This window comes from Streptomyces sp. NPDC044984 (assembly GCF_040646935.1).
GTDB lineage: Bacteria > Actinomycetota > Actinomycetes > Streptomycetales > Streptomycetaceae > Streptomyces.
This window is the reverse complement of the sequence record NZ_JBEZBE010000001.1, coordinates 1-55,310: the sequence shown is the minus strand read 5'-3', so window position 1 is coordinate 55,310 and position 55,310 is coordinate 1. Positions and strand designations below refer to the sequence as shown.

55 protein-coding genes, 1 rRNA gene and 2 pseudogenes (1 of these 58 running past the window's edge) are annotated in these 55,310 nt (G+C 72.0%); 21 read left to right on the top strand and 37 right to left on the bottom strand.

The window, feature by feature from the left end:
- The 7 genes from AB0A94_RS00290 to AB0A94_RS00260 all read right to left on the bottom strand — a co-directional run.
- Window positions 1–551, bottom strand: partial view of a GNAT family N-acetyltransferase gene (locus AB0A94_RS00290; protein ID WP_361736526.1) — the 5' portion only. Its footprint begins 160 nt before the window's first position; 551 of the gene's 711 nt are visible here — the first part of the coding sequence; its start codon is at window positions 549–551; the stop codon falls past the left edge of the window.
- A 419-nt stretch (window positions 552–970) separates the two neighbouring features.
- Window positions 971–2,236, bottom strand: a complete 1,266-nt coding sequence (locus AB0A94_RS00285) for an ArgE/DapE family deacylase (protein ID WP_361736524.1) — start codon at window positions 2,234–2,236, stop codon at window positions 971–973.
- A gap of 391 nt (window positions 2,237–2,627) precedes the next feature.
- A complete protein-coding gene (locus AB0A94_RS00280; RefSeq protein ID WP_361736521.1) occupies window positions 2,628–4,064 on the bottom strand; it encodes a HAMP domain-containing sensor histidine kinase in 1,437 nt (478 codons plus the stop codon).
- Window positions 4,065–4,787: a response regulator transcription factor gene (locus tag AB0A94_RS00275; protein WP_361736518.1), complete on the bottom strand. Its 723-nt coding sequence runs from the start codon at window positions 4,785–4,787 to the stop codon at window positions 4,065–4,067.
- 73 nt (window positions 4,788–4,860) lie between these two features.
- Window positions 4,861–5,487: an FMN reductase gene (locus AB0A94_RS00270; protein WP_361736515.1), complete on the bottom strand. Its 627-nt coding sequence runs from the start codon at window positions 5,485–5,487 to the stop codon at window positions 4,861–4,863.
- Window positions 5,484–6,578, bottom strand: coding sequence for an LLM class flavin-dependent oxidoreductase (locus tag AB0A94_RS00265; RefSeq protein WP_361736512.1), 1,095 nt, complete (start codon window positions 6,576–6,578; stop codon window positions 5,484–5,486). Before AB0A94_RS00265 ends, AB0A94_RS00270 begins: the two co-directional genes overlap by 4 nt.
- Window positions 6,579–6,665: 87 nt before the next feature.
- Window positions 6,666–7,556 carry an NADP-dependent oxidoreductase gene (locus AB0A94_RS00260; RefSeq protein WP_361736509.1) on the bottom strand — a complete coding sequence of 297 codons (891 nt, stop codon included), beginning with the start codon at window positions 7,554–7,556 and terminating at the stop codon, window positions 6,666–6,668.
- Window positions 7,557–7,681: 125 nt separating this feature from the next.
- Between AB0A94_RS00260 and AB0A94_RS00255 the strand changes: the two genes are divergently transcribed.
- Window positions 7,682–8,083 (top strand): helix-turn-helix domain-containing protein, encoded by a 402-nt coding sequence (locus AB0A94_RS00255; protein ID WP_361736506.1) that lies wholly within the window; start codon window positions 7,682–7,684, stop codon window positions 8,081–8,083.
- Here AB0A94_RS00255 and AB0A94_RS00250 read toward each other — a convergent pair.
- Window positions 8,080–8,562 (bottom strand): MarR family transcriptional regulator, encoded by a 483-nt coding sequence (locus tag AB0A94_RS00250; RefSeq protein WP_361736503.1) that lies wholly within the window; start codon window positions 8,560–8,562, stop codon window positions 8,080–8,082. The two genes, AB0A94_RS00255 and AB0A94_RS00250, sit on opposite strands and share 4 nt — an antisense overlap.
- Before the next feature lie 144 nt (window positions 8,563–8,706).
- On the bottom strand, window positions 8,707–9,141 hold the full coding sequence (locus AB0A94_RS00245) for a nuclear transport factor 2 family protein (RefSeq protein ID WP_361736500.1): 435 nt from the start codon (window positions 9,139–9,141) through the stop codon (window positions 8,707–8,709).
- A 135-nt stretch (window positions 9,142–9,276) separates the two neighbouring features.
- On the opposite strand from AB0A94_RS00245, the gene AB0A94_RS00240 reads away from it, so the two are divergent.
- Both AB0A94_RS00240 and AB0A94_RS00235 read left to right on the top strand, forming a co-directional pair.
- Complete coding sequence (locus AB0A94_RS00240) at window positions 9,277–10,053, top strand: SDR family NAD(P)-dependent oxidoreductase (protein ID WP_361736498.1); 777 nt, start codon at window positions 9,277–9,279, stop codon at window positions 10,051–10,053.
- On the top strand, window positions 10,053–10,193 hold the full coding sequence (locus AB0A94_RS00235; protein ID WP_361736495.1) for a hypothetical protein: 141 nt from the start codon (window positions 10,053–10,055) through the stop codon (window positions 10,191–10,193). The genes AB0A94_RS00240 and AB0A94_RS00235 overlap by 1 nt, the downstream gene beginning before the upstream one ends.
- A gap of 45 nt (window positions 10,194–10,238) precedes the next feature.
- On the opposite strand, the gene AB0A94_RS00230 is transcribed toward AB0A94_RS00235, so the two are convergent.
- Window positions 10,239–11,432 (bottom strand): RtcB family protein, encoded by a 1,194-nt coding sequence (locus tag AB0A94_RS00230; RefSeq protein WP_361736493.1) that lies wholly within the window; start codon window positions 11,430–11,432, stop codon window positions 10,239–10,241.
- A gap of 216 nt (window positions 11,433–11,648) precedes the next feature.
- Between AB0A94_RS00230 and AB0A94_RS00225 the strand changes: the two genes are divergently transcribed.
- The 3 genes from AB0A94_RS00225 (at window position 11,649) to AB0A94_RS00215 (ending at window position 14,868) form a co-directional block, all read left to right on the top strand.
- On the top strand, window positions 11,649–12,455 hold the full coding sequence (locus AB0A94_RS00225) for a DUF3558 domain-containing protein (RefSeq protein WP_361736490.1): 807 nt from the start codon (window positions 11,649–11,651) through the stop codon (window positions 12,453–12,455).
- Between the two features lie 133 nt (window positions 12,456–12,588).
- Window positions 12,589–13,434, top strand: a complete 846-nt coding sequence (locus AB0A94_RS00220) for a DUF3558 family protein (protein WP_361736487.1) — start codon at window positions 12,589–12,591, stop codon at window positions 13,432–13,434.
- Window positions 13,435–13,524: 90 nt separating this feature from the next.
- Window positions 13,525–14,868, top strand: a complete 1,344-nt coding sequence (locus AB0A94_RS00215) for a DUF2637 domain-containing protein (protein WP_361736484.1) — start codon at window positions 13,525–13,527, stop codon at window positions 14,866–14,868.
- A gap of 72 nt (window positions 14,869–14,940) precedes the next feature.
- Here the strand turns inward: AB0A94_RS00215 and lysS are convergent, their stop codons facing one another.
- Entirely contained in the window at window positions 14,941–16,683 is a 1,743-nt protein-coding gene (gene lysS / locus AB0A94_RS00210; protein WP_361736481.1) for a lysine--tRNA ligase, read from the bottom strand.
- Window positions 16,684–16,833: 150 nt separating this feature from the next.
- On the opposite strand from lysS, the gene argS reads away from it, so the two are divergent.
- Both argS and AB0A94_RS00200 read left to right on the top strand, forming a co-directional pair.
- Window positions 16,834–18,594, top strand: coding sequence for an arginine--tRNA ligase (argS, locus tag AB0A94_RS00205; protein WP_361736478.1), 1,761 nt, complete (start codon window positions 16,834–16,836; stop codon window positions 18,592–18,594).
- Between the two features lie 85 nt (window positions 18,595–18,679).
- Entirely contained in the window at window positions 18,680–19,513 is an 834-nt protein-coding gene (locus AB0A94_RS00200; protein ID WP_361736475.1) for a hypothetical protein, read from the top strand.
- Window positions 19,514–19,520: 7 nt separating this feature from the next.
- Here the strand turns inward: AB0A94_RS00200 and AB0A94_RS00195 are convergent, their stop codons facing one another.
- The 3 genes from AB0A94_RS00195 to AB0A94_RS00185 form a co-directional block, all read right to left on the bottom strand.
- Window positions 19,521–20,726, bottom strand: a complete 1,206-nt coding sequence (locus tag AB0A94_RS00195; protein WP_361736472.1) for a PLP-dependent aminotransferase family protein — start codon at window positions 20,724–20,726, stop codon at window positions 19,521–19,523.
- 101 nt (window positions 20,727–20,827) lie between these two features.
- Window positions 20,828–21,730, bottom strand: a complete 903-nt coding sequence (locus tag AB0A94_RS00190) for an SAM-dependent methyltransferase (protein ID WP_361736469.1) — start codon at window positions 21,728–21,730, stop codon at window positions 20,828–20,830.
- A gap of 127 nt (window positions 21,731–21,857) precedes the next feature.
- A complete protein-coding gene (locus AB0A94_RS00185) occupies window positions 21,858–23,357 on the bottom strand; it encodes a helix-turn-helix domain-containing protein (RefSeq protein WP_361737504.1) in 1,500 nt (499 codons plus the stop codon).
- A gap of 209 nt (window positions 23,358–23,566) precedes the next feature.
- Here AB0A94_RS00185 and AB0A94_RS00180 point away from each other — a divergent pair, with 209 nt between their 5' ends.
- Window positions 23,567–24,280 carry a DUF4232 domain-containing protein gene (locus AB0A94_RS00180; RefSeq protein WP_361736466.1) on the top strand — a complete coding sequence of 238 codons (714 nt, stop codon included), beginning with the start codon at window positions 23,567–23,569 and terminating at the stop codon, window positions 24,278–24,280.
- A 49-nt stretch (window positions 24,281–24,329) separates the two neighbouring features.
- Here AB0A94_RS00180 and AB0A94_RS00175 read toward each other — a convergent pair whose 3' ends face one another.
- A complete protein-coding gene (locus AB0A94_RS00175; RefSeq protein WP_361736464.1) occupies window positions 24,330–24,863 on the bottom strand; it encodes a hypothetical protein in 534 nt (177 codons plus the stop codon).
- 5 nt (window positions 24,864–24,868) lie between these two features.
- On the opposite strand from AB0A94_RS00175, the pseudogene AB0A94_RS00170 reads away from it, so the two are divergent.
- A pseudogene (locus AB0A94_RS00170) lies at window positions 24,869–24,997 on the top strand (NADP-dependent oxidoreductase); the annotation flags it as partial.
- A 163-nt stretch (window positions 24,998–25,160) separates the two neighbouring features.
- On the opposite strand, the gene hemB reads toward AB0A94_RS00170, so the two are convergent.
- Both hemB and AB0A94_RS00160 read right to left on the bottom strand, forming a co-directional pair.
- The gene (gene hemB / locus AB0A94_RS00165; RefSeq protein ID WP_361736462.1) at window positions 25,161–26,153 is read right to left on the bottom strand and encodes a porphobilinogen synthase; all 993 of its coding nucleotides are present in this window, start codon (window positions 26,151–26,153) and stop codon (window positions 25,161–25,163) included.
- A gap of 113 nt (window positions 26,154–26,266) precedes the next feature.
- Window positions 26,267–26,581 carry a hypothetical protein gene (locus AB0A94_RS00160; RefSeq protein WP_361736459.1) on the bottom strand — a complete coding sequence of 105 codons (315 nt, stop codon included), beginning with the start codon at window positions 26,579–26,581 and terminating at the stop codon, window positions 26,267–26,269.
- Between the two features lie 817 nt (window positions 26,582–27,398).
- Between AB0A94_RS00160 and AB0A94_RS00155 the strand changes: the two genes are divergently transcribed.
- Window positions 27,399–28,610 carry a hypothetical protein gene (locus tag AB0A94_RS00155; protein ID WP_361736456.1) on the top strand — a complete coding sequence of 404 codons (1,212 nt, stop codon included), beginning with the start codon at window positions 27,399–27,401 and terminating at the stop codon, window positions 28,608–28,610.
- A 51-nt stretch (window positions 28,611–28,661) separates the two neighbouring features.
- On the opposite strand, the gene AB0A94_RS00150 is transcribed toward AB0A94_RS00155, so the two are convergent.
- Window positions 28,662–28,805, bottom strand: coding sequence for a hypothetical protein (locus tag AB0A94_RS00150; RefSeq protein WP_361736453.1), 144 nt, complete (start codon window positions 28,803–28,805; stop codon window positions 28,662–28,664).
- Between the two features lie 135 nt (window positions 28,806–28,940).
- On the opposite strand from AB0A94_RS00150, the gene AB0A94_RS00145 reads away from it, so the two are divergent.
- Window positions 28,941–29,900, top strand: a complete 960-nt coding sequence (locus AB0A94_RS00145; protein WP_361736450.1) for a D-2-hydroxyacid dehydrogenase family protein — start codon at window positions 28,941–28,943, stop codon at window positions 29,898–29,900.
- Between the two features lie 244 nt (window positions 29,901–30,144).
- On the opposite strand, the gene AB0A94_RS00140 is transcribed toward AB0A94_RS00145, so the two are convergent.
- Window positions 30,145–30,753 carry a TetR/AcrR family transcriptional regulator gene (locus AB0A94_RS00140; RefSeq protein ID WP_361736447.1) on the bottom strand — a complete coding sequence of 203 codons (609 nt, stop codon included), beginning with the start codon at window positions 30,751–30,753 and terminating at the stop codon, window positions 30,145–30,147.
- A gap of 96 nt (window positions 30,754–30,849) precedes the next feature.
- Between AB0A94_RS00140 and AB0A94_RS00135 the strand changes: the two genes are divergently transcribed.
- The 3 genes from AB0A94_RS00135 (at window position 30,850) to AB0A94_RS00125 (ending at window position 33,078) form a co-directional block, all read left to right on the top strand.
- Window positions 30,850–31,281, top strand: coding sequence for a nuclear transport factor 2 family protein (locus AB0A94_RS00135; protein ID WP_361736444.1), 432 nt, complete (start codon window positions 30,850–30,852; stop codon window positions 31,279–31,281).
- The gene (locus AB0A94_RS00130; RefSeq protein WP_361736442.1) at window positions 31,278–32,132 is read left to right on the top strand and encodes an NAD(P)H-binding protein; all 855 of its coding nucleotides are present in this window, start codon (window positions 31,278–31,280) and stop codon (window positions 32,130–32,132) included. The genes AB0A94_RS00135 and AB0A94_RS00130 overlap by 4 nt, the downstream gene beginning before the upstream one ends.
- Before the next feature lie 280 nt (window positions 32,133–32,412).
- On the top strand, window positions 32,413–33,078 hold the full coding sequence (locus AB0A94_RS00125) for a DUF4232 domain-containing protein (RefSeq protein ID WP_361736439.1): 666 nt from the start codon (window positions 32,413–32,415) through the stop codon (window positions 33,076–33,078).
- Between the two features lie 348 nt (window positions 33,079–33,426).
- On the opposite strand, the gene AB0A94_RS00120 is transcribed toward AB0A94_RS00125, so the two are convergent.
- From AB0A94_RS00120 to AB0A94_RS00110, 3 genes are all read right to left on the bottom strand, one after another.
- The gene (locus tag AB0A94_RS00120; protein ID WP_361736436.1) at window positions 33,427–34,017 is read right to left on the bottom strand and encodes a hypothetical protein; all 591 of its coding nucleotides are present in this window, start codon (window positions 34,015–34,017) and stop codon (window positions 33,427–33,429) included.
- Between the two features lie 172 nt (window positions 34,018–34,189).
- Window positions 34,190–35,074 (bottom strand): DNA-processing protein DprA, encoded by an 885-nt coding sequence (locus tag AB0A94_RS00115; RefSeq protein ID WP_361736434.1) that lies wholly within the window; start codon window positions 35,072–35,074, stop codon window positions 34,190–34,192.
- 68 nt (window positions 35,075–35,142) lie between these two features.
- The gene (locus AB0A94_RS00110) at window positions 35,143–36,054 is read right to left on the bottom strand and encodes a helix-turn-helix domain-containing protein (protein WP_361736431.1); all 912 of its coding nucleotides are present in this window, start codon (window positions 36,052–36,054) and stop codon (window positions 35,143–35,145) included.
- Between the two features lie 519 nt (window positions 36,055–36,573).
- On the opposite strand from AB0A94_RS00110, the pseudogene AB0A94_RS00105 reads away from it, so the two are divergent.
- Window positions 36,574–36,693: pseudogene (locus tag AB0A94_RS00105) on the top strand (SMI1/KNR4 family protein); the annotation flags it as partial.
- Between the two features lie 2 nt (window positions 36,694–36,695).
- Here AB0A94_RS00105 and AB0A94_RS00100 read toward each other — a convergent pair.
- Window positions 36,696–37,124, bottom strand: a complete 429-nt coding sequence (locus AB0A94_RS00100; protein ID WP_361736428.1) for an ATP-binding protein — start codon at window positions 37,122–37,124, stop codon at window positions 36,696–36,698.
- A gap of 163 nt (window positions 37,125–37,287) precedes the next feature.
- Between AB0A94_RS00100 and AB0A94_RS00095 the strand changes: the two genes are divergently transcribed.
- Together AB0A94_RS00095 and AB0A94_RS00090 are read left to right on the top strand one after the other, a co-directional pair.
- Entirely contained in the window at window positions 37,288–38,121 is an 834-nt protein-coding gene (locus AB0A94_RS00095) for a helix-turn-helix transcriptional regulator (protein ID WP_361736425.1), read from the top strand.
- Window positions 38,118–38,327 carry a DUF397 domain-containing protein gene (locus AB0A94_RS00090; RefSeq protein ID WP_361736423.1) on the top strand — a complete coding sequence of 70 codons (210 nt, stop codon included), beginning with the start codon at window positions 38,118–38,120 and terminating at the stop codon, window positions 38,325–38,327. The genes AB0A94_RS00095 and AB0A94_RS00090 overlap by 4 nt, the downstream gene beginning before the upstream one ends.
- A gap of 57 nt (window positions 38,328–38,384) precedes the next feature.
- On the opposite strand, the gene AB0A94_RS00085 is transcribed toward AB0A94_RS00090, so the two are convergent.
- The 5 genes from AB0A94_RS00085 to AB0A94_RS00065 all read right to left on the bottom strand — a co-directional run bounded on the left by AB0A94_RS00085 (window position 38,385) and on the right by AB0A94_RS00065 (window position 44,097).
- Window positions 38,385–40,076, bottom strand: a complete 1,692-nt coding sequence (locus tag AB0A94_RS00085; RefSeq protein WP_361736420.1) for a bifunctional uroporphyrinogen-III C-methyltransferase/uroporphyrinogen-III synthase — start codon at window positions 40,074–40,076, stop codon at window positions 38,385–38,387.
- Complete coding sequence (hemC, locus tag AB0A94_RS00080; RefSeq protein ID WP_361736417.1) at window positions 40,073–41,032, bottom strand: hydroxymethylbilane synthase; 960 nt, start codon at window positions 41,030–41,032, stop codon at window positions 40,073–40,075. The genes AB0A94_RS00085 and hemC overlap by 4 nt, the downstream gene beginning before the upstream one ends.
- Window positions 41,029–42,750 carry a glutamyl-tRNA reductase gene (locus AB0A94_RS00075; RefSeq protein ID WP_361736414.1) on the bottom strand — a complete coding sequence of 574 codons (1,722 nt, stop codon included), beginning with the start codon at window positions 42,748–42,750 and terminating at the stop codon, window positions 41,029–41,031. Before AB0A94_RS00075 ends, hemC begins: the two co-directional genes overlap by 4 nt.
- Window positions 42,747–43,517 carry a redox-sensing transcriptional repressor Rex gene (locus AB0A94_RS00070; RefSeq protein ID WP_361736411.1) on the bottom strand — a complete coding sequence of 257 codons (771 nt, stop codon included), beginning with the start codon at window positions 43,515–43,517 and terminating at the stop codon, window positions 42,747–42,749. The genes AB0A94_RS00075 and AB0A94_RS00070 overlap by 4 nt, the downstream gene beginning before the upstream one ends.
- Window positions 43,518–43,818: 301 nt before the next feature.
- Window positions 43,819–44,097, bottom strand: coding sequence for a glutaredoxin family protein (locus AB0A94_RS00065; RefSeq protein WP_361736408.1), 279 nt, complete (start codon window positions 44,095–44,097; stop codon window positions 43,819–43,821).
- Window positions 44,098–44,201: 104 nt separating this feature from the next.
- Here AB0A94_RS00065 and AB0A94_RS00060 point away from each other — a divergent pair, with 104 nt between their 5' ends.
- The 3 genes from AB0A94_RS00060 (at window position 44,202) to AB0A94_RS00050 (ending at window position 48,152) form a co-directional block, all read left to right on the top strand.
- On the top strand, window positions 44,202–45,113 hold the full coding sequence (locus AB0A94_RS00060; protein WP_361736405.1) for an HAD-IB family hydrolase: 912 nt from the start codon (window positions 44,202–44,204) through the stop codon (window positions 45,111–45,113).
- Between the two features lie 687 nt (window positions 45,114–45,800).
- A complete protein-coding gene (locus AB0A94_RS00055; RefSeq protein ID WP_361736402.1) occupies window positions 45,801–46,649 on the top strand; it encodes an ECF subfamily RNA polymerase sigma factor, BldN family in 849 nt (282 codons plus the stop codon).
- A 252-nt stretch (window positions 46,650–46,901) separates the two neighbouring features.
- Window positions 46,902–48,152 carry a DUF5667 domain-containing protein gene (locus AB0A94_RS00050; protein ID WP_361736399.1) on the top strand — a complete coding sequence of 417 codons (1,251 nt, stop codon included), beginning with the start codon at window positions 46,902–46,904 and terminating at the stop codon, window positions 48,150–48,152.
- A 65-nt stretch (window positions 48,153–48,217) separates the two neighbouring features.
- On the opposite strand, the gene AB0A94_RS00045 is transcribed toward AB0A94_RS00050, so the two are convergent.
- The 9 genes from AB0A94_RS00045 to rrf form a co-directional block, all read right to left on the bottom strand.
- On the bottom strand, window positions 48,218–49,306 hold the full coding sequence (locus tag AB0A94_RS00045; protein WP_361736396.1) for a lysophospholipid acyltransferase family protein: 1,089 nt from the start codon (window positions 49,304–49,306) through the stop codon (window positions 48,218–48,220).
- A gap of 14 nt (window positions 49,307–49,320) precedes the next feature.
- Window positions 49,321–50,382, bottom strand: a complete 1,062-nt coding sequence (locus AB0A94_RS00040) for an NAD-dependent epimerase/dehydratase family protein (protein WP_361736393.1) — start codon at window positions 50,380–50,382, stop codon at window positions 49,321–49,323.
- 184 nt (window positions 50,383–50,566) lie between these two features.
- Window positions 50,567–50,665: an AURKAIP1/COX24 domain-containing protein gene (locus AB0A94_RS00035; protein ID WP_003948845.1), complete on the bottom strand. Its 99-nt coding sequence runs from the start codon at window positions 50,663–50,665 to the stop codon at window positions 50,567–50,569.
- A 154-nt stretch (window positions 50,666–50,819) separates the two neighbouring features.
- Entirely contained in the window at window positions 50,820–51,032 is a 213-nt protein-coding gene (locus AB0A94_RS00030; protein ID WP_004984898.1) for a helix-turn-helix domain-containing protein, read from the bottom strand.
- 129 nt (window positions 51,033–51,161) lie between these two features.
- A complete protein-coding gene (locus tag AB0A94_RS00025) occupies window positions 51,162–51,977 on the bottom strand; it encodes a phosphatase (protein ID WP_361736390.1) in 816 nt (271 codons plus the stop codon).
- A 97-nt stretch (window positions 51,978–52,074) separates the two neighbouring features.
- On the bottom strand, window positions 52,075–53,247 hold the full coding sequence (locus tag AB0A94_RS00020) for an acetoin utilization protein AcuC (protein WP_361736387.1): 1,173 nt from the start codon (window positions 53,245–53,247) through the stop codon (window positions 52,075–52,077).
- Window positions 53,198–54,436: an MFS transporter gene (locus tag AB0A94_RS00015; RefSeq protein WP_361736384.1), complete on the bottom strand. Its 1,239-nt coding sequence runs from the start codon at window positions 54,434–54,436 to the stop codon at window positions 53,198–53,200. Before AB0A94_RS00015 ends, AB0A94_RS00020 begins: the two co-directional genes overlap by 50 nt.
- Before the next feature lie 60 nt (window positions 54,437–54,496).
- A complete protein-coding gene (locus AB0A94_RS00010; RefSeq protein WP_361736381.1) occupies window positions 54,497–55,153 on the bottom strand; it encodes an HAD family hydrolase in 657 nt (218 codons plus the stop codon).
- Window positions 55,154–55,215: 62 nt separating this feature from the next.
- Window positions 55,216–55,310 (bottom strand): 5S ribosomal RNA (gene rrf, locus AB0A94_RS00005); the annotation flags it as partial.

Here is a 55,310-nt window from a genome sequence, read left to right as displayed (position 1 = left end):
GCGTGACCGCGGCCGCGTGCCTCGGGTGCGGTGCAGACGGCACTGATCTCGGTCCAGCCGGGAGGCCGCAGCCGTTCACCCGCCATCGCCACCAACGTGCCCTCCTCGCGGATGCCGAGATAGGCGCCGAGTTCGTGCGTGCGCGGCCGGAACGGACCCGGCCGGGTCCGCTCGACGAGACCGAGCATCTCGGACACGTCCGCGGAGCCCAGTTCGACCACGCCGGAGTCGGGTTCGGCATGAGGGGTGACGGGGCGGTCGTCACCGGTCCAGATCATCTGACGGCCTTCGAGGGTGAAGACCGGCTCCCAGTCCGGCGGCGGGACGGCCGGGCAGCTGAACATGTCGGCGAGCTCTCCCCGGCCGAGCAGCCGGGCCAGGTCGTCCCACCGCGCCGCGTCCGCGGTGGCGGACACCGCGGAGAAGGTCGCGAACGGTGTCAGGTACGTGGCAGCCGCGCCGAGCCGGCGAGCGAGATGTGAGTGGTGTCCCCCGAGCGACTCGCCCACCGGATCGTCGAGAGCGGCCGCGCCATGATGACCTGCCAACATGCTGTGCCTTCGTGTCGTCATGAGGCGTTGCCGTCGCAGGCGTCCTCATGGCGTTTCTTCAACGCTTCCATCGTCGTCACTCCGGTGTCCGCGCCGAACGGCCCCGGGGAGTGTAGTTGACGGATCGAGCGCGACGGAGCCGAGAGCCTGACCAACGGCCCTTCCGGAATGTCCGCGCGGTCTTCCGCGCCCGCTCGGAATCCAGGTGCCGGACCCAAGGCACCGCCCCCCTGGCCGCGCTTCGACACCTGTGGAGCAATTCGGTGAGCAGAAGGCAGCCGAGTGTCCACCAGAAGCTCAATTGAGCGGCGCATGAGCAACACAGCTCGAAGTGCTCACGGTTCTCCTCCAGACACACCACTCCCCCGCCGCCGTCCGAGCGGGCGTCCTCTTCCCGACGGGCCCGGAGACGTGTCGCCTCACTTCATCCCGACGGTCCGCAGCACCGTCAGCACCAGGGTCCGGGCCGCCTCCACCGTCTCGCGCAGGGACACGTGCTCGCGTTCGCTGTGCGCCACCGCGATGTCCCCGGGGCCGTACTGCAGCGTCGGTATGCCGGCGCCCACGTAGTGCCGCAGATCACTGCCGTACGTCGCGCCGCGCCGCCTCGGCCGGGGGCGGCCCGTCGCGTCGGCGTACGCGGCACCGGCCGTGTCCGCCAGGGAGTGCCCCTCGGGCAGGCGGCCGCTCGCGAACTGCCCGCCCGGCCAGCTCACGGCGGCCGGGTGATCCCGCAGCCACGGGTCGGCGGCGCACACCCGCGCCACGCACCGCTCGAACTCGGCGCGCGCGTCCGCCGGGTCCTCGCCGAGGCGTACGCCGAGCCGGCCCTCGGCGACCAGCAGATCGGGCACGCTGCTCGCCCAGTCCCCGGCGCGCACGGTGCCCACCGACAGGGCGTACGGGATCGGGTACTCGGCGAGCAGCGGGTCCGGGTCCCGGTTCCGTTCGGTCTCCAGCGCGGCCAGCGCCCGGTGCAGGGGAAGGTAGGCGTCGACCGCGCTGACCCCCTGCTCCCGTGAACTGCCGTGCGCCGCCCTGCCGGGCACGGCGATGCGGAACGTCAGCGCGCCCGCGTTGGCGGTGATCAGGGTGCCGGCCGTGGGCTCGGCGATGACGCAGGCGTCGCCGCGGTGACCGCGCCGCAGGGTGCCGAAGGCGCCGAGACCGCCGTCCTCCTCACCGACGACGCAGTGCACGGCCACCCGGCCGCGCAGCCGTATGCCGGCCGCGCGGATCGCGGCGAGCGCGGCGAGGTGCGCCGCGAGACCGGCCTTCATGTCGCAGGCCCCGCGCCCGTGCACGAGGTCCCCGGTCACCCGGGGCACGAACGGGTCGCCGTCCCACGCGGCGGGATCACCCGGCGGTACGACATCGACGTGCCCCTGCAGGATCAGCGTGGGCCCGTCACCGCCGTCGGGGGTGGTCCCGACGAGCCCCCACGCCTCCTCGCGGGGCGCCTCCGTCCCCGGGAAGTCCGGATCGGCGCGGAGCGCGGGCAGGTCCATCGACCACAGGTCGACGTCCATCCCGAGCCACTCCAGCCGCCCGGCCAGCTGATGCTGCAGCTGGGACTCGGCGGCGCTCCCGGTCACGCTGGGCACGGAGATCAGCTCCAGCAGCGTCCGTCCCAGCGCCTTCTCGTCCACCGCCGCCAGCGCCGCGGCCTCCTCGTCGGTCAGCATGCCACCCTCCCCGCACCGGGGAGCGGCCCTCCGCCGCCCCCGCACGCATATCTGCGCACCGCGGCGCCCACTTACGCCTGCCACCCCGCGTGGCCGCGGGCAGCAGTGCCTCCCAGTGCCTCAAAGGCCTGGGAGGTGCCCCCGGGGCGATGGAGGTCCCCCGCTCGAGCGGAGCCGGGAGCGGGGGAGGGCGGGCGCAGGGGGTGTCCGTGGAAGGAGGACCTCAGCGCCCCCTGGAGCCGCGGCACGGGTGGGCGCCGGGGCCCCGGGAGGAACCCCGCCAGCCCCGCCCCGCACGACCAGCCCCACCCCGCACGACCAGCCCCACCCCGCGCAACCAGCCCCGCCCCGCGCCGGCACGGGCCCGCGCCCAACCGCACGGAAACGCCGCTCACCCGACCGACCGCTGTACGCCCCCCACCGTGAACCCGGTCACCGTCCCCCCGCCCTCCCGCCGGAAGGCGTACGGCGCACCGCCGTGCGCGAGGGCGATCTCCCGGACGATGGACAGCCCGAGTCCTGACCCCGGCAGGGAACGCGCGTCGGCGGCGCGGTAGAAGCGGTCGAAGACGCGGGTCAGGTCGTCGTCCGCGATGCCCGGCCCCCGGTCGCGCACCTCCACCCGCACCGTCCCCGGCCGCGCGGGCCCGGCGACGCGGATCTCGACGGGGCCGCGTCCGTCCCGGTCGAACTTGACCGCGTTCTCGACCAGGTTGGACACCGCCCGTGTCAGCATCCCGGGCCGCCCGTCGGTCGTGGTGTCCCCGCTCGCGCGGACCAGGATCTCCCGCCCCGTGCGCCGCCGGGCCAGCCCCGCGACGTCCTCGGCGATGTCCGCGAGGTCGACCCGCTGCGACGGCTCGGTGTCGGACTGCCCGGCCGCGAGATCGACCAGTTCGTTGACGAGGTCGGTCAGCTCGCGGGCCTCCTGGGTGAGGTCGGCGACGAGTTCCTCACGGGTGCCGGGCGGGAGTTCGTCGATGCGGCGCAGCAGGGAGATGTTGGTGCGCAGCGAGGTGAGCGGCGTACGCAGCTCGTGCCCGGCGTCCTGGACCAGCCGGCGCTGGTCCTCCTCGGACTGGGCGAGCCGGCCCAGCATCCGGTCGAAGGCGCGGCCGAGGCGCCCCACCTCGTCGTAGCCGGCGACGGGCACCTGGATGCCGAGGCGCCGGGTACGGGCGACGGCCTCGGCGGTGTGGGTGAGGACGACCAGGCGGCGGGTGATGCGCCGGGCCAGCCACCAGCCGAACAGCCCGGCCCCGACCACCACCGCCGCCATCAGGATCAGCGTGCGCCGCTGGAGGGCCCGCAGCAGGTCCTCGGTGTTGCTGAACTCCTGCGCGACCTGCACCGCGCCCCGGCCGCCGCCCAGTGAGACGGTCGCGACCCGGTAGACGTCGTCGCCGACGTCGACGTCCGCGTGCACGGCCACCCGCCCCGCCGTCGTGGCGCCCGCGACCCGCCGGTCGGCGTCGACCACCGGCAGCCCCGGGTCGCCGGGGTCGAAGACGCTGCCGTCCGGGCCGAGGACCTGCACGTCGGTCCGGGCGGGCCGCACCAGGTCGTGGCCGGGCGCGGCGGAGGAGAAGTCGTGCGGGGTCATCCGGTTGTCCCGGACCTCGCTCCGCAGGTCCTGCACGACCTCGTCGAACACGGACTGCTGGTCCACCCGCACCAGCCGGGCGGCGGCGTTGTACGACAGGATGCCGACCAGCACGGTGACCGTGGCGGTGACCGCCGCGAACGCCACCGCGAACGTGGTTCCCAGCGACAGCAGCCGCAGCCGTCGGCGCGGAACCGGCGCCCCCGGCGCACCGCCCGCGGGCACTCAGCCCTCCCGCAGCACGTAGCCCACCCCGCGTACCGTGTGGATCAGTTGCGGCGCGCCGGGCTCGTCGAGCTTGCGGCGCAGATAGCCGACGTAGACGGCGAGGTTCTTGGAACCGGGGCCGAAGTCGTAGCCCCAGATGCGGTCGTAGATGGTCGAGTGGTCCAGGACGATGCCCGCGTGGCGGATCAGCAGCTCCAGCAGCTCGAACTCGGTGCGGGTCAGCTCCAGTTCGCGCCCGCCGCGCCAGGCCCGGCGCGCCCGGGGGTCCATGCGCAGCCCGGCCGCCTCCACGAACCGGCCGGGGGTGTCCGGCTTCGCCTCCTCCGCCACCGGCTCGGGATCCGGCACCACCGGGGCCGCCCGGCGCAGCAGCGCGCGCAGCCGGGCGAAGACCTCCTCGACGTCGAACGGCTTGACGACGTAGTCGTCGGCACCCGCGTCCAGTCCCGCGATCCGGTCAGCGGTCTCCACCAGCGCGGTCAGCATCAGCACCGGTGTGCGGTCGCCCTCGGCACGCAGCACCCGGCACACCTGGAGCCCGTCGATGCCGGGCATCATCACGTCGAGCACCAGCACGTCGGGCCGGCTGCGGTGGGCCTGCGCGAGGGCCTCGACGCCGTCGGCGACGGCCGTGACCCGGTATCCCTCCAGGGTGAGGGCACGCTCCAGGGCGTTGCGGATGGCGCGGTCGTCTTCGGCGAGCAGAACGGTGTGCGGCACGCGCCCAGTGTGCCAACCGCCGCCGTCCCGCGGCCCCGGAGGACGGCTCCGGGGCCCGCTTCTCACCCGTATCTCACCCGGCGGGCCGCAGCGCCGCCAGTCGCTCCTCGAACGGGGTGACCTCCTCGAAGGAGTCCCGCCCGGTCAGCGGACGGGCGGTGGACAGCCCGGCCATCAGGGCCGCCAGTTCCCCGGCCGCGCGCTCGACACGGCCGTTCAGCCCTTCGGCGCCCCAGTCCTCGGAGGCGGCGTAGACGCCGGTGGGGACGACGACGGCCTTGAGGTGGGAGAAGAGCGGCCGCAGCGCGTGGTCCAGGACCAGCGAGTGCCGGGCCGTGCCGCCGGTCGCCGCGATCAGCACCGGCTTCCCGGCGAGGGCCTCGGGGTCGGTGACGCTCAGCGCGTCGAAGAACGACTTGAACAGCCCGCTGTACGACGCCGAGAACACCGGCGTGACCACGATCAGCCCGTCGGCCCCGGCCACCGCGTCGAACGCGCCGGCCAGCGCCCGGCCGGGGAAGCCGTTGGTGAAGGTGTGCGCGATCTCCACGGCGAGGTCGCGCAGCTCGATGACCTCGACATCGGCCGGCTGGGGCTCGGGAGCCGTGGCCGCCGGGGCGGCGGCCGCGGCCAGCCGGTCGCCGAGCAGCCGGGTGGAGGACGGGACGCTCAGTCCCGCCGAGACGACGACGAGCCTCATGCCTGTGCGCCTTCCTTCGTCCTGGCCCCGGCCAGCAGCGAGCTGTGGGTGGGTGCGTCCGGCACGTCGGCCGGGCGGTTCTTGGCGAACTCCTCGCGCAGCACCGGCACGACCTCCTCGCCCAGCAGGTCGAGCTGTTCCAGCACGGTCTTCAGCGGCAGGCCCGCGTGGTCCATCAGGAACAGCTGGCGCTGGTAGTCGCCGGCGTACTCGCGGAAGGACAGCGTCTTCTCGATGACCTGCTGCGGGGAGCCCACGGTCAGCGGGGTCTGCTCGGTGAACTCCTCCAGCGAGGGCCCGTGCCCGTAGACCGGGGCGACGTCGAAGTAGGGGCGGAACTCACGCACCGCGTCCTGGCTGTTCTTCCGCATGAACACCTGACCGCCGAGGCCGACGATCGCCTGCTCGGGGGTGCCGTGCCCGTAGTGGGCGTACCGCGCCCGGTACAGCTCGACCATGCGCTTGGTGTGGTCGGCCGGCCAGAAGATGTTGTTGTGGAAGAAGCCGTCGCCGTAGTACGCGGCCTGCTCGGCGATCTCCGGCGAGCGGATCGAGCCGTGCCAGACGAACGGCGGTACGCCGTCCAGCGGGCGGGGCGTGGAGGTGAAGCCCTGCAGCGGGGTGCGGAACTTGCCCTCCCAGTCGACGACGTCCTCGCGCCACAGCCGGTGCAGGAGCGCGTAGTTCTCCACCGCCAGGTTGATGCCCTGGCGGATGTCCTGCCCGAACCAGGGATAGACCGGGCCGGTGTTCCCGCGCCCCATCATCAGGTCCACCCGGCCGTCGGCCAGGTGCTGGAGCATCGCGAAGTCCTCGGCGATCTTCACCGGGTCGTTGGTGGTGATCAGGGTGGTGGAGGTGGACAGCACCAGCCGCTCGGTGCGGGCGGCGATGTAGCCGAGCATGGTGGTCGGCGAGGACGGCACGAACGGCGGGTTGTGGTGCTCCCCGGTCGCGAACACGTCCAGGCCGACCTCCTCGGCCTTCAGCGCGATGGCGACCATGGCCTTGATCCGCTCGCGCTCGGTCGGCGTACGCCCCGTGGTCGGGTCGGGCGTGACATCCCCGACGCTGAAGATCCCGAACTGCATGGCCGCTCACCCTCCAGGTTGTTTACGCTTCAACTATACCCCTGGAACGACGCCCCGCCCCCTCCTATTCCACCCCCGGCCGCGCGCCTACGGCACCAGCACCAACCGCCCCCGCACCCCGCCCTCCGCCAGGCGCGCGTGCGCCTTCACCGCGTCGGCCAGCGGATACGCCTCCGCGACCCGGAGCGTGAGCACCCCCTCGTCCACCAGTCGCACCAGCTCCGCCAGCCGGGCCCCGTCGGCGGCCACCTCGACGGCGCCCACCCGCACCCCGCGCTCCGCCGCCGGCGCCGCCTGCGGGATCACACCGGCGTACGCGCCCCCGTCCCGCACCCACGCCAGCGCCCGCCCCCCGAGCACCGCCGCGTCCAGCACGGCGTCGAAGCTCCCCGCCTCCACCGCACCGCCCGTGAAGCGCGCGGCACCAAGGGAGCGCACGAGTTCCTCGTCGTCCTCCCGGGCCAGGGCGGTGACGTCGATCCCCCGGTGGGCGGCGAGCTGGACGGCGTAGCCGCCGACCGCGCCCGCCGCCCCCGTCACCAGCAGTGACCCGCCCTCGGGCAGCTCCAGCAGGTCCAGGGCCTGCGCGGCGGTCAACGCGTTCAGCGGCAGCGTCGCCGCGTGCACCGCGTCGGCGGTCCGCGGGGCCCGCGCCACCGCGTCCGCCGGGACGACGACGTACTCGGCGTGCGCACCCAGCGGCTTCACCATGCCGTGGTCGAGCGCGACCACCTCGTCACCGGCGCTCCACGCGGTCGCCGGCCCGGTCGCGTCGACCGTCCCCGCGACGTCCCAGCCGAGCCCGATCGCCTTGCCCGCACCGCCGAAGACACCCTCCCGCACCCCCGCGTCCACCGGATTCAGCGCCGCCGCCGCGACCTTGATCCGCACCTGCCGGGCGGCCGGCTCCGGCACCTCCGCCTCCACGACCCGCACGGCCTCGGGTCCACCGAACGACGTCACCACTGCAGCACGCATGACAGAAACTCCCCGATGGTGGCTGTTCACCGCGGTTCCTCCGCGGCTGAGCGCAACCCTAGGAAGAGTTACTATCCAGGAGTAAGTAGTTACCTGAGAGTGCGTATGTCTCCCGGAGGTGAGCCATGGCGACCACGACAGCGGCCCAGCGGCGTGAACGGGCACGCTTCGAGTACGACGCCTTCCTCAAGAGCTGCCCCACCAACCAGCTCCTGGACCGCATCAGCGACAAGTGGGTCAGCCTGGTCGTCAGCGCCCTCGCCACGGGCCCCATGCGCTACAGCGACCTCGGCCGCAAGATCGCCGGCGTCAGCCCCAAGATGCTCACCCAGACCCTGCGCTCACTGGAACGCGACGGCCTCCTCACCCGCACGGTGACCCCGTCCGTCCCGGTCCGCGTCGACTACGAACTCACCCCGCTCGGAGCCAGCCTCAGCCTGCTCCTGACCGCCGTGAAGGACTGGGCGGAGACCCACTTCGACGAGGTCCACCGGGCCCGGGACCGCTACGACGCCGAGACCGACTAACCGTCCGCGGCCTCCCCCGACCGCAGCCGGGCGGCCTGCTCCGCGCCCAACTCCGTCGTCCGCCTCATGTGGTCGATGAACAAGGCGAGCTGCGCGTCGTCGAGGTCGTCGAAGAGCGCGACCCAGCCGCCGCCCAGCCGCTCCCACACCCGCCCGAACTCGGCGGCCCGCTCCGGCACCACCGCCACCAGCACCAGCCGCCGGTCATCCGCGTCCCGCTCCCGCACCACGTACCCCGCCCGCTCCAGCCGGTCCACCAGCCGGGTCGCCGAACCGGTCGTCAGCCCCGTCAGCTCCGCGACCCGGCCCGTGGTCACCGGGCCGCCCTCCAGCGTCAGCAGGTTCAGGCACTGCAGATCGGTCGGGTGCAGGCCCAGACGGTCGGCGAGCGCCTGGTTGAACAGGGCGTGGGCCGCCACGTACCGCCGGGACACCACGGCCAGCTCCGCCAGCAGCCCGGCCCGTGTGTTCCCCGCCATCCCGCCACCACCTCGCACCACCTCGCCGTCCGCGGATGTGTTCCACGCCCCGCCCGTGCCGGGCACCGTCCACCAGGTGATGCACCCGGATGCGCGGCCGCACGCCTGCGGAACCCCCGCTCCGCCGCGCGACGGCCGACGCCCTCAGACCACCGTCTCCGGAAGCAGCCCCAGCTGCTCCAGGAAGGCCAGCTGGTCGAAGTAGAGCCGGTAGCTGACGATCCTGCCGTCCTCGACGGTGGCGACGTCCACCCCGCGGATCCTGACCTCCTTCCCGGTCGCCGGCACGCTCCGCCCGTCCGGCACCCGCAACGGCCCGGTGTTCCGGCCGCTGAAGTACCCCTCGTCGATCGCGGTGGCGCCCACCTCGAACGCGTGCAGCGACTCGTACCGGGCGCCGGGCACGGCCGTCGTCATCTGACGCCAGTACTCGACGATCTCGTCCCGCCCGCGCAGCTCCCCCGCCTCGGGCACCCAGGCGACCGCGTCCCGCGCGTACAGCTCCGCCACGGCGTCCATGTCCAGGTCCGTGGTGACCGCCGCGGTGAGCCGGTCCATGACCTCGCGCGCCTCACCCATGACCCACCTCCTGCCCCGGAGGACCACCCGTCCCATTCTCCCACCGGGTCCCCGCCCTCGCCGCCGCCCGGCCGCCCCCGCCTATGCTGGCCGCGCACGTCCCGACCACGAACCAGTACGTCCGAGGAGCAGCCCATGGCCACCGCCGTACCGCCCGCCGCGTCCCGTATCGCCGTCGTCACGGGTGCGAGCAGCGGGATCGGCGCCGCCACGGCCCGCCGCCTCGCCGGGGCCGGCTACCGCGTCGTCCTCACCGCCCGCCGCAAGGACCGCATCGAGGCGCTCGCCGAGGAGATCACCGCCGCCGGCCACGCGGCCACGGCCTACCCCCTCGACGTCACCGACCGCGCGGCCGTCGACGAGTTCGCCACCGCCTTCAGGACCGTCGGCGTCCTCGTCAACAACGCCGGCGGCGCCCTCGGCGCCGACCCGGTCGCCACCGGCGACCCGGACCAGTGGCGCACCATGTACGAGACCAACGTCCTCGGCACCCTCAACCTCACCCAGGCCCTGCTGCCCAAGCTGGACGCGAGCGGCGACGGCACGGTCGTGGTCGTCTCCTCCACCGCCGGCCACGCCACCTACGAGGGCGGCGCGGGCTACGTCGCCGCCAAGCACGGCGCGCACGTCCTCGCCGAGACCCTGCGCCTGGAGATCGTCGGCCGCCCGGTGCGCGTCATCGAGATCGCGCCCGGCATGGTCAGGACCGACGAGTTCGCCCTCACCCGCTTCGGCGGCGACGCGGAGAAGGCCGCCAGGGTCTACCAGGGCGTCGCCGAGCCCCTCACCGCGGACGACGTCGCCGACACCATCACCTGGGCGGTCACCCGCCCGCCCCACGTCAACATCGACCTGATGATCGTCCGCCCCCGCGCCCAGGCGTCCAACACCAAGGTCCACCGGGAGCCGTGATGCCCGACGCCGGCGAACAGCGCCGCCTGGCCCTGGAGAAGAAGCGCGAACGCTACGTCTGGTACTACCTCGGCTACTTCCTCTTCGGCATCCACATCGTGGCCTTCGTCATGATCTACGCGGTGACGCACGCGAAGTAGCGGGCCCCTCGCGCGGGACCCGCCCTCCGTGTCGCCTCCGTCGCGTCAGCCCTTCACGCAGACGACCTGCTTCAGCTTCGCGACGACCTCGACGAGGTCCCGCTGCTGGTCGATGACCTGCTCGATCGGCTTGTAGGCGCCCGGGATCTCGTCCACGACACCGGAGTCCTTGCGGCACTCCACGCCCCGCGTCTGCTCCTCCAGGTCCTTCGTCGAGAAGCGCCGCTTGGCCGCGTTGCGGCTCATGCGCCGGCCGGCGCCGTGCGACGCCGAGTTGAAGGACTCGGCGTTCCCGAGGCCCTTGACGATGTACGAACCCGTGCCCATGGAGCCCGGGATGATCCCGTACTCGCCGGAACCCGCGCGGATGGCGCCCTTGCGGGTCACGAGCAGGTCCATGCCGTCGTAGCGCTCCTCGGCCACGTAGTTGTGGTGCGCGCTGATCTCCGGCTCGAAGGTGGGCTTCGCCTTCTTGAACTCCTTGCGGACCACGTCCTTCAGGAGCGCCATCATGATCGAGCGGTTGTACTTCGCGTACTCCTGCGCCCAGAACAGGTCGTTGCGGTACGCCGCCATCTGCGGGGTGTCCGCGACGAAGACGGCGAGGTCGCGGTCGACCAGGTTCTGGTTGTGCGGGAGCTTCTGGGCCACGCCGATGTGGTGCTCGGCGAGTTCCTTGCCGATGTTCCGGGAACCGGAGTGCAGCATCAGCCAGACGGAACCGACCGTATCCGTGCACACCTCTACGAAATGGTTGCCGGATCCGAGCGTTCCCATCTGCTTCGTGGCACGTTCCTGACGGAACTTGACCGCGTCCGCCACTCCGCCGAAGCGCCCCCAGAAGTCGTCCCAGCCGCCGGTCGCGAAGGCGTGGAAGCGGGACGGGTCGACCGGGTCGTCGTGCATGCCCCGCCCCACCGGAATCGCCTGCTCGATCTTCGACCGCAGCCGCGACAGATCACCGGGCAGGTCGTTCGCCGTCAGGGACGTCCGCACCGCCGACATGCCGCAGCCGATGTCCACGCCGACCGCCGCCGGGCACACCGCACCCCGCATCGCGATCACCGACCCGACCGTCGCGCCCTTGCCGTAGTGCACGTCCGGCATCACGGCCAGGCCCTTGATCCACGGCAGGGTGGCGACGTTGCGCAGCTGCTGGAGGGCGCCCTCCTCCACCGTCGCCGGATCCGTCCACATACGGATCGGCACCTTCGCACCCGGAAGTTCCACGTACGGCATAACGTCCCCATTCCCCCATGAAGGCAACACAAGTCACGAATCGCAAAACCGGCGCCAAGGCCGGTGAAAAGGGATGACGGACCGGCGTCCACGGCAGTGCGTGCGATACACATTGTCTGCCGGGGGCGCCCCCGTGCGGCAAGCGATTAACCAGCGGGGACACTGGGGAGACCCGGCGGGCACCGGCCCGCACCCACCATCGAGAGGAGCCCGACCGTGCAGCGGAAGGCGTACGTACCCGGCGTCGCCGCGCTCCTGGCGGCCGTCCTGGCCGGCTGCACCGGCAGCCCGGACGACGGCGGCCAGTCGGACGACTCCAACCCGGGAAGCGCCGGTACGGCCACCCAGGCCGCCCAGCCCGGCAGGTACGCCACGCTCCCCGAGCCCTGCGGCGCGGTCGAGGACACGACGCTCGGCCAACTCCTGCCCGGCATCGGGGAGATGACCGACACGGCGCAGCGCGAGGAGGCGTACGCGGGAGAGGCGACCCTCACGTACGACACCGACCGCAAGGTGGGCTGCCGCTGGAAGGTGGAGTCGGCCGAGGCGACCGACCACCTGCTGGTCGACTTCGAGCGGGTCGTCTCCTACGACAACGCCGTCAGCGACGAGGCCCAGGCCGGGGAACTCTTCGCGACCAGGCAGGCGGCGGCGCACCTCCCGGAGCCGACGGTGACGACCACGGAGACCGGCACTCCGTCCATCAGCCCTTCCACGGAACCCGGTTCGCCCCCTCCGTCCGGGTCGCCCACCACCGCCTCGCCGTCCACCGCCCCCTCCGACCTCCAGCCCCGTCTCCTGGAGGACCTGGGCGACGAGGCGTTCCTCGACGACGAGCTGAGCAGCTCCGGTTCGACCGCCGAGCAGCGCACGGTGACTGTGGCGTTCCGCACGTCCAACGTGATCGTGACCGTCGAGTACGCGGAGCAGCCGGTGACCGTCGGCGTCGTCCCGGACAGCAAGGAAATGCAGGACAGGGCACGGAAGCTGGCCTCGGAGCTGGCCGGTTCGCTGAGCGGCTGAGCACGGTCCACGGCACCTTCGCCCCTGCGCGCGAAGCACGCGAAGGAGGACCACGCGGGTGGCTCACCGCGTACCGTGACCCCTCGGACCCGTTCCGACCGCAGGGAACACGAGCGTCATGAGTGAAGGAACCATGCAGCGACGAGCACAGCGAGAGCAGCCCGAGCGAGCGAAGCGCCTTACCCGCGTTCTTGTCTGCGCGGCAGCCGTCCCCGTGATGCTGGTCGCCGCCGGCTGCTCCTCGGACTCCGGCTCCGACGACGGCGAGGGCAAGGGCGCCTCCGCCTCCGCCTCGCAGTCCGCGAGCCCGTCCCCGACGGTGCAGGCGGCGGCGTACCAGAGGCTCCCGGAGCCGTGCGCGGTGCTGTCCGAGAAGACCCTGGACGACCTGGCGCCGAAGGCGAAGGCGGGCAAGGAGGGCTCCTCGGACGACGTCTCCACCCGGGGCAGCTGCTCCTGGAACAGCCTGGACAACAACGGGGTGAAGGGGTCGCAGTTCCGCTGGCTGAACGTGTCGCTGCTGCGCTTCGACTCGGACACCACCCGCGGTCCGGGCGACGAGCTCGCCCAGGAGTACTACGACAAGCAGGTGCGGGACGCCCAGGCGGCCGAGGGCGCGAAGAGCGTCAAGTCGGAGCCGGTCGGCGGGACCGGGGACGTGGCGACGGCGGTGCGCTACGACCTGAAGAAGAAGGAAGGCACCTTCAAGCAGCAGACGGTCGTGGCACGCGTCGAGAACGTGGTCGTCACCCTCGACTACAACGGCGCCGGCCTCGCCGGTGACAGGACGCCGGACGCCGACGACCTGATGAAGGACGCGCAGAAGGCGGCCAAGGAGGTGGTGGCCTCGGTGACGAAGGCGAACGGCACGGGCGCCGCGCCGTCCTCGTCGGCCTCCGGGTCCCCCTCGAAGCCTGCCTCGGAGTCCCCTTCCACGTCCGCCTCGAAGTCCGCTTCGAAGGCGTCGAGCAAGAGCTGAACCGACCCTGAACCGGAACCGGCCACCCGTCCCCCGCACACATGTGCCACTCTGTTGCGCGCAACAACACGCACTGGGAGGGGAGTACGGGTGGCCGCGCCACTTCAGCTGACACGGACGCACCGGGTTCTCATCGGCGTGGTCGTCTTCGGTGCCGTGATCATCGCCGGAATCGGCTTCGCGGGTTCGTACGCGGCCGTCCGTGAGCTCGCCCTGCAGAAGGGCTTCGGGAACTTCAGCTACGTCTTCCCGATCGGCATCGACGCCGGTATCTGCGTCCTGCTGGCCCTGGACCTGCTGCTGACCTGGATCCGCATCCCGTTCCCGCTGCTGCGGCAGACCGCGTGGCTGCTGACGGCGGCGACGATCGCGTTCAACGGCGCGGCGGCGTGGCCCGATCCGCTCGGCGTGGGCATGCACGGCGTGATCCCGGTGCTGTTCGTGGTGTCGGTGGAGGCGGCCCGGCACGCGATCGGGCGCATCGCCGACATCACCGCCGACAAGCACATGGAGGGCGTCCGGCTCACCCGCTGGATGCTGTCGCCGGTGCCGACGTTCCTGCTGTGGCGCAGGATGAAGCTGTGGGAGCTGCGCTCCTACGAGCAGGTGATCAAGCTGGAGCAGGAGCGCCTGGTCTACCAGGCCCGCCTCCGCTCCCGTTTCGGCCGCGCCTGGCGCCGCAAGGCCCCGGTCGAGTCCCTGATGCCGCTCCGCCTCGCCAAGTACGGCGTTCCCCTGGCCGACACGGCCCCGGCGGGCCTGGCGGCGGCAGGCATAGAGCCGGCGCTGATACCCCCGGCGCCCGACGTACCGGAGATGGCCGCGGCAAGCCGCACCGACGCGGCTGCGGGCAGTCGTGCCGCTGGGGCGGCACGGGTGGGCGCTGGGGGCACCTCCCAGGCCGTTCAGGCACGGGGGGAGGTACCTCACAGCGAGCAGCGCCTGGAGCTCGAGGGCAACCAGAGCCCCGAGCCCCAGGAAGACACCACGGGCAATCCGTGGCTGCACGCCCGCGACCCGCAGACCGTCGAGTACCACGGCGGCTACGACCCCACGTACGACCCCGACGAGGAGTACGCCCGCTGGTACGCGGAGCAGCAGCAGGCCGAGCAGTACCAGGACCAGTACCAGGAGGAGCCGCCCCTCCAGGAACCCTCGCCGGAGGAGACCGGCAGCTTCCCCATCCCGGTGGTCCCCGGCGGCCGCACCCGCGAGCTGGGCGAGGGCGGCGGCACCGACTCCGACCCGGACGAGGAGGCGTACTACCAGGTGTTCCGTCAGTCGATAGACGGCAGCTATCCCACGCCCCGCGTCCTCGGTGACAACATCCAGGCGACCTACGGCACGACGCTGAGCCCGAGCGAGCTGAAGGTCCTCGCCGAACGCTTCCAGGCGCGCCACATGGCGGAGATGGAAGAGGACCACATCGCGTAGTGCGGACGCGCACACGACGACAGGGGGCGCCCGGCCGACACCGGGCGCCCCCTGTCGTCGTACGGGGCGGGCCTACTCCCCGAGCAGCGTCCGCACCCGCTCCTGCCCCACCGCCAGCAGCAGCGTGGGCAGCCGCGGCCCCGTGTCCCGCCCGACCAGCAGGTGGTACAGCAGCGCGAAGAACGTCCGCTGGGCGGTCTTGATCTCCGCCGGCAGCTCCTTGGGCGTGGCGTCGGCGGAGAAGCCCGCCTGGACCTTGGGCACGCCGTAGACGAGGTGGGTGAGCCCGTCCAGGGACCAGTTGTCGGCGAGGCCGTCGAGCAGCAGCCGCAGCGACTGCCGCGCCTGTTCGTCGAGCGACTTCAGCAGCTCGGCGTCGGGCTCCGCGCGGACGATGGTGCGCTGGTCGGCGGGGACGTGGGTGTTGATCCACGCCTCGGCCTTGTCGTAGCGCGGCCGGGCCTCGTCCAGGGAGCCCAGCGGGTCGGACGGGTCCAGCTCGCTGAGGATGCGCAGCGCCTGGTCCTCGTGACCGGCGGTGATGTCGGCCACCGAGGCGAGCGTGCGGTACGGCAGCGGCCGGGGCGTCCTGGGCAGCTCACCGCTCGCCGTGCGCACCGCGCGGGAGTGCGCGGCGGCGTCGGCGGGCAGGGCGGAGCCGTCGGCGACCTTGGCGTCGAGGCGGTCCCACTCGTCGTAGAGGCGCTGGATCTCCTGGTCGAAGGCGATCTTGAAGGACTGGTTGGGGCGGCGGCGTGCGTACAGCCAGCGCAGCAGCTGCGGCTCCATGATCTGCAGCGCGTCGGCCGGGGTCGGCACCCCGCCCTTCGACGAGGACATCTTCGCCATGCCGCTGATGCCGACGAAGGCGTACATCGGCCCGATCGGCTGCTGTCCGCCGAAGATCCCGACGATCTGCCCGCCCACCTGGAACGACGACCCCGGCGAGGAGTGGTCGACACCGCTGGGCTCGAAGATCACGCCCTCGTACGCCCACCGCATGGGCCAGTCGACCTTCCAGACCAGCTTGCCGCGGTTGAACTCGTTCAGCCGGACGGTCTCCGAGAAGCCGCACGCCGTGCAGGCGTAGGTCAGCTCGGTGGAGTCGTCGTCGTAGGTGGTGACCGTCGTCAGGTCCTTCTCGCAGTTGCCGCAGTACGGCTTGTACGGGAAGTACCCGGCGGCGCCGGAGCTGCCGTCGTCCTCGGCGGCGGCGCCGGAGCCCTCGGCGGCCTCCAACTCGGCCTCGTCGACCGGCTTCTGCTGCTGCTTCTTCGCCGGGGCCTTCTTGGTGCGGTACTGGGCGAGGATCGCGTCGATGTCGGCGCGGTGCCGGACGGCGTGCAGGATCTGCTCGCGGTAGGTACCGGAGGTGTACTGCTCGGTCTGGCTGATGCCGTCGAACTCCACGCCCAGCTCGGCCAGCGACGCGGTCATCGCGGCCTTGAAGTGCTCGGCCCAGTTCGGGTGCGCGGAGCCCTTCGGCGCCGGGACGGAGGTCAGCGGCTTGCCGATGTGCTCGGACCAGGACTCGTCGACGCCGGGGACGCCGGCCGGGACCTTGCGGTACCGGTCGTAGTCGTCCCAGGAGATCAGGTGCCGGACCCGGTGGCCGCGGCGGCGGATCTCGTCGGCGACGAGGTGGGGGGTCATGACCTCGCGCAGGTTCCCGAGGTGGATCGGGCCCGAGGGGGAGAGACCGGACGCGACGACCACAGGTTTGCCCGGGGCCCGACGCTCCGACTCCTCGATGACGTCGTCCGCGAAACGGGAGACCCAGTCGGTGGTCTCGGTGCTCTGAGCCACGATCGGCACGTCCTTCTCTCTGCTCGGGCAGCCGGTACGGTCGCACGGCTGACCGCTCCATTCTCCCAGCCCGGCCCGCATCCGCGAAAACCGCTTTTCACCGCGTGGGATACTCGGCTTCGGTAGTAGTCCACGAACCCGAGCAGAACGGCAGCCTCCATGGCCTCGGTCACGTCCCTCACCGACTCCGTCCGGCAGCATCTCGCGTCCGCCCTCTCGGCCACCCGCCCCGAGGCCGCCGGCGCGGACCCGCTGCTGCGACGAAGCGACCGGGCGGACTTCCAGGCCAACGGCATCCTCGCGCTGGCCAAGAAGGCGAAGGCGAACCCGCGGGAGCTGGCGGCCGAGGTCGTCGCCCGCATCACCACCGGCGACCTGATCAAGGACGTCGAGGTCTCGGGACCCGGCTTCCTCAACATCACCGTCGCCGACCGGGCGATCACCCGGAACCTCGCCGCGCGGCACGCGGACGGCGAGCGCCTCGGCGTGCCGCTGAAGGAGGACGCGGGCGTCACGGTCGTCGACTACGCCCAGCCGAACGTGGCGAAGGAGATGCACGTCGGCCACCTGCGGTCGGCGGTCATCGGCGACGCCCTGCGCGCCATGCTCGACTTCACCGGCGAGAAGACGATCGGCCGGCACCACATCGGCGACTGGGGCACCCAGTTCGGCATGCTCATCCAGTACCTGTTCGAGCACCCGGGCGAGCTGGCCCCGGCCGAGGAGGTCGACGGCGAGCAGGCCATGTCGAACCTGAACCGCGTGTACAAGGCGTCGCGTGCGCTCTTCGACTCGGACGAGGAGTTCAAGGAGCGGGCCCGCAAGCGGGTCGTCGCCCTCCAGTCCGGCGACAAGGAGACGCTCGAGCTGTGGCAGCAGTTCGTGGACGAGTCGAAGGTCTACTTCTACTCCGTCTTCGAGAAGCTCGACATGGAGATCCGCGACGAGGAGATCGTCGGCGAGTCCGCGTACAACGAGGGCATGCCCGAGACCGCCCGCCTCCTGGAGGAGATGGGTGTCGCGGTGCGCTCCGAGGGCGCGCTCGTGGTGTTCTTCGACGAGATCCGCGGCAAGGACGACCAGCCGGTCCCGCTGATCGTGCAGAAGGCCGACGGCGGCTTCGGCTACGCGGCCTCCGACCTGACCGCGATCCGCAACCGGGTCGTCGACCTGCACGCGACCACGCTGCTGTACGTCGTCGACGTGCGCCAGTCGCTCCACTTCAAGATGGTCTTCGAGACGGCCCGCCGGGCCGGCTGGCTCGGCGACGACGTCACCGCGCACAACATGGGCTACGGCACGGTGCTCGGCGCGGACGGCAAGCCCTTCAAGACGCGTGAGGGCGAGACCGTACGCCTGGAGGACCTGCTGGACGAGGCGGTGCAGCGGGCGGCGGAGGTCGTGCGGGAGAAGGCGCGGGACCTCACCGAGGACGAGATCCGGGAGCGGGCCGCGCAGGTCGGCATCGGGGCCGTGAAGTACGCGGACCTGTCGACGTCGCCGAACCGCGACTACAAGTTCGACCTGGACCAGATGGTCTCGCTCAACGGCGACACCAGCGTGTACCTCCAGTACGCCTACGCCCGTATCCAGTCCATCCTCCGCAAGGCCGGCGAGGTCCGCCCCGCCGCTCACCCGGAGCTGGAGCTGCACGAGGCGGAGCGCGCGCTGGGCCTGCACCTGGACGCGTTCGGGGACACGGTCTTCGAGGCGGCCGCGGAGTACGCCCCGCACAAGCTGGCCGCGTACCTGTACCAGCTGGCGTCGCTGTTCACGTCGTTCTACGACAAGTGCCCGGTGATCAAGCCGCAGCCGCCGCAGGACGTGGCGGAGAACCGCCTGTTGCTGTGCGACCTCACGGCCCGCACGCTCCACCAGGGCATGGCCCTGCTGGGCATCCGGACGCCCGAGCGGCTCTGACCGCGCCCCGCGACGGCCCGTCCTCTCCGATGAGTCGAGGACGGGCCGCTGCTTTTCCGGGGCGGGCGGGCCCACCATGGGTGCCATGGCAACCAACGCCCCGCGCCGACGTCCCGCGCTCCTGCCCGACCTCGAACGGTCCCGTGCCGTGGTGGTCGCCTGCGACCACGACGACGTCCGCCCGCCCGAGGTACAGGCCACGGCGGACGCCGAGAAGCTGGCGGAGGCACTGACCCGGCCCGAGATCGGCCCGCCGTTCCTCCCCGAGCACCTCACCCTGCTCACCTCGTGGAAGCATCCCGACGAGATCGTCGACGCCGTCCGCCGCGCGGCCGGGGAGGCGTCGGACGTCCTGTTCCTCCACTACACCGGCACCGGCCGGCGTCACGACGACGTCGTCTTCCCCCGTGGCGCCGGCGACCGGGGAGAGAGGCCCTCTCCGCTCCTCACCGCGATCGGCATCGTCCGGGACAGCCGGGCGGCCCGCAGGGTCCTCTCCCTCGACTGCGAGGGCCACGGCACGGCGTGGGGCTGGCTCGACGACCACCCGGGCGAGGACGCTTCCCGCACCACGGGCACGCTGTCCCTGATGGGGAAGGGCCCGACCATGTACTTCGGCTTCGGCGACGGCAGGATCCCGGCCGGCGACTCCTACACCCTCGCCCTCGACGGGGCGCTGCGCTCCGGTGTCGCGGACGGCCCGGAACTCCTGGACCTGACGACGCTGCACGACGCGATCGAGGCCCACTGGGCTCAGCTGCGGTACGACGTCGAGAACGAGTACATCGGTGCCCCGCCGTCCCTGGGCCTGCGCGACACCGCTCCCGTGGCGCTGGCGACGAACATCTCCCACGGCACCGGCAACGGTTTCCCCGCCCGCCCGGAAGTCGTCGGCGAACAGAACCACTGGTGGGACTGAGCGGGCGCTAGGCCACCTCGAGTCCCCGGGCCAGCCTGCGCAGCCCCTCCGCGATCTCCTCCGGTGTCTGCGTGACGAAGCAGAGCCGCATCGTGGACCGGTCCGGGTCGGCGGCGTGGAAGGGTGCGCCGGGGACGTACGCCACGTCGTGCCGGACCACCTCGGGGAGCAGGGCCGTGGTGTCGTACGGCTCCGGCAGGCGGACCCAGAGGAACATGCCGCCCTCGGGACGGGTCCAGGTGGAGCCGTCGGGGAGTGCGGCGGGCAGGCCCGCGAGCATGGCGTCGCGGCGTTCGGCGTAGACGGCCGCGACGCGGCGGACGTGGGCGTCGAGGTCGTTGTCGGCGAGGTAGCGGGCCGCGGCGAGCTGGTTGACGGTGGGGGTGTGCAGGTCGGCGGCCTGCTTGGCGACGGCGCAGGCGCGGCGCAGGCCGGCGGGGGCGCGCAGCCAGCCCAGGCGCAGGCCGGGGGCCATGACCTTGGAGAAGCTGCCGAGCAGCACGGTGCGGTCCCCGGCGCCGGGGTGGGCGGCGATCCACGGCACCCGTTCGCCCTCGTAGCGCAGTTCGCCGTACGGGTCGTCCTCGACGATCCACAGTCCGCGCCGGGCGGCGATCCCGGCGACGGCGGCGCGGCGGGCGGCGGGCAGGGTGCGGCCGGTCGGGTTCTGGAAGGTGGGCACGGTGTAGAGGAGCTTGGGGCGTTCGCGTGCCACCAGTTCGTCCAGCGCGTCCGGGTCGAGGCCGTGCTCGTCGCCGGGGACGGCCACCACGCGTGCCCCGGCCAGGGAGAAGGCCTGGAGTGCCGCCAGGTAGCAGGGGCTTTCGACCAGGACCGTGTCGCCGGGTTCGAGCAGCACGGTGGCGAGGAGGGAGAGGGCCTGCTGGGATCCGGTGGTGACGAGCAGGTCGTCGGGGGTGGTGGGCAGGGAGCGGGCGGCCGTGCGGGCGGCGAGCGCCGCGCGCAGCGCGGGCTCGCCCTCCGTCGTGGAGTACTGCAGGGCCCGCGCGGGTGTCCCGTCGAGCACCGCCCGGTACGCCGCCGCGATGCCGTCAGTGTCGAACAGCTCGGGCGCCGGGAGCCCGCCCGCGAAGTTGATCACCTCGGGGCGGGCGGTGACGGCCAGGATGTCCCGTACGGGCGAGCCGCCGACCGTGCGGGCCCGTGCGGCGAGCGGGGGCGTGGGGGCGAGGGCGGGCTCGGTGACGGTCATGGCACGGCTCCTTCGGCTGCGGTGACGGCGCGTGCCCGCAGCCTAGAAAACCGCGTGGCCCCTACACGCGGCTTTCCGCGATCCGGACGGTCCGGCCGGCCTCAGCGTGTGGCGCCGATCGCCCCGTAGACGTTGATGTCGGCGTCCGTCACGTCGTTGATGTCCGCGTAGCGGACCCGCTCGATGGGGTCGAGACCCTCCAGGTAGGAGGTCTCCGGCCGCTCGGGGACGGGCGCGGCGTGGTCGGGGCGCCAGTGGTGCACGGGGACCACGCCCGGGTCCACGACGTCCAGGGAGTTCTCGGTGAGGAACCGCTCCACCTCCGCCCGCGTGCGCAGCACGAACGTGAACCCCCGTTCGGTGTACGTCCGTTGCACCGCCCGTATGTTCTCGGGGTTGAGGTCCTCGGTGAGGTGGCTGAGCACCACGCGGCTGCCGGAGGGCAGGGCGCCGACGAGTTCGCGCACGATCGGGTACGCCTCCTCGTCCTCGACGAAGTGCAGGACGGCGACCAGGCACAGCGCGATCGGCCGGTCGAAGTCCAGTGTCTTCGCCGCCCGTTCGAGAATGGCGGCCGGGTCCTTCAGGTCCGCGTCGATGTAGTCCGTACGCCCCTCGGGCCCGCTGGTGAGCAGGGCGCGCGCGTGCGCCAGCACCACCGGGTCGTTGTCGACGTACACGACGCGCGACTCGGGGGCGACGCGCTGGGCGATCTGGTGCACGTTCTCCGCGGTGGGCAGGCCGGTGCCGATGTCGAGGAACTGGCGGATGCCGTCGTCCGTCACCAGCGTGTTCACCGCGCGCCGCAGGAAGTCCCGGTTGTGCCGCACGTCGAGGTACCCGCGCGGATTCGCCGTCAGCCCCGCGGCCGCCGCCGACAGGTCCGCGGGGTAGTGGTCCTTGCCCCCGAGGAACACGTCGTAGACCCGGGCCGGGTGCGCCTTGCTGCTGTCGATCCGCCGTTGGAACTCGGCGGGATCCTGACTGAGCGCGTCACCGGACACGGGCTTCTCCCTCACGGTTCGTGCTGGACACGACAGTGCGCACGCGTCCCTGCCGGGAGCGGTGCCGAACGCAATCACCTTACGCCGGGCGGCGGTTGGACCGCCGCCCGGATGCGCGTCCACCGGATCAGGTGCCGTCGAAGTAATCCCAGGTCTTGCTGCCCAGCATGTACCCGTAGTACCCGGTCTTCGAGGCGCTGGTGCGGAACGGCTTGCCGTGGTCGTCGACGCGGATCGTGCCCCGCCGCGATCCGCTGGACCATTCGAGCTCCAGGTACCAGCGGACGTCGTGCCCGGCGGTGTGCGCGTCGACGTAGAAGACCTCGGGGTCGGACTCGGTCACGCTGTAGGGGAAGTTCCGCTGTCCGTTGATCGGGGTGACCAGGGCGTCGCCCAGATCGAGCGACGCGCCGAACGACTTGGTGCTCACCTCGCCACCGCAGCCGACGCCCGCCGCGTACTTGTTCCAGTCGAGCGGCGCCCCACTGCTCGCCACGCGCAGGTGCAGCCCCCGCAGGACGACGGTCTCCTCGCTCGTGCCCTGCACGGTGAGCGCGACCATCTGCCGGTCGGCGGAGACGGCACCGAGCGGGGTGGCCCAGCCGACCGCGCTCTGCTGGGAGGGCGGGGGCGGCATGTTCTGCGGGCTCCGGTCGACGAGGAAACTGTGCTCGCAGGGGTATTTCCAGTAGTACGGCGTGGTCTGGACCGTGACCGGAACGCCCTCCTCTCCCCCGGTGTCCCGGCCGGTGGAACCGCCGGCGTTCCCGCCCCGGGAGGCCGGAGGGCTCGCCGTCGGCTCGCCCTTCCCGGACGCGGAGGCGGAGGCGGAGACGGACGGCGTGGCCGACGCGCTTCCGCTCGGGGAGGCCGACCGCGCGGTCCGCGACGGCGTGGGGGACTCCGAGGGGGAGACGGTGGCTCCGGCGGCGTCGGGGGAGCCGCCGCTGCCGGTCTCCCCGTCCGGGAGCAGCGTCGCTCCGAGCGCCACGGCGGTGACGAGGGCGACGGCCGTACCGGCGTACAGCGCGGTCCGCCGGGAGAACCTGCGGCCCCCCACCGGTGCGCCACCACGGGCCGCGTCACCGACCACGGTGACGGCCCCCTCCTCGTCGCCCGGGGGCGCACCGGCGGAGGGCGCGCTCCCGGTGCGGACGGGCCCGGCCCGTCCCTCGGCGGAATCGGCTTCCCCTTCGGGGGACTCGGCTCCTCCCGCAGCGGACTCGGCCTTCCCCGCAGCGGACTCGGCCTCCCCCTCGACGGACTCGGCTCCTCCCGCAGCGGATTCGACCTTCCTCTCGGAGGACTCGGTCTTCTCCTCCGAGGACTCGGCCTTCCTCCCCGAGGACTTGGCCTCCCCCTTCGCGCCGCCGTCCTCCTTCACGCCCCGCATGGCGTCCGCGCGGATCCAGCGACGGTGGAGCTCCAGCAGTTCCTCGGGGGTCGCCCGGCACAACCGGGCCATCCGCTCCACCGGGGCGAACTCCACCGGTACGACCTCACCGCTGACGTAGCGGTGGAGTGTCGACGCACTCATGTGCAACCGCTTGCCCAGCGTCCCGTAACTGAGGCCGGAACGCTCCTTCAGCTCCTTCAGCAGCCCCGCGAAATCGTCCCCCGCCACCATCTCTCCCACTCCCGCATCCCCGTACCGCGTCCCAGCGGGACACCGTTTCCCCAGCTCAGAGTCGTTTTCGTCATTCCATTGTCCCGCATGCCCCGGCGTCGCTGGCGACCGGGACGGAACGTGCCACACGCTGTGGTCATCCAAGCAGCCGTTCCTGAAGTCCAGTTGAGCGGCCCGCACACTCCAGCCACGTCCGAAGGGGCTCCACCATGTCCGTACGCACCGTCCGCACCCGCCTGTTCGCCGCGTCCACCGTCGCCCTGGCGGCGCTGGCACTGACGGCCTGCGAGGGCGGATCGGACACGGGCGCCGACAGCCCGTCCTCCTCCACCACGGCCACCGCCGAGGCGAAGCCGTCCACCACGGGCTCCGCCGGCACGTCCGGAAACAACGGCTCGAACGGTACGGACGCCCAGGACGGCAAGGGCGGTTCGTCCGGCTCCTCGGGCACCGGCGAGGACAACGGCACGGCAGGCGGGTCCGGGAACAGCTCCGGCTCCGACAAGCAGGACAAGGGCATCCCCGGCAAGTGCTCCGCGTCCGACGTGAAGATCACCGCCACCGAGGTGGACCGCCCGATCAACCACCTGCTGCTGACCGCCACCAACACCGGCTCGAAGACGTGCTACCTGCCCGCCTACCCGCAGGCGAGGTTCGGCGAGGCCCAGGCCGTGCCGCCGGTCATCGAGGAGACCCAGCCGCAGTCGGTGACGAACCTGGAGCCCGGCAAGTCCGGTTACGCGGGCGTGCTGCTGTCGGCCGCCGACGGCAGCGCCGGGAAGGGGCACACGGTGAACACCCTCACGGTTCCGTTCGACGACGGCTCGATCGCGACCGTGAGCCTGCCCTCCGGCGGCGTCCACGTCGACGACTCCCTGAAGGTCACCTACTGGCAGTCCAGCATGGACAACGCCCTGTACTAGGACGCGGCACCCCGCCCACGACCCGGAGCGGCCGGCGCGGGGTACGGCCTCACTCATGCGACACGGCCGCGTCGAGCAGCCGTATCCGGTCCTCGGCGGTGAGGGTCCGGCCCCGTGCGAACGCGGTCGCGAAGCCGGGCCCGCCCAGGGCCTCACGGGCGCGCTCCGCCGCACGGTCCACGTCGGCGCGTTCGGCCGGGGGCAGGGGCGCTCCGATGGCGTCCCGGACGGCGGCCGCGGTACCGAGCAGGGACGCGGCCTCCTCGGGCCGGCCGGTCGCCGCCCGCGCACCGGCCAGCCCTTCCAGGGCGAGCGCCACCGCCCGAGGGTCCCCGCTGCGACGCGCCGCGGCGAACCCGTGCCGGTGCAGTTCCCCCGCACGCCGCGCGTCGCCGCGCTGCTCGGTGACACAGTCGAGCTGCGCGAGGACCAGCGCGGCACCCGAGTCCACACCGAAGCGCCGGTTCCAGTCGAGCCAGGGCAGCAACAGCGCCTCGGCGGCGTCGAGATCGCCCCGGCGGCGGGCACCGAGGGCCAGTCCGTTCTCGGCGAACTGCTCCGCGGTCCGGTGCGACTGCTCCACGGCGAGCCGCCGGCACCCTGCGCACCGGGACGACCGTCGTCGAGGGCATCGAACGGGCACCCGACGCGCTCCTGGGCGTGCTGCGCGGCGCCAACACGGGCAAGATGCTGGTCAGGCTCGGTGAGCCCCGATGACCACCGCCGACACCGGCGAGAAGGCCCTCGCGCCGGCGGACGAGGCGCCGGAGGCCCTCCTGGCCTCGTGAGAGGACCGTAAGGCCGAAGGACCGTAAGGCTGAAGGACCATAAGGCTACGGCCCTACGGCCCCACGGCCCACGGCCCCACGGCCGTGCGGGGTCAGCGCAGGACGCGGGCCGCCTCGACGGCCCAGTAGGTGAGGATGTTCCGCGCACCGGCCCGCTTGATGCCGGTCAGCGTCTCCAGGATCGCCCGCTCCCGGTCGATCCAGCCCTTCTCGGCGGCGGCCTCGATCATCGAGTACTCACCGGAGATCTGGTACGCCGCCACCGGCACGTCCACCGAATCGGCGACCCGCGCCAGGATGTCCAGGTACGGGCCCGCCGGCTTCACCATCACCATGTCGGCGCCCTCCTCCAGGTCGAGCGCCAGCTCGCGCATCGACTCGCGGAGGTTCGCCGGGTCCTGCTGGTACGTCTTGCGGTCGCCCTGGAGCGAGGAGGCCACGGCCTCCCGGAACGGCCCGTAGAAGGCGGAGGCGTACTTGGCGGTGTAGGCGAGGATGGCGACGTCCTCCCGCCCGATCTGGTCGAGCGCGTCGCGGACGACCCCGATCTGCCCGTCCATCATCCCGCTCGGCCCGACAATGTGGGCGCCCGCGTCGGCCTGCACCTGGGCCATCTCGGCGTACCGCTCGAGCGTGGCGTCGTTGTCGACGCGCCCCTGCGCGTCGAGGACCCCGCAGTGCCCGTGGTCGGTGGTCTCGTCGAGACACAGGTCGGACATGACGAGCAGGTCGTCCCCGACCTCGGCCCGCACGTCCCGGATGGCCACCTGGAGGATGCCGTCCGGGTCGGTGCCCGGCGTCCCCACGGCGTCCTTCTTCGACTCCTCCGGCACGCCGAACAGCATGATCCCGGAGATCCCGGCCGCCACGGCCTCCGCCGCCGCCTTCTTCAGGCTGTCCCGCGTGTGCTGCACGACGCCCGGCATCGCCGCGATCGGCACCGGTTCGCTCACGCCCTCGCGCACGAAGGCCGGAAGGATGAAGTCGGCGGGGTGCAGCCGGGTCTCGGCGACCATGCGCCGCATGGCGGGGGTGGTCCGCAGACGCCGCGGCCGCGTGCCGGGGAAGGATCCGTACGTCGTCATACCACCTACGCTACGCCCGCCCCACCCGTGCCTTTGCCGACGCACAGTCGGCCCGGGCTTCCGGTCCCGACGTCCCCCGGACCACGGCCACGTCACGCGCAGCCGTCCTCACCTCATGCCGCCGTGTCCCACTCCCCGGGAAGGTCCTCCTCGTCCGGCGGCCGGTGCGCGGCCTTCTCGCGGGCGCGCAGGGCGGCCCAGGCGAGGAGGGACGCGCAGGTGAGGTACCAGGGCAGCGGCCAGAGGGCGGGCCACCAGCCGGCGGACGGTGCGAGGAGGAGGTCGGCGGCGGCCACGGCCATGCCGGCGGCGAGATTCCAGCACAGCAGGCGTCCAGCCCACCGGACAGGGCCGGTGAACCGGTTCGGGGTGGCGGGGCGTCGCGTACGGGAACGGCAGAAGGGCAGGGATCTGCCGGGTTCGCTCATCGCGGGAGGATCCTTCACGGAAAGGGGTGAACGTGGCCGGATGGGCCGGACGCGATCAGTGTGCAGGCCGTGGGATCGCTCCCACAGGACCGTCACCCGGGCGGGCACGCCCTCTGAGACAACTTGCCACCAGGCGTTTTGCCTCATCCGCCCCGACAGGACCGAGCAAGCGCCGTCCACACGGCCAGGCCATCACGTCACAAACCTGGCCGAAAAAGCCCCTTCAAGAGCGGCAAGCTTCCGAATTACCCCCACCTTGAAGCTTTTTGGTCAATGCCGCCGCGCCAAAAGGACGGAGAATGGACAACTCCACTCCCCCATCGGCCCACTTCGCCCAAGAACATCCCTACTTGCCACCGGTAAGCGGTAAGGCTGATTCCGGCCCGTATGCATATGACGTTCGAGGGCACGCCGCGTCGCTTCATGTGCGGCCCGTGACAACTCGTGGGGCACCGATGACCGTGAGGGTCACCGCTTCTGACCGCCTGTCTGTCGTACCCCTGACTCCCCGTGGGGGAAGCTGATGCACTCGCGTGCCGCGGGGGTGGAACAGTGCGGCCGACGAAGGGCGCGACGCGGCGAAGCGGGGTACTGGACGGGCGCGAGGTGATCCTCGCTCTGGTGTGCAGTGTCAAACCCGCGGTGCACAGGGCCCAACACCGGTGCCGCCGCGGGTACCCGGGTCGCCGTGCCGGCGGACGGGGCGGCGGACGGGGCGGCCGGTGCGGCTGGAGCCGCCGGTGCCGGTGCCGGGGCGTGCCTATAATCACCGCGTCGGCCTTCGGCGCCCCGGCGGGAGCGTCCGGAGGCTTTTTTCATGCCTTCCGACACCTCCGAACCCACCACCGGCTACCGGGCGTTGCTCCGCAACCGCGAGTTCACCGGCCTGTACGCGAGCTTCACGCTCACGGTCGCCGCGAGCACCCTGTCGGGCTTCGCCCTCGGCACATTGGTCGACCGTCAGACCGACTCCCCGTTCCTGACGGCCGTGAGCATGTACGGCGCCACCTTCGCGACCGTGCTCGGCGCGATGACGCTGATGTCGGTCGCGGACGGGAACCACCCGCGCCGCACCCTCGTCGCCCTCCAGTGCGTCTCCCTGCTGGGCGTGGCCGCACAGGCGGTCCCGGGCCTGTCCCTGCCCGCCCGCTTCGCCCTCCTCCTGCTGCTGGGCTTCTTCCAGTCCCTGGGGACCGGCACCCGGATGGGGCTGCTCTCCGAGGTGGTGCCCGCTGCCGCGTACGTGCCGGCGCGCTCGCTGATGAACATCACCTCGGGCGGCACCGCCGTCCTCGGCTACGCGCTCGGTGCCGCACTCCTGCGGTACCTGACCCCGCAGGAAGTCTTCGTCGCCGCGACGGCCCTGACCGGCGCCGCACTGGTCGTGGTGGCGGCGACCGTCCGGGAACGCTCGATCCGCCCGCCCCGCCGCCCCGGTCTGCGCGAGACCTGGGCGACGAACGCCGCGCTCCTCTCCCGCTCCGGCCCGCGCGCCCTGCTGCTGAACCTGTGGGTTCCAGGCGGCCTGATCGTCGGCTGCGAGGCCCTGTTCATCTCCTACGCCCCCGACCACGCCGGCGTCCTCCTGGCCGCCGGATCCGCGGGCATGCTCCTCGGCGACCTGACCGTCGGCCGGCTCCTCACCGCCGCCCGCCGGGACCGCTGCGCGTTCCCCCTGCGCCTGCTGCTCGCCGTCCCCTACCTGCTGTTCGCCCTCCACCCGCCCCTGCCGGTGGCGACGGCCGCCGTGTTCCTGGCCAGTGCCGGTTTCGCCGCCACCCTCCCCCTCCAGGAACACCTCCTGGCGCTGACCCCCGACCCGGTCCGCGGCCAGGTCCAGGGCGTCGAGTCCGCCGGCCGCATGACCTGGCAGGGCATCGGCGCCGCACTCGCCGGCGCCCTCGCCCAGTACCTCGCCCCCGCCACGACGATCACCGCGCTCGCCGCGCTCTCCCTCACCGTCACGCTCCTCTCCCGCCCCTTCGTGACCCGCACCCGGGCCGTGCACGTCAAGAGGACCGGCGGCTGAGCCCCACGGCGTGGACTCGGGCTGCGGGGAAGGGCGGCGGCCGGTGTGCCGTCAGCGCAGGGTGTACTCGCACAGGTGCTTGCCCTCGACGCCGCCCGCGTCCTCGACGACCTCCTTCCCGTCGACGGTGATCGAGCAGGGGGCCGTCCCGAACCGGCCGTCGGACGGCTTCACCGAGCCCGGCACGACGGACACGGTGATCCCGACCTCGCGTTCGGTGGCGGGTGCCGGTGGGCCGGCCCCCCGACCACGGCCGTACCTCATGCCGGACAATCCAGGGGCGTCCGCCCGAGCCGTGGCGGGGCACCGGCCTCACGGGAAAGGACCGACATGCGGCTTCGCTGCGCCGTGCTCGACGACTTCCAGGACATCGCCACCACGATCGCCGACTGGAGCCCCGTCCAGGACCGGGTGGAGGTCACCGCCTTCACCGAGCACTTCGCCACCGAGGACGAACTGGCCGCGGCACTCGCGGACTTCGACATCGCGGTGACGCTGCGCGAACGCGTCCCGTTCCGCGCCTCCCTGCTCGACCGGCTCCCCCGGCTGAAGCTGATCGTCGCGTCCGGCATGCGCAACTCGGTGATCGACTACGCGGCCGCCGAACGCAACGGCGTCACGGTCTGCGGCACCCAGAGCTCCCCCACCCCGCCGGTGGAGCTGACCTGGGCCCTGCTCCTCGGACTCGCCCGCGGCATCGTCACGGAGCACAACGCCCTGCGTGCGGACGGCCCTTGGCAGTCGACGGTCGGCGCGGACCTGCACGGACGCCGCCTCGGCCTGCTCGGGCTGGGCAAGATCGGCAGCCGGGTGGCGCGGGTGGGACTCGCCTTCGGCATGGAGGTCACGGCCTGGAGCCCCCACCTCACCGAGGAGCGCACGGACGAGGTGGGCGTCGAACTGGCTCCCTCGAAGGAGGAGTTGCTCCGCACCAGCGACTTCGTCTCCCTCCACCTCGTCCTGGGCGACACCACCCGGGGCATCCTGGGCGCCCCCGAACTGGCCCTGATGAAGCCGACCGCCTACCTGGTCAACACCTCCCGCTCGGCGCTCGTCGACCAGGACGCCCTGCTCGACGCCCTCCACGGGTCCCGGATCGCGGGCGCGGCGGTCGACGTCTTCGACACGGAACCCCTGCCCGCCGACCACCCGATGCGCACCGCGCCCCGCCTCCTGGCCACCCCCCACCTCGGTTACGTCTCCGAGCTCAACTACCGCACGTACTACGGCCAGGCGGTCGAGGACATCGAGGCCTACCTCGCCGGCACCCCGCTCCGCCGCCTCGGCTGAACCCCGGCCGCCTGGCGGCGGAACACCGCGGGGGGCCACGAGGCCGCTGGAACGCACCTGCCGGCCTTCGGCACCCCGACGGGTGCGCCCGAAGGCCTTTTCCTGCCTACCCGCGCCTCCGCACCCGTCACCTGCCGCGCGTTGCTCCGCGACCGCGCCGTCCACGTCGAGGAGGCCGACATCCGAGCCGTGCCACACCGCCGCCAGGCCCTGCGCGAGCCGACCTGACGTCGCCCCGCACCGATCACGGCCCGGCCAGCACCCGGCGCACGAACTCCTGCAGCCGTGACCGCAGTTCGTCACGGTCCGTACCGCAGTCGCCCGCGAGGTGTTCGACCAGGTCGGCGCGTACGGCGGCCAGCAGGGCGTGTGCGGTGAAGCCGGGGTCGGCGAGGCCCGGGACCCCGGCCAGCGCGGAGCGCAGCAGCTCGTGCCACCGCCCGTAGTGCTCTGCCCGGTAAGGGCTGCCGGACCCCGCTCCCTCCAGCGCCAGCATGAGATGGCGGTGGTCCAGCTTGAAGCACAGCAACGCGTCGAGCAGCGCGGGCACGCGTCCCGCCGGCGGCGTGCCGGGGCCCAGAGGCGGCGGCCCGTGCGACACCGCCGCCTCGAGGGGCTCCAGCCGCGCCGCGTAAAGCTCGGCGATCAGCGCCGTACGGTCGCCGAACGCGCGGAACAGCGTGCCCTTGCCGACGCCGGCCGCCGCCGCGACGTCGGACATCGTGATGTCCTCGGGGCTGTCGCAGCGCGCGAACAGGTCGTCCGCCGCGGCGAGCAGGGCCGCCCGGTTGCGCGCCGCGTCCTTGCGCGGCCTGCGTGCGGGCGCACCGTCCACCGGTTCCGTCTCCATCATCGACCTCCCGCGCTTGCAAAGCGGACCAGCGGTCCGTATCGTCGCTTCCCGTAAAGCGGACCGACGGTCCGTATTCTACGGGACGGAGACACCCCCATGCCCGAGCACACCCCCGCCTCCCCCGAGGCGCTCTTCCGCCACAGCCTGCGCCTGCTGCTGGACAAGGACATCCCCGCCTGGACCGCCCTGTGGGACGACGACGGTGTCCTGGAGTTCCCCTTCGCCCCCGAAGGCTGGCCCCGGCGCCTGGAGGGCAGGGAGGCGGTCGCCGCGTACATGCGCGACTACCCCGACCACATCGACCTGCACGACATCCCCGACCTGCGCGTCCACCGGACCGACGACCCCGACACCATCGTGGTCGAGATGCGCGCGGAGGGCCGTGTGGTCGCCACCGGCGCGGCCTACGACATGACGTACATCGCCGTCGTCACCTTCCGGGACGGCCTGATCACCGGCTACCGCGACTACTGGAACCCGCTCGCCGTGCGCGAGCCCGGCGTCGACTTCACCGGGAGCACCCGATGACCCCCACCGGCACCGTCCTCGTCGTCGGCGCCACCGGCACCACCGGAAGCCGCACCGCCGCCCGGCTCCTCACCGCCGGCCACCGCGTCCGCGCCGCCTCCCGCCGGGGCACCCCGCTCCCCGGTGCGGAACCGGTCCGCTTCGACTGGTACGACCCCGCCACCCATGACGCCGCCCTCACCGGCGCCGACCGTGTCTACCTCGTCCCACCGGTCGGGGACCCGGACCCGGCGGCGGTCATGCTCCCCTTCCTCGAACGCGCCCGGACCCTGGGCGTGCGCCGAGCGGTGCTCCTCAGCTCCTCGGCCGTTCCCGAGGGCGGCCCGGCGGTGGGCAGGGTGCACCAGGCCCTCCCGTCCCTCTTCGACGAGTGGGCGGTGCTGCGCCCCTCCTGGTTCATGCAGAACTTCACCGGCGCCCACCTCCATGCCACCACGATCCGCGAGACCGGTGCCTTCGCCACCGCCACGGGTGACGGCCGCGTCGCCTACGTCGACGCCGACGACATCGCCGCCGTCGCGGTACGCGCCCTGACCGACGACGACGCCCCGAACCGCGACCTCGTCCTGACCGGCCCCGAGGCCCTCACCCACGACGACATCGCCACGATCCTCACCGAGGTCACCGGCCGCCCCGTCACCCACCACCGCCTGACCGTCACCGAGGTCCGCCACCGTCTCACCGAACAGGCGGGCATCCCTTCGGAGTTCGCCGCTCTCCTCGCCGACATGGACCACGCCATAGCCACCGGCACCGAGTCCCGCACCACGAACACCGTCCACCACCTCACCGGCCGTCGAGCCCACGATTTCCGCACGGTCGCCGAACGGGAGACCGCGCTCATCCCCTAGGGACCTCAGCCGTGTCGCCGGGAAGGGACTGCCCCGGGCACCGGCGAGGAGGTCGGGAAGGACACGTCACCGGCCGCGGTCAAGTCCCGCCGGGTCACGGATCCGTCCCGGCCGGGGACGCGTCCGGTGGTGGTGTGCGCTGCACCCGCCCCCTTCTGTAACAGCGGTGTACGAGCGGACGGTCGGGCTGAACGGCGAACCGAACCGGTGCCTCTTGGCGTTCGGAAACGCTCGCCCGGACCGACGGGCCGGCACATCGACCGACACCGAGGAAGACACCATGCGCGTCAACAAGCTCACCGTCGCAGCCCTGGCCGTCGTCGCGGGTCTCTCGCTCACCGCCTGCCAGAACGACGACGCCGCCACGGACCAGAGCAACTCGTCCGCCGCGTCCACCCCGTCCTCCTCGAACGGCGGCTCCGGCTCGGGCGGCTCGGCCCAGGGCGCCTCGAAGGACTCCACCGGGAAGAACACGGACGAGGGGAAGGGCACGATCGCCGGAACCGGCTCCGACGAGGGAGGCACGACCGGCAAGTGCCGCACCGACGAGCTGGAGGTCACGGCGACGGACCACACCGTCGAGGGCGACCCGGAGGGCATGGTCGCGGTGGAGTTCACCAACGGCGGCGGCCGGGACTGCGCGATCTCGGGTTACGCGGGTGTCGACCTGAAGACCGACGCGGGATCGCTGTCCGCGGAGCGCACCGGCGAACAGGCCCCCTCGGTCACCCTCGAGGACGGCGAGTCGGTGGCCTTCGCCGTCAGCTACCCGGTCAACGACTCGGGCGGCTCAGGCGTCCGCATCACGGGGCTGGTGGTGACCCCGCCGGACGAGACGAAGTCGGTCACCCTCGACTGGCCGGGCGCCGCCTCCCTGCCCGTCACGGACGGCTCCGGCACCCCGGTGCAGGTCGGCCCGATCGGCAGCGCCGGCCAGGGCGGCTGACCCGCACGGGCCCGGAGGGCGAGTGCGGTGCGAGGGCCGGGAAGCTGCCCGACTGCCGGTGAGGGCCGACCGACGACATCGGTCCGCTGAAGCCGGTGCTGCAGGACGAGCGCGAGGCCCGCCCGAACACGCCCCTCACCGAACTCACCGGACGCCACTCCACACCGACCGGCCCGCGCCGTCATCACCGAGGCCCGTGTCGCATTCCCCACCTTCGCCGAGGACATCGACGCACTCTGCCGCTGAACCGCACTGCCGACACCGTGCTCACCGGCGGAGCTCCCAGCTCCGCCCATAGGGTCTTGACCGGCACCGGTTCCCCCCGTGCCCGCCCGGCCCGAGTCGTGTTCAGCCGTGTCGCCAAGGGCGCGTCGGGCAGGCCTCCCACGAGAAGCGCCGCATCCGCGCGTTCTCCACGTGGCCGGCCGTGTTCCCATAGTCGATGTTGAGGTGGCGCCCGAGCACGACGACGGCCACGCTGTCGGCTCCGGCGGCTTTGAGGGCCGCGGCCGCGGACTGGGCAGGGCTGCCGGTGGTCCAGGTGTCGTCGATGAGCAGAACGTTCTCACCCCAGAGCGCCAAGGAGGTATAACGTGCCGCGGACAAGGACCGACCCAGTTCAGCCGCTCCCGGTGTCGGCGTGAGCAGGTCGCGGTGGCGGTCGCGGGTGATGCCCACCGTTTCGGCGACCATGGACCGCAGGGGATGATCCGCCCGCCCACTCGTGCTGGGGACCGTGGTCACGGTGTCGAAGGCGGCAATCGCGCAGTGATCGGTGAGGCACTTCTCGTGCAGGGCGAGGAAGCGCCACAGGACAGCCGCCAGTCCCGTACGGAAGTACTGCTGCTGGGGACCTGCGGTGTTCTTGTAGCGCCAGAGCTCATTGGCGTACTGCTCCCCCTTGAGGGCCAAGCTGACCGGTACGACCGCATCGGCCACACCTGTCCCCAGCAGTCTCCCGGCCTCATGGCAGGACCAGCACGTGGGATACCCGCTCTTCGCCGGACCTCGGCAGACCTGACACACCCCCGGGCCGGGCGGTAACGGGTGGACGAGGAAGTTGGTGTAGCGGGCGGACAGCCCGACGACGGTTGCCATTCCGGTCGACCGGCTACGCCCAGGTCAGTTCGCCCGTGGAGGGGACGAGGGAGTCGAGTCGGCTGAAGACGTCCTCAGGCCGGTCGATGACGGTGGTGTTCGGCCTGGACGCGTACTCCCTGGCCCACTCGTGAGTCAGGAGAGAGCGCATCAGGAAAACCGGACGGCCGTGCTCCAGCGCGAGGCGGGCCTGCATCCGTGCACCACTGCGATAGGCCGCCTCGATCACGACGGTGGCCAGGCTGTAGCCACTCATCACCGCGTTGCGCATCGGAAAGGACGTCTTCGAAGGCGGGGCGTCCGGCCAGAACTGCGAGATCAGCAGACCGCGCTCGGCGATCTCCTCCTGAAGCCTCATGTTCTGGGCCGGGTAGGCACGGCGGAGCCCGGTCCCGACCACGGCGACGGTACGGCCGCCGACGGCGAGGGCGGTGCCGTGGGCCGCGGTGTCGATGCCGGCGGCCAAGCCGCTGACCACCGTGACACCACGCTCTGCGAGTCCGCCCGCGATGGCGCGGGCATGAGCGAGGCCTTCCGGGGTCGGAGTGCGGGTGCCCACGACAGCGACCCTCAGGTCGTCCTCGACGGGGGTCCCGCGCAGGAAAAGGAACGGGGGACGCTGGTGAACCAACCGCAGAAGCAACGGATAGCCCTCGTCAAGGACCGTCACCAGCCGCAGCCCTTCACGCTCCCAGGCGGCGATCTCGGCGGCGACACCGTCCAGGTCGACTGAGGGCCCGGTGTCGAAGAGCGCGCCCTGCCCGGAGCCGTCGAGCGCGTTCTCCAGAATCTCGTGGGCACTGCCGACGGCCTCGATCTGGTCGGTGATCTCTGACCAGGGGCGATCGTCGCGCCGCAGCAGTGCGACGAGGGCGGCTCGCTCCAGTTCCCGGTCCATGCGGCAAGTGTAGGCACGGCGTCCGAAGCGCCGGGCTGCTCGGCCGGGCGGTTCGGGTGGGCACAGGCTCAGGCCGCGCATGCGGCCTCGCCCGGTGTCGTGCAGCCGAGCCGGCAGTCGCGGCAGCGGCCGGGTTCCGGGGCGCGGAAGACCCGCTCGCAGCCGTCGCAGTCCTGGAAGGGGGGCGGGCGGTGGGCGCCGACCGTGACCGGTGGAGGCGCCGAGGTCGCGGGAAGCGGCGGGGGCAGCAGCTCGCGGAGGCGGTAGGCGATCACGCCCGCCGGGTGCTTCATGGGGACGGGCAGGTCGGCGGTCAGGGTGCGGTGGACGGCGGCGGGGGCGGCGCCTCGTTCGAGCCAGTCGACAACACTCGGGGCCAATCTGTTCACGTCCCGCAGGGACAGGGTGAGGCGCTCGTCGGTACGGCGCAGACCGGCGAGGAGGGCGACCGCCTCCTCGTACCGCCGACCAGCGCGAACGGGCTCGCGCGGCGGGCCCACGGGAGCGGAGGCGGATACGGACACCTCAAGGGCCTCCACCGGCGCGTCCGGGACAACCGGAGCAGCCTGAGCAGCCGGGGCAACCGGCTCATCGGAGACTTGATCGCCCTCCTCGGGAGCCTCCCGGCCGCCCGCACCCTCGACCGAGTCCCGAGCGTGGGCCCGACCCGCCCCCGCACGCCCGGCCGTCCGAGCAGGAACGGACGACACGGCCGCCCGCGCGGACAACGGCGTGTGGTGGGCGTACGTACGCGTCACCAGACGGCCCGCCTCCGTGTGCTCGCGCACCCGCTCCAGGTAGCCGTGCGCCTCCAACTCCCGCAACGCGAACGCGATCCGGTCCCGCCCCTCGGGGAAGCGCTCGGCAAGACTGCGGATGTCGACCGGCGTGCCCTCGGGCACCGACAGGATGTGGGTAGCCAGCCCGATCGCGGTCAGCGACAACTCACGGTGCTGGGCGAGGTGGTTGCCCACGACCACGTACTGACCGGACTGGTACGTGCGTACGTGTGTGACACCGGAGAGTGTGGCGGATCGTCGAACACCCTGAATCGGAAGCGGGGCAGGACTAGGCTTTTCCTCAGCCATGGGGAAGCTCTCTTCTTCCTCGTTGGTCAGGCCCTCGCCTTGGGAGTGCTAGTCCCGGCGGGGGCCGACGCATGTACGGGCTTGGGGGAGCGCCGAGTTGCTCCGGCCGCTCCTGCGCCGAGACTGCCCGCCCGAACCACCATCGCGCCAGCCAGTTCGACGCGTTTCACCCGCCCGAGTGACCTACGCGAGGTTTGGTTGGGTTGGTTGGTTTTTTCCCTGGGTTCTTAGGTCTTTTACCGCCCGCAGCCCCGGCCCACGCACCACCGGGTCCCGCCGCACCCGACTCCGGTGCTCCACCACCCGAGGCATCCCCTCCGGACCTGCTGTCAGCGACAGTGGTTACGGCGCCCAGGTGACCACCGCTGACGACCGCACCCTTCCCCCCCCCCCGCCCTCGCCGACACGACCCTCACCGCACTCGCCGAACGCCACGCCACCACCCCCCGCCGCCCGGCCCGCGACATCCTCAACGAGGCCCGCGCCGAGTTCCCGACCTTCGCCGAGGACATCGACGCGCTCTGCCGCTGAGCTCACCGGAAACGGCCGAGCTCCAGCTCGGCCCACACGGTCTTGCACGGGAACGGCCCCGGCAGCACACCCCAGCGGTCGGCCAGCTCCTCGACCAGCAGCAGCCCGTAGCCCGACTCTGCGGGCTCCGGTGGAACGTCGCCGGTCACGGGCACGCTCTCGCCCCTGGGATCGGCCACCTCGACACGCAGCACCCCGTGCGCGGTGACGGTGAGGACGAGCCGGAAACCCCGGCCGGGTACATGGCCGTGCACGGCGGCGTTCGCGGCGAGTTCGGCGACGATCAGCCGGGCCGGGTCGAGTGGCAGTTCCCAGGAGCGCAGTCGCTCGGTGGCGAGCAGACGGGCCAGGCGGGCGCCCCGGCGGGTGGCGGAGAGCGGCACGGTGAACTGGTGGAGCGGGGTCCGCGATGCGGTGATTTCCTGATTCACATCACCCAGCGTGTTCACGCGTGCGTACTGTGTGAAGAGAGATGGCCCGTGCGACCAGTAGCTGCCCGTGAGGTGTCCGGTTCCGTCCGGGCTGCCCGGGACGACCGGACGCGGGCGACCGGAGTTGGTCCGGGGAAGGGCGCGCGACGGGAGGGCGGCGAGCATGAGCGGGTGGGAAGCGGGGCTGGACGACGAAGAGGCCGGGGCCGTGATGCGTACGGTCACACGGCAGTTGAAGCTGTGGCGGGAGGCGGCCGGCCTCACCCAGGCGGAGTTCGGGGCGGCGATCAAGTACGGGGAGGAGCTGGTCTCCTGCGTGGAGCGGGGACGACGGATTCCCCGGCCGGAGTACTTGGACGCGGCGGACGAGGTACTGGGTGCGGGCGGGAAGATCGCCGCGATGAAGAAGGACGTGGCGGAGGTCCGGTATCCGAAGAAGGTGCGGGACGTGAAGCGCCTGGAAGCGGAAGCCGTCGAGATCTGCTCCTACAACAACTGCGTCATCGATGGTCTGTTGCAGACCGAGGCATATGCACGAGCAGTGTTCAGCTCTCGGCGACCGCAGTTCGCGGAAGATGAGTTGGAGCAGCGGGTAGCCGCTCGGCTGGACCGCCAGGAGATCTTCTGCGCTCCGACAGCACGCCCTCTCTTCAGCTTCGTGCTGTGTGAAGCGACGCTGCTCCGCCTGATCGGGGGCAAGATGGTGATGCGTAACCAGCTCGAACGACTGTCGGAAGTAGCCCAGTTGCGGAACGTCGACCTACAGGTCCTGCCTCTAAGCCGGGAGGAGAACTCAGGCCTCGGTGGCCCCTTCCGACTGCTCAAGCTCAAGGACGGAGCGGCCGTCGGTCTGAGCGAAATCCAGCTCACCAACCGTGTGATCACCGACCCGAAAGAGACCACGGTCCTCGACATGCGCTATGGGATCATCCGGGCGCAGGCTCTCACACCACGAGAGTCGCTGGCCTTCATCGAGAAAGTGCTGGGAGAGTCATGACCCTCAAGCCCTCTGACGGAGCCGACAGCAAACTGGAGTGGATAAAGAGCAGCCACAGCTCGGACGACGGTCCGTCCTGCGTCGAGGTCGCCGCCACTGCCTCGGCAACCGTCCACGTGCGCGACTCCAAGATCCCGGACGGCCCCCGCCTCACCCTCACCCCCACCACCTGGGCGACCTTCCTCCCGTACGCCTCAGGCAACTGACGCGAACGGGGCGGGCACAGCGTACGTACGCTGTGCCCGCCCCGCTGCTCGTCGGGATCAGGTCGTCGACCGACGCCTCCGCGCCCCCGGACGCCGCTCGCTCGGCCTCGTCACCGGGTCGCCCGCGTCCAGCGCGGCCAGCCGGCGTCGCGTGCCGAAGTCGGCCAGGGCCTCCGCCAGCTTGTGGACCGACGGCTCGGGGGCCATCACGTCCACCCGCAGGCCGTGTTCCTCCGCCGTCTTCGCCGTCGCCGGGCCGATGCAGGCGATCACCGTCACATTGTGCGGCTTGCCCGCGATGCCCACCAGGTTCCGGACCGTCGAGGACGACGTGAACAGGACCGCGTCGAAGCCGCCGCCCTTGATCGCCTCACGGGTGTCCGCCGGGGGCGGCGAGGCGCGGACCGTGCGGTAGGCGGTCACGTCGTCGACCTCCCAGCCCAGCTCGATCAGGCCCGCGACCAGCGTCTCCGTGGCGATGTCGGCGCGCGGCAGGAAGACGCGGTCGATCGGGTCGAAGACCGGGTCGTACGGCGGCCAGTCCTCCAGCAGGCCCGCGGCCGACTGCTCACCGCTCGGCACCAGGTCCGGCTTCACGCCGAAGGCGATCAGCGCGTTGGCCGTCTGCTCGCCCACCGCGGCGACCTTGATCCCGGCGAAGGCGCGGGCGTCGAGGCCGTACTCCTCGAACTTCTCCCGGACCGCCTTCACCGCGTTGACCGACGTGAACGCGATCCACTCGTAGCGGCCCGTCACCAGGCCCTTGACCGCCCGCTCCATCTGCTGGGGCGTGCGCGGCGGCTCGACGGCGATCGTCGGCACCTCGTGCGGCACGGCCCCGTACGACCGCAGCTGGTCGGAGAGCGACGCCGCCTGCTCCTTCGTGCGCGGGACGAGCACCCTCCAGCCGAACAGCGGCTTGGACTCGAACCACGACAGCTGGTCCCGCCGGGCGGGGGCGCTGCGCTCACCGACCACGGCTATCACCGGCCGGCCGCCGTCCGGGGACGGCAGCACCTTCGCCTGCTTCAGCGTCTGCGCGATCGTGCCGAGCGTCGCCGTCCAGGTGCGCTGCCGGGTCGTCGTACCGGCGACGGTCACCGTCAGCGGGGTGTCGGGCTTGCGTCCGGCGGACACCAGTTCGCCCGCCGCGGCGGCCACGGAGTCCAGCGTGGTGGAGACGACCACCGTGCCGTCCGACGCACCGACCTCGGTCCAGCACCGGTCCGAGGCCGTGCGCGCGTCCACGAAACGGACGTCCGCGCCCTGGGCGTCGCGCAGCGGCACACCGGCGTACGCGGGTACGCCGACCGCCGTCGCGACACCGGGGACGACCTCGAACGGCACCCCGGCCGAGGCGCACGCCAGCATCTCCTCGGCGGCGTACGCGTCGAGCCCGGGATCACCGGACACGGCACGCACGACCCGCCTGCCGCCCCGCGCGGCCTCCATGACAAGATGTGCGGCATCCCGCACCGCGGGGACACCGGCGGTTGTTGACGCGCCGTCAACGACCGTCAGCTGGGGCGTGCCCGGATCCGGCGTGCCGGAATCCGTGTGCACCTCGGCGACGCCCTGCCTCGCGTGCGTGCGTACGACGTCGAGCACCTCGTGCTCGGCGACGAGGACGTCCGCGTTCGCCAGCGCCTCCACGGCGCGCAGGGTCAGCAGTCCCGGATCCCCGGGTCCGGCACCGAGGAAGGTGACGTGCCCGTGTTCCGGAGGGGCGGGAAGGGTGGTGGGGCTCACTGTGCTCGCTCCCCCATCAGACCGGCCGCGCCCTGCGCGAGCATCTCGGTGGCGAGTTCGCGACCGAGTGCCATCGCCGCCTCGTGCGTCTCGGGCACGGGACCGGTGGTGGACAGCTGCACCAGCGTCGAGCCGTCGGTCGTGCCGACGACGCCGCGCAGGCGCATTTCCTTGACAGTCTGCCCGTCGGCCAGCAAGTCGGCCAGCGCGCCCACAGGGGCGGAGCAGCCGGCTTCCAGGGCGGCGAGCAGGGAGCGCTCGGCCGTCACGGCGGCCCGCGTGAACGGGTCGTCGAGCTCGGCGAGCGCGGCGATCAGCTCCGCGTCGTCCGCGGTGCACTCGATCGCCAGTGCCCCCTGGCCGGGGGCGGGCAGCACCGTGTCGACCGACAGGAAGTCGGTCACCTCGTCGCTGCGTCCGATCCGGTTCAGTCCGGCGGCGGCCAGCACCACGGCATCCAGTTCGCCCTTCAGGACGTACCCGATGCGGGTGTCGACGTTGCCCCGGATCGGGACCGTCTCGATGTCCATGCCGCGGCTGCGCGCGTACGCGTTCAGCTGCGCCATGCGGCGCGGCGAACCCGTACCGACGCGGGCGCCGCGCGGCAGGTCGGTGAGCTTCAGCGCGTCACGGGTGACCATCACGTCGCGCGGGTCCTCGCGCACCGGGATGGCCGCCACGACCAGTTCGTCGGGCTGCGCCGTCGGCAGGTCCTTCAGCGAGTGCACCGCGAAGTCCACCTCGCCCCGCGCCAGTGCCTCGCGCAGCGCGGCCACGAACACGCCCGTGCCGCCGATCTGCGCGAGGTGCTCGCGCGAGACGTCGCCGTACGTGGTGATCTCGACGAGCTCGACGGGCCGTCCGGTCACCTGGCTCACGGCTTCCGCCACCTGCCCGGACTGGGCCATGGCGAGCTTGCTCCGCCGCGTCCCCAGCCTCAGTGCCTTCTCAGTCATGCCGGCCCTCGGTTCCTTGCGTTCTTCTCGGTGCTTTCCTCGGCTCGGGAGACGGAGGCCACCGTCTCGGGGTCGAGGTCGAACAGGGTGCGCAGCGCGTCCGCGTACCCGGCGCCGCCGGGCTCGGCCGCGAGCTGCTTGACCCGTACCGTCGGCGCGTGCAGCAGCTTGTCGACCACCCGCCGCACGGTCTGGGTGATCTCCGCGCGGTGCTTGTCGTCCAGGCCGGGGAGCCGCCCTTCCAGACGGGCGATCTCGCCGGCCACCACGTCGGCCGCCATGGTGCGCAGGGCGACGACGGTCGGCGTGATGTGCGCCGCCCGCTGTGCCGCCCCGAACGCGGCGACCTCGTCGGAGACGATACGCCGCACCTGGTCCACATCGGCAGCCATCGGAGCGTCCGCGGAGGCTTCCGCGAGCGACTCGATGTCGACGAGGCGCACACCGGCGAGGCGGTGCGCGGCCGCGTCGATGTCGCGCGGCATCGCGAGGTCCAGCAGGAACAGCACGGGCTCGGGGCGCGGCGGCTCGGCCACCGGCTCCGGGCGGCGCCGCTCGGGGATCCGGCCGACGGCGGACGCGGTCGCGGCGAGCGCGCCGATCAGGTCGGCGTCGGCCTCCGGGCCGCCGCGGCCGGTCCGGTCGTTCTGGCGGCGGTCGACGGTCGTGCCCGCGGCCCACGCGGCGTGCTGCTCCAGCGTCGCCGCGTCCATTCCGGCGACGGCGGCCTCGCCCATCACGGAGAACCCGGGCCGTACGGCGGACAGGTCCAGCGGGCAGCCCTCGTCCGTACCCACGGAGGTGGGCGGGAGCGGTGCCTCGGCAACCTCGTCCCGGTCGGCGACCTCGTCCAGGTCGACGACCGGCTGCTGTCCGGCGCGGCTCCCGACCCCCGCGGCGACCGCTTCGGCCGTCAGGACCAGCCCCGTAGCGCCGGTGCAGGAGACGACGACGTCGGCACGTGTCAGCTCGAACGGCACCGAGGTCATCGGGACCGCGCGGGCCAGCACGTCCGTGTCGTCGCCCTCGGTCAGGATCCGCGCGAGGCGCTCGGCGCGCTCGGACGTCCGGTTGGCGATCACGATCTCGGCGACACCGGCCCGCGCGAGCGTGGCCGCGGCCAGCGACGACATCGAACCGGCGCCGATGACCAGGGCCTTCTTGTCCCGCGCCCACGTCTCGACGGGCGCGCCCACGGCCAGCTGCTCCAGGCCGAAGGTGACCAGGGACTGCCCGGCGCGGTCGATACCGGTCTCGGAGTGGGCCCGCTTGCCGACCCGCAGCGCCTGCTGGAACAGGTCGTTCAGCAGCCGTCCGGCGGTGTGCAGCTCCTGCGCGCGGGCGAGCGCGTCCTTGATCTGGCCGAGGATCTGCCCCTCGCCCACGACCATCGAGTCGAGGCCGCAGGCCACCGAGAACAGGTGGTGGACGGCCCGGTCCTCGTAGTGCACGTAAAGATAAGGAGTGAGCTCCTCCAGGCCGACCCCGCTGTGCTGGGCGAGCAGCGTGGACAGCTCGGCGACACCGGCGTGGAACTTGTCCACGTCGGCGTAGAGCTCGATGCGGTTGCAGGTGGCGAGGACCGCGCCCTCGGTGGCGGGCTCCGTGGCGACCGTGTCCTGCAGCAGCTTGATCTGCGCGTCCGCGCTCAGCGAGGCCCGCTCCAGCACGCTGACCGGCGCGCTGCGGTGGCTCAGTCCGACGACGAGGAGGCTCATGCCGGCATCACGGCGGGTACGTCCCCGTCGGGTCCCTGGTCGGTGGTGGACGGCCGGCGGGCGGCGGCCGGGGCGGCGGCGGTGGTGGTGTCGGCCGTGGTCTCCTCGCCGGCCTTGCGCTGCTCGTGGAAGGCGAGGATCTGCAGCTCGATGGAGAGGTCCACCTTGCGCACGTCGACACCGTCCGGGACGGTCAGCACGGTCGGCGCGAAGTTCAGGATGGAGGTGACACCGGCGGCCACGAGACGGTCGCAGACCTGCTGGGCGGCGCCGGCGGGGGTGGCGATCACACCGATCGACACGCCGTTGTCCTGGATGATCGACTCGAGCTCGTCGGTGTGCTGGACCGGGATGCCGGCGACGGGCTTCCCCGCCATCGCGGGGTCGGCGTCGATCAGCGCGGCGACCCGGAAACCACGGGAGGCGAACCCGCCGTAGTTGGCGAGGGCGGCGCCGAGGTTGCCGATTCCCACGATCACGACCGGCCAGTCCTGGGTCAGACCGAGTTCGCGGGAGATCTGGTAGACGAGGTACTCGACGTCGTAGCCGACCCCCCTGGTCCCGTAGGAGCCCAGGTAGGAGAAGTCCTTGCGCAGCTTCGCGGAGTTGACCCCCGCGGCGGCCGCCAGCTCCTCCGAGGAGACCGTGGGCACCGAGCGCTCCGAGAGCGCGGTGAGGGCGCGGAGGTACAGCGGAAGGCGGGCGACGGTGGCCTCGGGAATTCCTCGGCTACGGGTCGCCGGTCGGTGAGTTCGGCCAGTTGCCACGGTGCTCCTGCGGGTAGAGCGGGGCTTCAGGCGGTCATACGTCAGGTCATACGTCCCCGGACCGCCCCGTCGAATGCAGGCTATGTCTTTGTGAACGCGTGCACAAAGATTGTGTCCGATTTGCCCGGCCAACGTGACCGGGGTCACGCGCCCCCGGCGCACTCGCGAGGAACCGGCGCGCGAGCACCACCGTTCCTTTTCTTCTGGGGGCAAAACCGCACACTCTCCTCTGTGAATCCCGCCCCCGAGACCAAGCCGCCATCGATCCTAAGCGACTTTCCGGTCGGTTTGGACTGGCCGGTCAGTTGGTGAGGGCCCTGCGGAGACGGTCCTCGTTCACGCGCCAGAAGGTGTGCTGCTCGCCGTCGACGAGGACGACGGGGATCTGCTCCCAGTACCGGTCGTGCAGCTCCCGGTCCTGGGTGATGTCCTTGTGCTCCCACCGGACGCCGAGCTCTTCGCACACCTTCTCCACCACCACCTGCGCGTCGTCACACAGATGGCAGCCGGGCTTGCGCACGAGGGTGACGAGCCGGTCCTGCGGGGCGGCCGGGGTGTTGCGGCGGAAGAGAGGGCTCATACGGGTCATTGTCGCGCGCGTCTTAACGCCCGGGACCCGGAGAGTTCACGGCGCCCGAACCTCTCGGCTCCGGAACATCCGCACCGACTGGCTATGCTCACGCCATGGCCGCTCTCGGATGGCTCACTCCCCGTAGGCGCTCCGCCACGGCGCGGAGCGTGTTGGCAGGCGAGGCCTCGGCGGAGGCAGCACGCAAGTCCACCCAGGAAGTTTCCGAACGCGAACCGGAATTCCCGGTCGTCGGGGACGAACGGGCCGCCGCGTTCTTCGACCTGGACAACACCGTGATGCAGGGCGCCGCCCTGTTCCACTTCGGGCGGGGCCTGTACAAGCGGAAGTTCTTCGACACCCGCGACCTCGCCCGGTTCGCCTGGCAGCAGGCGTGGTTCCGGCTGGCCGGGGTCGAGGACCCCGAGCACATGCAGGAGGCCCGCGACTCGGCGCTCTCCATCGTCCAGGGGCACCGCGTCTCCGAGCTGCAGTCCATCGGCGAGGAGATCTACGACGAGTACATGGCCGAGCGGATCTGGCCGGGGACCCGGGCGCTGGCACAGGCGCACCTGGACGCGGGGCAGCGGGTCTGGCTGGTCACGGCGGCACCGGTGGAGATCGCCACGGTGATCGCGCGCCGGCTGGGGCTGACCGGGGCGCTGGGGACGGTCGCGGAGTCGATCGACGGCGTGTACACGGGCAAACTGGTGGGCGAACCGCTGCACGGCCCGGCGAAGGCGGAGGCGGTCCGCGCGCTGGCGCTCGCGGAGGAGCTGGACCTGAGCCGCTGCGCGGCGTACAGCGACTCGCACAACGACATCCCGATGCTGTCACTGGTGGGCCACCCGTACGCGATCAACCCGGACTCCAAGCTCCGCAAGCACGCCCGCCGCATGGACTGGCGCCTGCGCGACTACCGCACCGGCCGCAAGGCGGCCAAGGTCGGCATCCCGGCGGCGGCGGGCGTAGGCGCGGTGGCCGGCGGCACGGCAGCCGCCATCGCCCTCCACCGCAAACGCCGCTGACCCGCGGGCAGCCGCCCGCCGCCGTTCACGCCACTCCCCCCGCCGTTCACGCCACTCCCACCGCTCCCGCGGACAGCCGCCGCTCCCGCCGCCCCTGCCGCTTCCGCGGGCAGTCGCGCCTCCCCCAGTACCTGAAGGGCCTGGGAGGTACCCCCAGGGCGATGGGGGTACCTCCCGCTCATGGGGGCCCCTCCCGCTCGAGCGAAGCCGAGAGTGGGGGAGAAGCCGAGAGCGGGGGAGAAGCCGAGAGCGGGGGAGGCACCCCGCAAGCGCCGGGCCGCGCGGCACCCCCCGCCCGGCCGCGCCACCGGGCACCCGGTCAACCCCCGTACGCTCACCGAACCGATCACCGGGGACCACTTCCGCCACCCCGCACCCAAACCCGGCCAATCCAACTGCCCTACCCCGCAACCCCCTTGCCCAGTCCTCTTGGCTGCACACGGCCACAACTCGCCCCATACCGCCCCCGAATGCGAACACTTCCGGTCGGAAACCGACCCTCATGCGGCACCCAAACACCCCTCAACCAGTTACAGAAGCGACGCAATCGGCGATTTGAGCAACTCGGTGTAGCAGAGCCTGCACGAAGCGTTATTCTCCTCAGACGCAATCCGGTACCCACCCGTAGCTACGACGGGTGAACGGTCCCGCACTGCACGTGATGGAAGCTCTGCCTCTGGGAGTCCCGTGTACCCACACGTCGGGGTTGACGCCTCGGGCCTGGCTACGCTGCGCGCGACAGTCGCGACAGCCCGAGACCTGCTGCGCGGCATCGTCCCCACCGCGCACGCGGTCCCCGCGTTCGCCACCGCCCCCGCCGTCGGCCCGTGCTACGCCCTCGCCGACGGCAGCGCCGCGGTCGGCGGACGGGGGCGCCGCTCCGCAGCACCCTCCACCGCCCCCGCCGCGGCCAAGAGCGCGGCCAGAGGAGCCGCCGCCAGGACGACCACCGGCGCCTCCGCCGCCCGCCGCCCCGCCGCCGACAGCGACAGCGCCCGGATGATGGACCTCGTCGAGCGCGCCCAGGCCGGCGAGGCCGACGCCTTCGGACGGCTGTACGACCAGTACAGCGACACCGTCTACCGCTACATCTACTACCGCGTCGGCGGCAAGGCGACCGCCGAGGACCTCACCAGCGAGACCTTCCTGCGCGCACTGCGCCGCATCGGCACCTTCACCTGGCAGGGCCGCGACTTCGGCGCCTGGCTGGTGACCATCGCCCGCAACCTCGTCGCCGACCACTTCAAGTCCAGCCGCTTCCGCCTCGAGGTCACCACCGGGGAGATGCTCGACGCCAACGAGGTCGAGCGCTCCCCCGAGGATTCCGTTCTCGAGTCCCTGTCCAACGCCGCCCTCCTCGATGCCGTACGACGACTCAACCCCCAACAGCAGGAGTGCGTCACGCTCCGATTCCTCCAAGGTCTGTCCGTCGCCGAGACCGCCCGTGTGATGGGCAAGAACGAGGGCGCCATCAAGACCCTCCAGTACCGGGCCGTCCGCACCCTCGCCCGGCTCCTCCCGGACGACGCCCGCTGACCCGCATCCGCCCGCCGACCGGGACACGCTCCGCGACACCCAACTCACGGTACGTGAAACTCGGTTGGCTTCCTCATTCGGTCATCCCGGGTCCGTAACCCAAGTGCCGCGCCACTCGTTGTGCGGGATACAGGCTCCCTGTGGTCACCCCCTGACCGACTTCGATCACTCGATCGTGTGGCCCTGGTCAGGGCGGGGAACCCTCAGGACCCCCTGGGGAGTCGACCGTGATGACGAGAGGAGGTGCCGCCAGTGATCGCGAACGTATCGGCGCACCGGCGGGCGAACGCCTTCGCCCAGGCCCTGGAGGAGCAGTCCGACCGGGGCACGGCGGCCGAGCAGCCCGAAGGATCGACACCGGCCCCGGCCGCCGCCGCGGAGACCGAGCAGGCACAGCTGCTCGCTCTGACCTCCGGCCTCGGCGCGCTGCCCAAACCAGAACTGGACCCCGAGGTCAAGGTCGTCCAGCGGGCCCAGCTGGTGGCCGCGTTCGAGGTCATGCTCCAGGAGGGCACCGCTGCGGGCGAGGCGACGGATCAGACCGTACCCGGACAGCGCTCGCACCGGGCCAGGGGCGCCCACCGGGCGACCCCGCTGGGCAAACTGCGACCACGGTCGCGGCTGGCCAAAGGACTCACCGCGGGCGGGCTCACCGTCGGCGTCGCCGCCGGCGCCCTCGGCGGAGTCGCCGTCGCCAGCTCCGACGCCCTGCCCGGTGAGTCCCTCTACGGACTCAAACGCGGCATCGAGGACGTCAAGCTCGGCCTCGCCGACGGCGACGACGAGCGCGGCCGGGTCTACCTCGACCACGCCTCCACCCGCCTCGGCGAAGCCCGTCGGCTGATGGAGCGCGACCGCAGCGGCCCCCTCGACCACGAGTCCCTCGGCGATGTCCGTCGCGCCCTCTCCGGCATGCGGCACGACGCCGCCGAGGGCCACCGGCTGCTGCGCGAGGCGTACGAGCGCGACCCCGGCTCCCTGGGCCCCATGCGGGCGCTCTCCTCCTTCTCCCAGGCACACCGCAAGACCTGGGGCACCCTGCGTGACCGGCTGCCCGTGCAGCTGGGGGACGTGAGCGAGCAGGTCTCGTCGGTGTTCGACGCCATAGAGGAAGACGTCGCCCCGCTGCAGTCGCTGCTCCCCGGGCCCTCGACCGGCGAGGACGACGACGGCGCACGGCGGCGCGGCTCCGCGTCGACACCCGGCGCCCCGTCCGGCACGGACCCCTCGCAGTCCCCCGGCACCGGCGGCGACACCTCCGGCGAGAGCGAACCCGGCAGGGCAGGCCCGTCCGGTTCCGCCGACGCCGACCGCGAGAGCGACGACCTGCTCGGTGGCAACACCGGCGACCTGCTCGACCCACCCGAGGAGAGCGGCGCCGTCACCACTCCGCCACCGGCGACGGGCGGCATCACCCCGCCTCCCGCCCCCGATGTCACCATCCCGCCCCTCCTGCCCGGACTCCTCCCGGGCCTGGGCATCGACAGCCAGGACGCGGAGTAGAACGGAGGGCGCCCCTCGCATCACAGCGAGGGGCGCCCTCCGAAGTCGTACGCGACGACGGTCCGCTAGAAGAACACCGACCGCCGCTGCACCAGCAGCTTGTACAGCGTGTGCTGGATCTGTTCCCTCACCTGGTCGGTCAGGTTGAACATCAGCATCGGATCGTCCGCCGCCTCCGGCGGATAACCGTCCGTCGGGATCGGCTCACCGAACTGGATCGTCCACTTCGTCGGCAGCGGAATCGCGCCCAGCGGGCCGAGCCACGGAAACGTCGGCGTCAGCGGGAAGTACGGAAAACCCAGCACCCGGGCCAGCGTCTTCGCGTTCCCGATCATCGGATAGATCTCCTCCGCCCCGACGATTGAGCACGGAACGATCGGAACGCCCTGCCGCAGCGCCGTCGAGACGAACCCGCCACGCCCGAACCGCTGCAGCTTGTACCGCTCGCCGAACGGCTTCCCGATGCCCTTGAACCCCTCCGGCATCACCCCCACCAGCTCACCCTGCCCGAGCAGGCGTTCGGCGTCCTCCGTGCACGCCAGGGTGTGCCCGAGCTTGCGGGCGAGCTCGTTGACCACGGGCAGCACGAACACCAGGTCCGCCGCGAGCAGCCGCAGATGGCGGCCGGCCAGATGGTGGTCGTGGACGGCGACCTGCATCATCAGGGCATCCACCGGCACCGTCCCGGAGTGGTTGGCGACGATCAGCGCGCCGCCCTCCGAGGGGATGTTCTCGACGCCCTTCACCTCGACCCGGAAGTACTTCTCGTACACCGGCCGCAGCAGGGACATCAGGACCTGGTCGGTGAGCTCCTCGTCGTACCCGAAGTCGTCGACGTCGTAGTCCCCGGTGAGCCGGCGGCGCAGGAACGCCAGACCGCTCGCGATCCGCTGCTCCAGGCCGCCCGAGCCGACACCCAAGCCGACACCCGAGCCGTCACCGGCCGGTTCCCGGGGCTGCTCGTCCACACCCGTCACCCGATCATCATCCTGCGCGGACGCCACACCCGGCAGGGGCTGGACCTCCCCGACCGCCGCGGGCTGCGCGCCGCCCTGGCGCCGACTGCCCGCGCTTCGGCGGCGCGCCGGGCGCTGCGCGGCACCCCCGCGCGAGCGGTGGTCGTCGTCGAACGGAATGACCTTGGCGTCCGCCATCGTTGCTGCGCTCCTCAGTTGGCGCTCTGCGTCGGGGGGTGACCGCTGCCCGGCAGGGGCAGCGCGGCGATCCGGTCGACGGCCCTCGCGAGGGTCTCCGGCGGAAGCAGCCCGGGGCCACGACTGCGCACGAAGTCCGCAAACGTTTCAGCAGTCGAGTACTTCGGGGTGAAGCCCAGCGTCTCCCGCATCTGGTCCGTCGCCACCACCCGCCCGTGCGTGAGCAGCCGGATCTGCTCGGGCGAGAAGTCCGTCATCCCCAGCGTACGCACCAGTGAGCCCGCCCAGGTGACCGCGGGAAGCAGCAGCGGCACGGTCGGCCGGCCGAGCCGCCGCGAGCACTGCGAGAGCAGCAGCACGCCGTCGCCGGCGATGTTGAAGGTGCCGCTGTTGAGCGTGGAGCGCCTCGGTTCGTGCGAGCCGATCCGCAGCACCTCGACGACGTCGTCCTCGTGCACGAACTGCAGCCGGGGGTCGTAGCCGAACACGGTCGGCAGCACCGGCAGGGAGAAGTACGAGGCGAGCGGACTGTCCGCGGCCGGCCCCAGGATGTTGGCGAACCGCAGCACGCACACGGCGACGTCCGGACGGCGGCGCGCGAAGCCGCGCACGTACCCCTCGACCTCGACCGTGTCCTTCGCGAAGCCACCGCTGGGCAGGGACTTGGGCGGGGTCGACTCGGTGAAGACCGCCGGGTCGCGGGGCGCGGAACCGTAGACGCTCGTACTGGACTTCACGACCAGCCGCTTGACGACGGGGGACTTCTGGCAGGCACCCAGCAACTGCATGGTGCCGATGACGTTGGTCTCCTTCAGCGCGGTCCGGCCGCCGCTGCCGAGCGGCGTCCCCGTCACGTCGAGGTGGACGACCGTGTCCGCGCCCGACTCGGCCAGCACCCGCGCGATGGTGGGCTGGCGGATGTCCGTCCGGACGAAGTCGGCGCCGCCCAGGTGGTGCTCGGGCGGGACCGCGTCCACGCCGACGACCCGGTCCACCTCGGGATCCCGCAGGATCCGCCGGACGAAACGGCCCCCCAGCTGACGGGCCACCCCGGTCACGAGCACGACCTTTCCCAAGATCAGCGCCTTTCTCTCGCTCTGCTCCCGACGGCCAACCTATCGGGTCGTCGTCGCTCTGTGGTGCCGACCGGATACTTGAAGTGACGACAGCCCCGGACGTACGAACGCCGGAAGCCCGAATGGCAGTGGCCCCCCACCGGAGTGCGGTGGAGGGCCACTGGACACGCTCTCGCGCTGTCGCTTACTTCTTGTTGCGACGCTGGACGCGCGTGCGCTTGAGCAGCTTGCGGTGCTTCTTCTTGGCCATCCGCTTGCGCCGCTTCTTGATAACAGAGCCCACGACTACCCTCGCTCACTTCTCATGACTCGGTGTTTGGGCGCCATGGGCCCACACGACCTACGAGGGGCTAGCCTACCCGCCCGAGCGCTGAGACCGTAATCGAGGTGACCGGGGAGGCCCGTGAGTGCCCGGTACGGACCTCCCCGGAACGCCGTCAGGCGGTTTCCACCCCCACGTAGCTCTCGCGGAGGTACTCGTGAACCGCTTGCTCCGGGACGCGGAAGGACCGCCCCACCCGGATCGCGGGCAGATGACCGCTGTGCACCAGCCGGTACACGGTCATCTTCGACACTCGCATCACCGAGGCGACTTCCGCCACGGTAAGGAACTGAACCTCGTTCAGAGGCCTCTCGCCAGCTGCAGCCATGACACACCTGAACCTTCCGCACTCGACGGCCACCGGCTTCCCCTTCCGGTGACTCTTCGTCGTTGCGTGCTCACTCCCCAATGTAGGGGCGGGTGATGCGAGTGGGGAAGAGGTGCACCCATCGGCGGCCTACTGTGACAGACACGCTCGATTGAGTACGTAGCGGGTCAACGGCAGGTAGTAATCGGACCGCACGCCGTCATCAAGTGGAACGACGAGGGAGACGGCCCCCTCGGCCTCGCCGACGAACGGCGCGGGGTCGTTCACATCGGCCGACCCGACGGCCTCGAACCCCAGCTGACCTGCCCCGCAGACCCAGCCGTGGTCTCCGATCACCAACTCCGGAAGCGGTCCGCCGGCCTCGGCCGCCGCGGCCAGCGCGGTCCGAACCGGGAGGGGGGAGTGCGTGTGTGCGCCGGGCTCACAACCGGGGCGTTCCGCGGTCGCGCCCCGGACGAGCCCGACTCCCCGTACGTAGTCGAGGTTGTACGTGCGTAGACCGAACCGGGTCGTTATGTCGACACAGCGACCCTGCGCGGGGGTGAGGACGGTACATCCCGCCGCCGACAAGGCGTCTGCCAGAACGGCGTAGAAACCGAGCAGCCGGTGCGGGTGACCGGTGCCGAACAGGACCGGCCCGCCACGCTCCGCAGCGATCGCCAGCCGCCCCGCGAAGGCGTCCAGGGCGGCCAGGGTCCGCTCGGGGTCGATCACATCATGGCCGGAGACGTGCGCGGGATCGGCCGAAACCCCGCACCTGTCCGCCATCAACGCGAGCAATTCCCGCTCATCCCATACCCGTTCGGGATCCAGCCCGATCAGCAGGCGCGGATCCCGGGCGGCGAACAGCCGGTAGCTCCGCAGGCTCTCCTCCCGCGTGGTGCCCACGACCCCGGCGAGCCGGACGGCGAGGAGGTGGGCACGGAGCTCGGCGGTGGTCAGCACGGAAGCGATGCTGCGGGATACCGGGACGAGGCGGGGCCGGGAACGGGGGAACACCGCACGGACGGCGTAACGGAACACCCGTACGACCGTACGGCCGTCAGGGCAGCAGCCCCCGCAGCGGGAACACCGCGCGCCGCGCCGCCAGGATCGCCTGGTCCAGGCGGTCCGCCGGGTCGTACCCCGCGTCCCACGCGGCCCAGGACACCGGCCACCGCCCGTCCGTCATCCGCCGCGGCGCCGGCTGCCGGGTCCGGGCGTACACCTCCTGCCGCCAGCCCTCGGGGATCACCGTCGTGGGCTCCACCGGCCGCTCGGCCGCGATGCCCACCAGATGGGTCCAGGACCGGGGCACGACCTCCACCACCGCGTAACCGCCCCCGCCCAGCGCCACCCACCGCCCGTCGGCGTGCTCGTGCGCCAGCTCGTGGCACGCCACCTGCACCGCCCGCTGCGCGTCCAGCGACACCGCCAGGTGCGCCAGCGGATCCTCGAAGTGCGTGTCGGCCCCGTGCTGCGTCACCAGCACCTGCGGCCGGAAGTCCGCGATCAGCTCCGGCACGACGGAGTGGAACGCCCGCAGCCACCCCGCGTCCCCGGTCCCGGCCGGCAGGGCCACGTTGACCGCGCCGCCCTCCGCGCCGGCCGCCCCCGTCTCCTCCGGCCACCCGGTCTGCGGGAACAGCGTCCGCGGATGCTCGTGCAGCGAGATCGTCAGCACGCGCGGGTCCTCCCAGAACGCCGCCTGCACCCCGTCCCCGTGGTGCACGTCGACGTCGACGTACGCGACCCGCTCCGCACCCAGCTCCAGCAGCCGCGCGATCGCCAGCGCGGCGTCGTTGTACACGCAGAAGCCGGAGGCCGCGCCCGGCATGGCGTGGTGCAGCCCGCCCGCGAAGTTCACCGCGTGCGGCGCGTCCCCGCGCCACACCGCCTCCGCCGCGCCCACGGACTGCCCCGCGATCAGCGCCGACACCTCGTGCATCCCGGCGAACGCGGGATCGTCCACCGTCCCCAGCCCGTACGCCTGGTCCGCGGCCGCGGGGTCCGCCGACGCGGCCCGCACCGCCTCGATGTAGTCCTCCCGGTGGACGAGCCGCAGCGTCGAGTCCCCGGCCGCCTTCGCGGCGACCACCTCCACCTCACGGTCGAGCCCCAGGGCACCGACCAGACTCCGGGTCAGCGCCAGCCGGACCGGGTCCATCGGATGGTCCCGGCCGAAGTCATAGCCCGTCACTGCCTCGTCCCACATCAGCTGCACGCGCCCGCTCATGCCCGCCACCGTATCGGTCCGGCCGATCCGCGAACGACCTGGCGTACGCGAGCGTCACCAGCACCAACACCATCGGCACGAGCATCGCCCCGCGGTAGCTCCAGGTGTCACCGAGCGCCCCGACCAGCGGCGAACCGATCAGAAAACCCACATAATTGAAGACATTGAGCCGCGCGACGGCCCTGTCCGAAGCCCCCGGGCCGCCACGCCCGGCAGCCCGCCGCCCGGCCGCCGCGAAGGTCTGCGGCACCAGCACGCACAACCCGAGCCCCAGCAGCGTGAACCCCAGCATCCCCACCCACGCACCCGGCGCCCCGGCCACCACGGCGAACCCCACCGCCGCCACCAGCGCCCCCGCCCGCACCACCGCCACGGCCCCGAACCGCCGCACCCCGACATCCCCGAGCGCCCGCCCCAGCAACGTGGTGACCATGTAGACGTTGTACGGAACGGTCGCCAGCTGCTCCGAACTCCCCAGCACGTCCTGGAGGTACTTCGCACCCCAGTTGGAGACCGTCGAGTCCCCGATGTACGCCACCGTCATCACCAGGCACAGCGGCAGCAGCCACGTGAGGCCGTCGGCCGTGTGCCCGCCCTCCGTGTTCTCCGGAGCCGGCTCCTCTTCCCCGTCTCCCCCGTCGACGTACCACCGGCTTCCGACCAGCGCGGCCGGCAGCAGCACCAGCACCACCGGCAGATACGACACCCACAACGCCAGGTCCCCGTGCGCCCCCACCCACGCGAGCGACGCCCCGACGATCCCGCCCAGGCTGTACGCGGCGTGGAAGCTGAGCATGATGCTGCGCCCGTACGCCCGCTGCAGACTCACCCCGAGCATGTTCATCGACGCGTCCAGCGCACCGACGGCCAGCCCGAACACGGCCAGCGCCACGCCGAGCCCCGCCATGTGTCCGCCCGCTCCGACGCCCAGCAGCGCCAGCAGCACCACCGGCTGCGACCACCGCAGCACCCGGCTCGGCGGCACCCGCTTCACCAGCCGCTCCGTGGTGACACTCCCGATGCCCGCCAGGATCGGCACGGCGGCGAGGAAGACCGGCAGCAGCGCGTCGGAGACCCCGTACCGGTCCTGCACGGCCGGGATCCGCGTCACGAGCAGAGCGAAGGCGACGCCCTGCACGAGGAAGCTGAACGCCAGCGAGACCCTGCCGCGCCGCAGCACATCAGTCATGGCGGCGAGCGTAGGGCTCGGGGATACCGGTGGGTAGATCCGGTCAAAGATGAGTCATCTTCAGTTTCGTGTGCCTGAGAGCAGCGGGAGCAACTCCCTCATGTCCTCGAAGAGTCCTGTGGTCCCGGAGAGCTTCCCGGCGGGCGTCATCGCGGTGAACCCGTACACGTCCATCCCGGCCGCGACCGCCGCCCGCACGCCCAGCGGACTGTCCTCGACGACCACGCACCGCCCGGGCGCCACACCCATCCGCTCGGCCGCGTACAGGAACAGATCCGGTGCCGGCTTCCCCCGTCCCACGTCCTGCGAGCTGAAGATCCGCTCGTCGTCGAACCACCGGTCGAGCCCGGTCGTGCGGTGCCCCACCCGGATCCGCTCATGGCTCCCGGACGAGGCCACGCAGTACGGCACCCCGTCGGCGGCCAGCTTCTCGAGCACGTCCATGGCACCGACGACCGGCTTCAACTCCCGCTCGAACGCGGCGAAGACCCGGGCGTGGAACACGTCGTCGAAGTCCGCCGGCAACCGCCGCCCGGTCCGTTCCTCGATGAGATCGTGCACGCGATGCATGGCGGAGCCCATGTAGTCACGGATGGAGTCCTCGTACGAGGTCGGGTGGCCGAGTTCGGTCAGATAGGCGGCCAGAAGGCCGTTGGAGATCGGCTCACTGTCGACGAGAACACCGTCGTTGTCGAAGATGACGAGGTCATAGCGCATGCCTTTGACCCTAAACGCAGAAAACCCCGCACCGTACCGGTGCGGGGTTTTCTTCAAGAATTGTTCGGCGGCGTCCTACTCTCCCACAGGGTCCCCCCTGCAGTACCATCGGCGCTGTAAGGCTTAGCTTCCGGGTTCGGAATGTAACCGGGCGTTT

Bases quoted from the DNA above. Each gene is read 5' to 3' on its own strand.
- AB0A94_RS00285 (WP_361736524.1), bottom strand. From the start codon at position 2,236: ATGCTGACCGACGAGGAGGCCGCGGCGCTGGCGGCGGTGGACGAGAAG.
- AB0A94_RS00270 (WP_361736515.1), bottom strand. From the start codon at position 5,487: ATGAGGCTCGTCGTCGTCTCGGCGGGACTGAGCGTCCCGTCCTCCACC.
- AB0A94_RS00265 (WP_361736512.1), bottom strand. From the start codon at position 6,578: ATGCAGTTCGGGATCTTCAGCGTCGGGGATGTCACGCCCGACCCGACC.
- AB0A94_RS00260 (WP_361736509.1), bottom strand. From the start codon at position 7,556: ATGCGTGCTGCAGTGGTGACGTCGTTCGGTGGACCCGAGGCCGTGCGG.
- AB0A94_RS00255 (WP_361736506.1), top strand. From the start codon at position 7,682: ATGGCGACCACGACAGCGGCCCAGCGGCGTGAACGGGCACGCTTCGAG.
- AB0A94_RS00250 (WP_361736503.1), bottom strand. From the start codon at position 8,562: ATGGCGGGGAACACACGGGCCGGGCTGCTGGCGGAGCTGGCCGTGGTG.
- AB0A94_RS00245 (WP_361736500.1), bottom strand. From the start codon at position 9,141: ATGGGTGAGGCGCGCGAGGTCATGGACCGGCTCACCGCGGCGGTCACC.
- AB0A94_RS00240 (WP_361736498.1), top strand. From the start codon at position 9,277: ATGGCCACCGCCGTACCGCCCGCCGCGTCCCGTATCGCCGTCGTCACG.
- AB0A94_RS00235 (WP_361736495.1), top strand. From the start codon at position 10,053: ATGCCCGACGCCGGCGAACAGCGCCGCCTGGCCCTGGAGAAGAAGCGC.
- AB0A94_RS00230 (WP_361736493.1), bottom strand. From the start codon at position 11,432: ATGCCGTACGTGGAACTTCCGGGTGCGAAGGTGCCGATCCGTATGTGG.
- AB0A94_RS00220 (WP_361736487.1), top strand. From the start codon at position 12,589: ATGCAGCGACGAGCACAGCGAGAGCAGCCCGAGCGAGCGAAGCGCCTT.
- argS (WP_361736478.1), top strand. From the start codon at position 16,834: ATGGCCTCGGTCACGTCCCTCACCGACTCCGTCCGGCAGCATCTCGCG.
- AB0A94_RS00200 (WP_361736475.1), top strand. From the start codon at position 18,680: ATGGCAACCAACGCCCCGCGCCGACGTCCCGCGCTCCTGCCCGACCTC.
- AB0A94_RS00195 (WP_361736472.1), bottom strand. From the start codon at position 20,726: ATGACCGTCACCGAGCCCGCCCTCGCCCCCACGCCCCCGCTCGCCGCA.
- AB0A94_RS00185 (WP_361737504.1), bottom strand. From the start codon at position 23,357: ATGGTGGCGGGGGACGATTTCGCGGGGCTGCTGAAGGAGCTGAAGGAG.
- AB0A94_RS00180 (WP_361736466.1), top strand. From the start codon at position 23,567: ATGTCCGTACGCACCGTCCGCACCCGCCTGTTCGCCGCGTCCACCGTC.
- hemB (WP_361736462.1), bottom strand. From the start codon at position 26,153: ATGACGACGTACGGATCCTTCCCCGGCACGCGGCCGCGGCGTCTGCGG.
- AB0A94_RS00160 (WP_361736459.1), bottom strand. From the start codon at position 26,581: ATGAGCGAACCCGGCAGATCCCTGCCCTTCTGCCGTTCCCGTACGCGA.
- AB0A94_RS00155 (WP_361736456.1), top strand. From the start codon at position 27,399: ATGCCTTCCGACACCTCCGAACCCACCACCGGCTACCGGGCGTTGCTC.
- AB0A94_RS00145 (WP_361736450.1), top strand. From the start codon at position 28,941: ATGCGGCTTCGCTGCGCCGTGCTCGACGACTTCCAGGACATCGCCACC.
- AB0A94_RS00140 (WP_361736447.1), bottom strand. From the start codon at position 30,753: ATGATGGAGACGGAACCGGTGGACGGTGCGCCCGCACGCAGGCCGCGC.
- AB0A94_RS00135 (WP_361736444.1), top strand. From the start codon at position 30,850: ATGCCCGAGCACACCCCCGCCTCCCCCGAGGCGCTCTTCCGCCACAGC.
- AB0A94_RS00130 (WP_361736442.1), top strand. From the start codon at position 31,278: ATGACCCCCACCGGCACCGTCCTCGTCGTCGGCGCCACCGGCACCACC.
- AB0A94_RS00125 (WP_361736439.1), top strand. From the start codon at position 32,413: ATGCGCGTCAACAAGCTCACCGTCGCAGCCCTGGCCGTCGTCGCGGGT.
- AB0A94_RS00115 (WP_361736434.1), bottom strand. From the start codon at position 35,074: ATGGACCGGGAACTGGAGCGAGCCGCCCTCGTCGCACTGCTGCGGCGC.
- AB0A94_RS00095 (WP_361736425.1), top strand. From the start codon at position 37,288: ATGAGCGGGTGGGAAGCGGGGCTGGACGACGAAGAGGCCGGGGCCGTG.
- AB0A94_RS00090 (WP_361736423.1), top strand. From the start codon at position 38,118: ATGACCCTCAAGCCCTCTGACGGAGCCGACAGCAAACTGGAGTGGATA.
- hemC (WP_361736417.1), bottom strand. From the start codon at position 41,032: ATGACTGAGAAGGCACTGAGGCTGGGGACGCGGCGGAGCAAGCTCGCC.
- AB0A94_RS00075 (WP_361736414.1), bottom strand. From the start codon at position 42,750: ATGAGCCTCCTCGTCGTCGGACTGAGCCACCGCAGCGCGCCGGTCAGC.
- AB0A94_RS00065 (WP_361736408.1), bottom strand. From the start codon at position 44,097: ATGAGCCCTCTCTTCCGCCGCAACACCCCGGCCGCCCCGCAGGACCGG.
- AB0A94_RS00060 (WP_361736405.1), top strand. From the start codon at position 44,202: ATGGCCGCTCTCGGATGGCTCACTCCCCGTAGGCGCTCCGCCACGGCG.
- AB0A94_RS00045 (WP_361736396.1), bottom strand. From the start codon at position 49,306: ATGGCGGACGCCAAGGTCATTCCGTTCGACGACGACCACCGCTCGCGC.
- AB0A94_RS00030 (WP_004984898.1), bottom strand. From the start codon at position 51,032: ATGGCTGCAGCTGGCGAGAGGCCTCTGAACGAGGTTCAGTTCCTTACC.
- AB0A94_RS00020 (WP_361736387.1), bottom strand. From the start codon at position 53,247: ATGAGCGGGCGCGTGCAGCTGATGTGGGACGAGGCAGTGACGGGCTAT.
- AB0A94_RS00015 (WP_361736384.1), bottom strand. From the start codon at position 54,436: ATGACTGATGTGCTGCGGCGCGGCAGGGTCTCGCTGGCGTTCAGCTTC.
- AB0A94_RS00010 (WP_361736381.1), bottom strand. From the start codon at position 55,153: ATGCGCTATGACCTCGTCATCTTCGACAACGACGGTGTTCTCGTCGAC.